Genomic DNA, 54,905 nt, shown 5'->3' on the forward strand with positions numbered 1-54,905 from the left:
CCCGCGTACGTTGCAACAACAGTTCCGTCTGCGCCTGAACACCACGCCGCAGGACCATTATCTGCAACTGCGCCTGGCCGAGGCCCGCCGACTTGTTACCGACACCGACATGCCGCTGATGGATGTGGCGCTGGCCACGGGATTTGCCTCACAATCCAGCTTCGCCCGCGCCTTTCGCACCGCGCACGGCCAGTCCGCCCGCGACCTCAGGCAAGAGCGCGCGCACCCCACCCATCACTGACCGGATCCAACTTCATCTGGCTAAAAATACCTCGGGGGAGCCGCCGAAGGCGGCGGGGGCAGCGCCCCCTGCCCTCAGTACGGCATTGGGTGCGCCTTATGGGCTGCATCCAACTCTGCCAGCACCTCATCTGACAACGTCAGATCCGCGCCAGCCAATACGTGTTCAAGCTGCTCAACCGTGGTCGCGCCAAAAATAGCGGACATCATGAATGGCCGCGTGCGGCACCAGGCCAATGCCATATGCGTCGGATCCAAGCTATGACGCGCAGCAACGTCCAGATAAGCCGCGACAGCATCAAACACCCGATCAGACTTGCGCCCGCCCAGTTCAGGCGAAAGCGACATGCGCGAACCGTCCGGGACGGCACCACCCTGATACTTACCCGTCAGCAACCCGGTACCCAAAGGCGAGAACGCCATCAGCCCGACATCTTCATGCACGCATAGCTCGGCCATATCCGTGTCGAACAGACGACAGAGTAGAGAATATTCGTTCTGAACCGATGCCACACGCGGCGCACCCATCTTTTCGGCCAAACGCACCCACTGCGCTGTGCCCCATGCGCTTTCGTTGGACAGACCAAAGGCGCGGATGTTGCCCTTGTCGACCTGAGCCTGCAACGCCTCCAGACACTCCTGCATGTTCTCTAGAACGTCATCGGTGTTGTGCCCGGTTGGCGCAAAATCCCAATTCTGGCGGAACATGTAGCTGCCACGGTTCGGCCAGTGAAACTGGTAGAGATCAATGCAATCTGTCTGCAACCGCTTTAACGATCCTTCAATCGCTTCGGGGATCGTCTTGCCCGTGATCGGCGCACCCTCGCGTACAAAGGACAACCCCTCGCCGGAATGCTTGGTCGCCAGAATGTAATCCCCACGCCGCGCCGCATTGGCCGCGTTCCAGTTGCCCAGAATCTCTTCGGTGCGTCCGATCGTTTCTTTTGAAACCGGGTTCACCGGATACATCTCGGCTGCGTCCACAAAGTTGATGCCAGCATCCAGCGCCATGTCCATCTGCCTGTGCGCATCGGCTTCGGAGGTCTGCGTGCCAAACGTCATGGTTCCAAGACACAGGTCGCTCACCATGATCCCTGTACGGCCCAAAGGCTTCATTTGCATCTTTCAAATCTCCCGAAAACGGCGTCGCCCTTTAGGCTTCAGCCTTCTTTTCCCACCGCCCGGATTCCTCCGACCAGTATTGTGCCGAACACCCCGCAGCGGTCAGCGATTTCCACTGCCCCCGCGCGTGTTGAACAGCCATATCGTCATTGCCATCGAACAGAATGCACACACGTTCCATCGCGGCGACTTCTTCCGCCTCGACCGGCGCGCCATCAACTGCCATGACACAGGACGCGCCATTGGCGGCGTCAGAGCCAGTGGTCAGCAAAATCGGCTGCTCTGTGTCATGGGGGCCACCTTCGCGGCCATGCGGCAGAAACCCGTCTTCGGGCCCCAGCCACAGCTTTTCATCCAGCCAGTCGATCCGCGCAGGGTCGGTGCCCCGCACGGCAATCTTCCACCCGGCCTGCCGTGCCTTGTCCAGTAACACCGGCAAGGTGTGTTCCAGCGGCTGGCGGGTCAGGTGGTAGAAATAGACAGCGCCCATTAGCTTACTCGAAATTGTCCTGCACAAACCGGCTGAGCGCGCGCACGCCCCAACCGGTGGCGCCTTTGGGTGCATAAGATGTCTCAGCGGAAACCGAGGCCACACCCGCGATATCCAGGTGAATCCAGGGCGTTTCTTCTTTGACGAACCGTTGCAGGAACTGCGCGGCGGTGATCGAGCCTGCGGGCCGACCGCCTATGTTTTTCATGTCGGCGATGCGCGATTTCAGCAACTTGTCATAAGCATCGCCCAACGGCATCCGCCACGCGCCTTCATCCTCGGCCTTGGCGGATTTCAGGAATGCGTCGCAGAATGTATCGTTGTTCGAGAACACACCGGCATTCTCGTGCCCCAGCCCGATGATGATCGCGCCGGTAAGCGTGGCCAAATCGATCATACCAACCGGGCTGAACCGTTCCTGCGCGTACCACATCACGTCGCACAGAACCAAGCGACCTTCGGCGTCAGTGTTGATGATCTCGACCGTGTCACCTTTCATTGACTTGACCACATCACCGGGGCGTGTGGCATTACCGGATGGCATGTTTTCAACCAATCCAACCAAACCAACGACGTTGGCCTTGGCGTTACGCTTGGCCAGCGCGCGCATGGTACCGGCAACAACACCTGCGCCACCCATATCCATGGTCATCTCTTCCATGCCACCCGCTGGTTTCAGCGAGATACCGCCTGTGTCAAACACCACACCCTTGCCGACCAAAGCCAGCGGCGCATCGCCCTTGTCGCCGCCCTTCCAGTGCATGACGACCACTTTGGACGGGCTGTCCGAGCCCTGCCCGACGCTCAGCAATGTGCGCATTCCCAGCTCGGCCAGCTTGTCTTCGTCCAGAACTTCGACCTCAAGGCCCAGCTCCTGCATCTCGACCAGGCGGTCGGCGAATTCGGAGGTTGTCAGAACGTTTGCGGGCTCATTGGTCAGATCGCGGGTCATCCGCACGCCATCTGCAATTGCGTAAAGCGGCGCAAATTCCGCCTCTGCCTCGTCAGGTTTCGAATGGCTGATTGTTACCGTGCCTGCGTCTTCGCTTTCTTTGGTCTTATGCGCGTCAAAGTCATAGCTGCGCAGCGCGATACCCAAAGCCAGATCTTCTGTGCGCGCCTGATTGCCAACCATCACAAGCACGTCCTTGCCGCCTGCCAGCTTTGCCACAGCAGCGCCCGCCTTGCGCGCCTCGTCCGCCTCAGGGCGGCGCGGCAACACCAGGACGTCCAAAGCCTCGGCCGCCATCCCGGCAGGCCACGCCAACGAGATCACATCGGCAGTCTTGGATTTTTCGAAAGACCCGCTTTCGACCAGCCGCGCGACGGCCCCTTTTGTCAGACGGTTGGCCCGTCGGGCGGCGGGGCTCATCTTGCCGTCGGACGGGATGATGATAACCACCCGACCCTCGGCCTGCGCCATCGCATCCAAGTCAAACTCCTGAAAGCGGATCGGTACAAGACTGCTCATTGTAAACTCCTCAAATTCTGTTCCCCAAGACCTAGCCCGCGTAGCACCGCTTGACCAGATAGCAGTTTTCCCCGGCCTTCAATTGCATTAAGGTCTCCGAAAAATAACCGGCAGGCTCGGGGGAGAAAGACGTGGCACGAGAGGGCAGGCATAAGCCGTTGCGCAGAACATTCTGCGCGCGCGCAAGCGGCCCGAACGCCCGTGTTGCAAGCTTTGCGGGGGCGCGCCTGTGATCCTCGACCGCTACTTCGCCCGACGTTTCATGCAGAGTTTTCTGGTCATTGGCGGCATTTTCCTAACCCTGATGATTCTTATCGATCTGATCGAACAGATTCGCCGGTTTGACGATTACGACCTGTCTTTTGGTCAGTTGTTGCAACTTACACTGCTCAACACACCGGCCGCGATCAGCGAAATGCTACCGCTGCTGGTCATTTTGTCGACCATCGCCCTTTTCGTAGGGCTTGCGCGCACCTCAGAGCTTGTGGTGACGCGTGCCACTGGCCGTTCGGGCATCCGCGCTTTGGTGGCGCCTGTCCTTCTTGCACTCACCATCGGTGTGCTGGCCGTGGCATTGCTGAACCCAATCGCCGCTGCCACCTCGGAAGAGTTCCAGCGCCTGTCCGATTCCTACCGCAACAACGGCAGTTCTGCCTTGTCGATCAGCAGTGAAGGCCTGTGGCTGCGCCAATCGGCGGAAAACGGACAAGCCGTGATCCACGCGCGCGGTACCTCAAACGGCGACACGCTGGGGCTGGACGACGTGACAGTGATCACCTTCGCCCGCGATGGAAAGCCAACCCAACAGATCATTGCCGACCGGGCCGATCTGGAGGATGGCCGGTGGATTCTTTCCAACGCCAAGATCTGGTCCATGCAAGATGGCGAGAACCCCGAAACCAACGCCGTTGTTCATGACCGCCTGGACCTTCCAACTTCGCTGACCCGTCAGCGCATTCTCGACACGCTGGGACAACAAGATTCCGTTTCGGTTTACGATCTGCCGCAACTGATCGCGGATCTGCGCGAAGCAGGCTTTTCGACCAAACAGTATGAGGTCTGGCTGCAAGTGCAACTGGCACGCCCCTTCTTTCTGGTCTCGATGGTCCTTATCGGAGCAGCCTTCACCATGCGTCACGTCCGCTTTGGCGGAACGGGTATTGCGGTACTAACAGCGGTTCTGCTTGGCTTTGCCATCTACTTCGTCCGCAACTTTGCGCAAATCCTCGGGGAAAACGGACAATTGCCAACATACATCGCCGCCTGGGCACCGCCCTTTGCTGCCATATTGCTGTCTCTTGGCTTGCTGCTTCATGCGGAGGACGGCTGATGCGGCGCCTTGTTCCCCTCTTGCTGACCAGCGCGCTGGCTTTGTCCGCCCCGGCACCCCTTGTGGCACAATCGACACCTGCACAGCCTCAGGGCGCAGAAACGCAGGAAGAGCCCGCCCTGCTGGTCGCCGACAAGGTTTTCATCACGCCCGAACGCAAACTGGTGGCCGAGGGCAATGTCGAAGCGTTTCAGGGCGACATCAAGCTGTCGGCTCAGCGTGTGACTTATGACCGTGAAACCGGTCAGCTGATACTGGAAGGCCCCATCCGTATCGATCAGGGCGGTCAGACAACGCTGCTGGCGGATTCCGGACAGCTCGACAGTGGCATTCAGAACGGTTTGTTGATCGGCGCGCGGATGGTGTTTGACCAGCAGGTTCAGATTGCCTCGGTCCAGGCAAAGCGAGCAGCGGGCCGCTATACGCAATTCAGTAAAGTCTCGGCTACATCCTGCCATGTCTGCGCCAACGGCAAGCCGCCGCTCTGGCAGATTCGGGCCCGTCGTGTCACGCATGACCAGTTGGAGCAACAGCTTTATTTCGAAGGCGCGCAACTTCGGGTGCTGGACTACCCGGTCTTCTATTTCCCCTATCTGCGCCTGCCCGATCCCACGCTTGACCGCGCGACAGGCTTTCTGGTGCCTTCGATCCGCAGTACTTCGCAATTGGGGACAGGCGTTCAGGTTCCGTATTTCATCAAGCTGGGGGACCACAAGGACCTGACGCTGACACCTTATGTATCAGGCAGCACGACAACGCTGGGCTATAGATACCGTCAAGCCTTTGTAAACGGTCGTATTCAGTTAGATGGTGCCTATACCCGCGATGACATTCAGCCTGATCAGGATCGTGGCTACCTGTTCGCAAATGGCTGGTTCAACCTCAAGAATGACTACCGGCTGACCTTCCAAGTGCAAACCGCTTCGGATGACGCCTATCTTGTGGATTACGGCCTGCCTGATCTGGACCGTTTGCGCAGTGAACTTTCGCTGGAGCGGATCAAGCGGGATACAGCATTCAAAACCAGCCTGATCCATTACAAAACGCTGCGCGAAAGTGAAAACCAGGACGAAATTCCGTCTCGCGTATTCGACTTGAATTACGAAAAACGCTTTTTCCCTGGTGCTTTGGGCGGCGAAGTGCGGCTGGCCTTTATCGGTCACGCCCATGAACGCACAAGCGACGCAGACATTGTTGGCCGAGACATCGCCCGCGCCACGTTTGACGCAGAGTGGCTGCGCAGCTGGACCTTCGCTTCGGGCCTGCGCGCCGACGTAACGCTGGGGGCATCTGTCGACACGTTCAACATTCGCCATGACAGCAACTTCCCCTCGCAGGTCACACGCTCAACGCCAAGGGCTGCTCTGACATTGCGCTATCCGATGACGCGGCGCGAGCAATCAGGTGCCGTGCAATTCCTTGAGCCCATCGCTCAGATCGGATGGACGCATGTGTCGGACACAGACGTGCCAAATGACGAAAGCACCTTTCAGGAATTCGATCAGGGTAACTTGCTGGCGCTCTCGCGTTTCCCAGCGGAAGATCAGCGCGAAGACGGTGCAACAGGTGTTGTTGGCCTGAACTGGGCCCGTTACGGCGCAGGCGGCTGGCAGGCGCTGGCTACCATTGGTCAGGTGTTCCGGGCGGATGCTGATCCGAATTTCACCCTGACATCGGGTTTGCAAGGCACCTCATCCGATCTGCTGATCGCAGGACAGATTCAAACCAACAATGGCTGGTCCCTAGGTGGTCGCGGATTGATCGACAGCGATTTCAGCTTTGTCAAAGCAGAACTGCGTGGTGCCTGGACAAACGAGGTTGCGAGGATTTCCGGCAGTTACATCTGGCAGGAACCGGATCCGGCGGAAAATATCGTCGACGAGATCTCGGAAATCTGGCTGGTAGGCCGGTATCAGGTCGATCAGAACTGGCTGACGAATGCCCAGGCGCGCTATGATCTGGGCCAATCCGAACCGATCCGTTTGGGTCTGGGCGTGACATATCGCAACGAATGCGTGCAGGTTAACATGTCTGTAAGCCGGCGCTTTACTTCAACATCCACTATTGAGCCTTCGACAGAATTCGGCTTTACCCTGTCATTGACAGGGTACTCTGTCGAAAGCGGTGGCAAGACATACAAGAGAACATGCAGTTGATATCAGGTTTCTCCAGGTTTCTACGTTCCGGTTGGCTTAAACCGGTCGCACCGGCGCTGACTGCCGCGATTTTCGCAGTTGCAGGCACGCATTCCATGGCGCAAAGCCTGTTTTCTCCTGCGATCCGGGTCAATCAGGACATCGTTACCTGGTACGAACTCGAGCAACGGCTGCAATTCCTGAACGTACTGGGCCTGCCCGGCAGCAGCGAAGCCGACGTGCGAGACGCCCTGATCGATGCAAAGCTGCGCCAACAGGTCATGCGCGAAGCTGGCGTGCAAGCTGCCCCCGAGGCCGTTCAATTGGGAATTGACGAATTTGCGTCGCGCGGCCAGTTGTCCTCGGAACAGTTCCTGCAATTGCTGGGAGAGTCGGGTGTCGACCCTGAGACAGTTCGGGATTACATCGCGGATCAGTTGGCTTGGCGTGACTACATCAGCTCACGCTACCTGTCTCAGGCGCGTCCCACCGAAGATGAGATCGACCGGGCCCTTGGGCAGACCGGGGGCGGTGGGCTTCAAGTCCTTTTGTCCGAAATTATCATACCGGTGAATCAGCAAACCGTTGCGCAGACCGAACTGCTGGCTCAGGAAATCTCGCGGCTGGAAGGTGTTGATGCGTTTTCGGCAGCCGCAGCACAATATTCCGCAGCCGCCACCCGTGATCAGGGCGGACGGTTGGACTGGCTGAACATCACAGACCTTCCGCCAGCTTTGCAGCCTGTAATCCTGGGACTTCAAAACGGAGAGGTCACGGATCCCATTTCGTTGCCAAATGCTGTCGCCTTGTTCCAGATGCGTGGCCTGCGTGAAGTTGCAACCTCAGCCGCCCCGATCTCAAAGCTGGATTATGCGATCTACTACATCCCAGGTGGCCGCAATGCCGACGCGCTGTCGCAAGCCACACGCCTGAAAGAAGAGATCGACACCTGCGATGATCTCTATGGAATCGCCAAGGATCAACCACCAGAAATCTTGGAACGCATCGTCGCCGCCCCTTCCGAGGTGCCCCGTGATGTCGCGGTAGAATTGGCCAAGCTGGACCGCAACGAGGTGTCTACAAACCTGACGCGCAACAACGGTCAAACGCTGATGTTCCTGATGCTGTGCAACCGCACACGTGATCTGGGTGAAAACACCTCTCGCGCGGACGTGGCCAATGCCTTGGCACAGCAACGCCTTACAGCCTTTGCCGAAAGCCTGGTGGAACAGCTGCGTGCCGACGCAATTATCGTTCAGGAATGACCCGCCCAATCGCGCTCAGCTGTGGTGAACCGGCGGGGATCGGTCCCGAAATAGCGGCCAAAGCCTGGGAAGAGCTACGCGGCTCCTGCCCGTTCTTCTATATCGGCGATGCCAGCCACCTGCCTGCTGGGACTCCGGTCGCGGAAATCGAAGATCCCGCGCAGGCCCTGACGGTCTGCGATCAAGCGTTGCCCGTCCTGCAACTGGACTTCCCGGTCCCCAATGTGCCGGGCCAGCCCGACCCCGCCAATGCACCTTCTGTGATCGATGCCATCGAAACCGGTGTCGACTTGGTGAAAGCAGGACACGCCTCGGCGCTTTGCACAGCGCCCATCCACAAAAAAGCTCTGATAGACGGAGCCGGATTCAGCTATCCCGGCCATACCGAGTTTCTCGCCGCCCTTTCTGGCACGCAACGGGTCGTGATGATGTTGGCCAGCGATCAACTGCGTGTTGTGCCTGCTACAATTCATATTCCGTTGTCACAAGTTCCAGAAGCCCTGACCCCGGATCTCCTACGCGATACGATCGAGATTACCGCTGCTGGCCTTCGCAAGCAGTTCGGCATCGCCAACCCGCGCATCGCCATCGCTGGCCTCAACCCTCATGCGGGCGAAGGCGGCAAAATGGGAACTGAGGAAGGCGATTGGATTGCCTCGCTTGTCGCTGAACTGAACCTCGATGGCGCGACGCTCACTGGTCCCCACCCGGCAGATACGCTGTTTCACGCCGCGGCCCGCACGCGCTATGACGCGGCGATCGCGATGTATCACGATCAGGCCCTGATCCCGATCAAAACCTTGGATTTCGACCGTGGCGTGAACGTGACACTGGGCCTGCCCTTTATCCGAACGTCGCCGGATCACGGCACAGCGCTGGACATCGCCGGGAAAGGCATTGCCACGCCCACCAGCCTGATCGAGGCCCTGAAGCTCGCTCAACGCATGGCAAAAAGCTCTTGATCCTTCACCTGGCTGAAAATACCTCCGCCGGAGGCAAAAAATCTCTGGCGCACCTGCGCCCCTTTGCATCACGGTAATCGGATCATGAGCGCTATCGACAATCTTCCCCCGCTGCGCGAGGTCATCGCAACCCATCAGCTCTCGGCGCGCAAATCATTGGGTCAGAACTTCTTGCTGGACCTTAACCTGACCGCCAAGATCGCCCGTCAGGCCGGGGACCTGACTGAATGTGATGTGCTGGAAATCGGCCCTGGCCCCGGCGGTTTGACCCGCGGGCTTTTGTCTGAAGGCGCGCGCAAGGTCGTCGCACTGGAAAAAGACACGCGCTGTATCGCTGCCCTGAACGACATCGCTGCGGCGTATCCCGGACGGCTTCAGGTCATCAACGGTGATGCGCTGGAAATCAACCCGCTGGAACACCTGACGCCGCCGATCCGCGTTGCGGCCAACCTGCCCTATAACGTGGGAACCGAGTTGCTGGTCCGTTGGTTGACGCCACCCGAATGGCCACCTTTCTGGCAAAGCCTGACGCTGATGTTCCAACGCGAAGTTGCTGAACGTATCGTCGCGCAACCCGGCAGCAAGGCGTATGGACGTCTCGCCATCCTTGCGCAATGGCGGGCTGAGGCGCGCATCGCCATGTCGCTGCCCCCGGGCGCGTTCACCCCACCGCCCAAGGTGTCCAGCGCCGTGGTTCACCTGACCGCCCTGCCCGAGCCCCGCTATCCTGCCGATGCTGCCATCCTGTCCCGTGTAGTGGCTGCGGCCTTCAATCAACGCCGCAAAATGCTGCGGGCTTCATTGAAGGGCGTGGCCCCCGATATCGAAGATCGTTTGCTGGCGGCAGGGATTCAGCCCACGGAACGCGCGGAACAAGTTCCGCTGGAAGCGTTCTGCGCACTGGCCCGCGAAGTTCAAAAGACCTGAAAATAAAAAACCCCGGTTCTACCGGGGCTTTTCGTTCGATCTGTTGCTTGGCTTATTCAGCCGCTTCCGGAGCGTCCCCATCGGTTTTGGGGGCCTCTTCACTCACCGGTGCAGCTTTGGGCTTCCGCGCCCGCGGCTTGCGCGCAGGTTTTTCCTTTTTCTCCGGAGCTGAGCCTTCAGCCTCTTTGCTTTCCGGAGTTTCAACCAACCCGCTTTCAGGAGCAGCTTCGGGGGCTGCGAAATCCATCACATCCGGCTGCGGCGCTTCGGCCGGGTCGGCCTGACGGGCGGCTTCGCGTTCCTGACGCTCAGCGCGTTCGCGATCCCGTTCGGCCTGGCGTTCGCGGTTCTGGCGCTCCTGCTCTTCGCGGCGGGCTTCCATTTCGCGCTGCGCTTCGCTCAGCATTCGCAAGTAATGCTCGGCATGCTGCTGAAAGTTCTCAGCCGCCACACGGTCGTTTGACAGTTGCGCGTCACGTGCCAGTTGATTGTATTTGTCAATGATCTGCTGCGGCGTGCCACGCACTTTGCCCTCGGGACCCGAGCTGTCAAACACACGGTTTACGACGTTGCCGCCGGAGGGACGATTGCGGTTATTCTTGGCCCGCGAGCGGGATTTGGAAGATCTCATCTTTCTCTACGTCAGCCTTGTCAATTCGCTGTCGAACCACCCGTGTTTTGCACTGCTCTAAGGCGTTTGCCGTGACGGGATCTCGACTTTTTTGGGCTTGGCGTCAGGGGTGCGCTGCAACAGCGTCAACCTCGCCGACTAATCCTGAGTAAGCATGTCCTGACCGCGCAGACAAGAGGAATCTCGGGTTTTCACCAGGTTTTTTGGTTCGGGCAGCGCTTTTTGGTCGCAATCCTGCCGATCAACCCGGCATTTTTGCGCCAACCACACGGTCGCGCCCATCCAGATCAGGGATCACACAAACATCTACAAGCCCTGCCGCATCAAACAAAGCGGCAACTTTTTTGGCCTGCGTTGGGCCTATTTCAACAAGAATCCGCCCCCCCGGCAGAAGAAAATCGGGGGCTGACGCGGCAATCCGACGATATGCCCCCAACCCGTCTCCTTCGTCGGTTAGGGCCATACGCGGCTCGTGCTCTTTGACCTCTGGTGACAATTCGACCATTTCGTCCACTGAGATATAAGGTGGATTGGAAACAATAAGGTCAAACTGACCATCAATGTTTTCAAACCAATCCGAGCGCACAATATCCACCCTCCCCTGAACTTGATGCTCAATCGCATTGGCACTGGCTTGCAGACAGGCAGCTTCGCTCAGATCGGCCCCGACGCCTGACGCGCTGGCACGTTCGGCCAGCAACGTAATTAGTATGCAACCCGAGCCGACCCCCAAATCCAGAACGTGATCAAACGGCGCGCTCAGGGCTGCTTCGATCAGGGTTTCGGTTTCGGGTCGTGGGTCCAGAACATCCCGGCTGACCCGGAACCGGCGCCCATAAAACTCGCGTTCGCCCAGCAAATGTGAAACCGGCACCCGAATGGCGCGAAGCGAGATCAACTGGTCATAACGTTCGGCAATCTCGGGCTGCAACTCCTCGGGCGCAATCAGCGTCACCCGGCTGGCTTCAATACGCGCCGCGTGGGCCAGCAGCAGGCGCGCATCGCGCGCAGGGTCATCCACGCCAGCCGCCCGCAGACGGGCCGTTGCCGCCACCATGGCCTGTGCCGCTGTCTGCAGGCCGGTCATTGCGCCATCTCGGCAAGCAGCCGCGCCTGATCATCAGCCGTCAGCGCATCGATGACCTCATCCAGATCGCCCTGCATGACCTGGTCCAGCTTATAGAGCGTCAGGTTGATGCGGTGATCCGTCATGCGACCTTGCGGGAAGTTATAGGTACGAATACGTTCCGAACGGTCGCCCGAGCCCACCTGACTGGCCCGATCTGCCGAGCGTTCGCTGTCAATCCGCTGCCGCTCCAGATCATAGAGCCGCGTCTTTAGCACCTGCATGGCAATCTCGCGATTTCGGTGCTGAGACTTCTCAGAACTCGTTACAACTAACCCCGTAGGAAGGTGCGTTATCCGGACCGCCGAGTCGGTGGTGTTGACGTGCTGTCCACCCGCTCCTGAACTGCGCATCGTATCGATTCTGATGTCATTTGCGTCGATCTGAATGTCCACATCCTCGGCTTCAGGCAGAACCGCCACAGTCGCAGCCGATGTATGAATCCGCCCACCACTTTCCGTCTCGGGCACGCGCTGCACGCGGTGCACGCCGGATTCGTACTTCATCCGGGCAAAGACATTGTCGCCCTTGATATGAGCCACGACCTCTTTGATGCCGCCCAAATCCGACGCTTGTTCCTCGATGATCTCAAACTGCCAGTCCCGCGCCTCGGCATAGCGTTGATACATTCGCAAGAGGTCGCCTGCGAACAAAGCGGCCTCATCGCCGCCGGTTCCAGGGCGAATTTCCAACATCGCCGGGCGCGCATCGGCCGCGTCTTTTGGCAGCAACGCCAATTGCAGGGCCTGTTCCGCCGCAGGAATACTGGCCTGTAGCTGAGGGATTTCCTCTTCGGCCAGTTCTTTCATATCCGGGTCGGCCAGCATCGCCTCGGCCTCGGCCAGATCCGCGACCAGCTGACGCCAGGCCATGATCTGATCAACCACCGGCTTGAGGTCGGAATACTCCTTGGCCAGCGTCGCAATATCGCCCCCCGACGCGCCATCGGCCATGGCTGCTTCGAGGTATTGAAAACGCTGGGTGATCTGTTCAAGACGTTCTTCGGGGATCATCCGGGCGGTGTCTCTCATCCGGGGGCTTTGGTCAAGGGCAACGTCATGCTAAGCTTGCCACCATGAAACGGATTTTGCTTGCTTTACTGCTGACATCCACGCCGGTTTTTGCTGATTACGTCGGCCCGGACGGTAAAACCCGCGATTGCTATTGCACCGATACCTCAGGGACGCGCATCGAGTTAGGCGAGATGATCTGCCTGCAGGTCGATGGCCGCATGTTCACCGCGCAATGTCAAATGTCGCTGAACGTTCCCATGTGGCGAGAGGTTCAGGAAGGGTGCCTGTCATCGGGGTTGCAAAGTAAACCCTTTGGGAAGGCAGCTTCGGACGACGCGTCTTAAACCACCGCCACTCAATTACATCTTCTGCAACCACCCATCGACCCGCGCTTTGTTCACGCCAAAATCTTTGCGCCCAAACCGCAGGCGGCCGTGAACGCGCAGAGAGTTGCCGTGCTGCTGAACCGTGGTGTAGTCGGGAAACCCGATCCATTTCGTGCGGGTGATGTAGGTGATCATGCCTGCATCGACGGACCCAGCCAACACCGCTGTGCGGGGCGTGGCGCGGATGATCTGGTCCAGACGCTGCAGCCCGTCGGGACCGGTTTCGACAACACGCACCACACCACCGGGCAGGTCCTGATCCACGGGTGCGACCGGCGCAACATTCCATTGTGCGGGGTCGGATGGGGCCAGCCGGATATAAGCGCCCAGTCCGATCACAAGCGCGAGCACTGCCCAAAGAACCATCTTTTTCATCCCACTTTACCCTCTGGGGCAAATCCTAGGCGGATGAAGCGCCTGCACAACCCGTTCCCGACCAGTTTACCGCGACGTCACCCCCGGCAGGATGCACAGCATCTCATATATCAGGTTCGCCGCCGTCAGCGCCGTGTTACCTGAGGGATCATATGGTGGTGAGACCTCGACAAGGTCACAGCCCACCACGTTCACCCCTTGCAACGCATGGATCAGTTGCAACGCCTGTGGGGTCGTCAGCCCCGCAATCTCTGGCGTGCCGGTGCCCGGAGCAAAGGCCGGATCCAGGCTGTCGATGTCATAGGTGATATAAACCGGATGCTCACCGATGGTCTTGCGAATCTGCGAGCCGATCTGGGTCAGGTTCTGCTGCCACAGCTCCCAGGCGGGAAACTGGCGAAAACCCCAATCCTTGGCCTCGGTAAAGTCCGATGCCGCGTAGCCTGATCCGCGAATGCCGATCTGAAAGGTTTTGTCAGGAACGATCAGCCCCTCTTCATGCGCGCGACGGAAAACGGTGCCGTGGGTCTCCTTCTCACCAAACATTTCGTCATTCACATCCGCATGGGCATCCACATGCACCAGCGCTACCGGCCCGTGCTTGGCGGCAATCGCCCGCAGGATCGGCAAGGTGATCGAATGATCGCCCCCCATCGCGACCGGGATCACATTTTTTGCCAGTATCGCATCATAACTTTCTTTGATGATCCTCAGGCTGTCCGACAACGAGAAGGTGTTGATCGCCAGATCCCCGATATCAGCGATCTGCAAGCTGTCAAACGGGGCCGCCGACGTGGCCATATTATAGGGCCGGATCATCGCGCTTTCACTGCGGATCTGTTTCGGGCCAAACCGAGTGCCCGACCGCCACGAGGTGCCGATATCCATCGGAATGCCAAGCACCGCCACGTCCAGCCCCGCCAGTGACGCGGCCTGTGGAAGGCGCATAAACGTATTCGGCCCCGAAAATCGTGCCAAGTCATTGCCACTGACCGGTTGGTTGAATTCTGTCATGCGCTTGCCGCCCCATCCCTTTTATCACGTCTTCCAGCACATACCGGAAATATGGCTAACCAGAAGTTAACGCGTACCCAAACGGGTTTACTCTTTCGCTTTGGCCAGCTTATCCCATCCCAGCAGACAGATGATCTGCGTCGCCACATGCGCCCCGGCAATCGCCGTTGCGCCGGATGTGTCAAAGGGCGGAGAGACCTCGACCACGTCTCCGCCTTTGATGTTAATACCGGCAATGTCGCGCAAGATGATCTGCGCTTGGATCGAACTGAGCCCGCCCCAGACCGGCGTGCCGGTACCCGGCGCAAAGGCTGGGTCCAACCCGTCGATGTCGAAGCTCAGGTAAACGGGGCTGTTACCCAGTATACCCTTGATCTTCTGTGCGACCGCAGCAGGGCCGGATTCATAAACCTCACGCGCGTCGATTATGTTGACGCCCAGTGTGTCCTCATTGGTGGTGCGAATGCCCACCTGGACCGAGCGTTTCGGGTCCACGATCCCCGACTTCACCGCCTTGTAGAACATTGTCCCGTGGTCAACGCGGGACATGTCATCATCGGCCCAGGTGTCCGTATGCGCATCAAATTGCAGCAATGACATGGGTCCGTATTTCTCGGCATAGGCTTTCAGGATCGGGAAGCTGATATAATGGTCCCCGCCCAGCGTGACCGAGGCCACGTCAGCCGCCAGAATGGTGCGGATGTGATCGGTCAGTGTGTCGGGAAAGGCCGGGATATTGGCATAGTCATACGCCATGTCTCCGTAGTCCACGATGGCCAGTTCGCTGAGGGCATCAAAAGGCCATCCATAAGGCGCATCGGGTGATTGCAGGGCGCTGGCTTCGCGGATCGCACGCGGGCCAAGGCGCGTGCCGGGGCGATTGGTGACAGCCTGATCAAAGGGTACGCCGGTCACCGCGATGTCTACGCCGCTTAGATCTTTGGTGTACAGCCGTCGCAGGAAAGAGGTCGCCCCGCCAAAGGTGTTTTCATAAGACAACCCTTTGAGATCCGGGTTGGTGAACGCCTCGTCCACCTGGTTCTTTGCGTCTTCCAGTGCCATCTGTTTACCCCATCAGCCCAACGGCTGCGCCTTTTCCACGATACGTGCGAAAAAGGACGCGCCGACCGGTGCGATATCGTCGTTGAAGTTGTACTTGGGATGGTGCAGCCCTGCCCCCTCGCCTTGCCCCAAGAACAGATACGCGCCGGGCCGTTCTTGAAGCATGTATGAGAAATCCTCGGCCCCCATTTCGCGGCCTGCGTTGGCGACCACCCGATCCTCGCCCGCGACCTCACGTGCCACGTCAGCAGCGAAGTTGGCTTTTTCGGCATCATTGATCGTTGCGGGATAGTTGACATCATAGTCGAGTCGCGCCTCAACCCCATAAGACGCCGCCTGCCCCTGTACGATCTGCTCCATTCGTTCCATCACCATTTTCTGCACAGCCGGATCAAACGTGCGTACCGTTCCATTGATATAAGCCGTGTCGGGAATCACGTTGTTGACCGTGCCCGAATGGATTTGCGTGACCGAGACCACGAGATCGTCCAAGGCATAGTGGTTGCGGCTGACAATCGTCTGAATAGCTTGCGCGATACCACAGGCCGCCATTACAGGGTCGCGCGTCTCATGCGGCATGGCACCGTGACCACCGACACCTTGGATATGTACCTCGAATGTATCAACCGCCGCCATGATCGGCCCGGGCGTGGTATAAAACGACCCTTCTGCAAAACCCGGCGCGTTGTGCAGCGCATAGACCTGAGAAATGTCGAACCTCTCCATAATGCCTTCTTCCACCATCACGCCAGCACCGCCACCTTCCTCCTCGGCAGGCTGAAAGATCAGCGCGACGCGGCCGCGGAAATTCCGCGTCTCGGCCAGATAGCGCGCAGCCCCAAGCAGCATCGTCGTATGCCCGTCGTGGCCACAGGCATGCATCTTGCCCGGATGTGTCGACGCGTACTCAACCCCGGTTTCCTCGGCGATGGGCAAAGCGTCCATGTCCGCGCGCAGGCCGATGGTCGGGCCATCCTCCTGCCCGTTGATGATCGCAACCATTCCGGTCTTGGCGATGCCTTCATGCAGTTCATCCACCCCGAACTCGCGTAGACGCTCGGCCACAAAGGCGGCTGTCTCATAGCACTCGAACTCCAATTCTGGGATCGTGTGCAAATGCTGCCGCCATGCGGACATATCGGCTGAGAAATCGGCAATTCGGTTGACGACGGGCATCTGGGGTGGACTCCTGATCGGGACTGCGGAATGGATGCATCTGACACCGGAACGAAAGGGTTCGCAATGGCCGAAAATCCTCTGATCCACGACGGCGACGCTGGTATCGAGCGTTTGCTGGAAATCATGCGCCGCCTGCGCGACCCGCAAAGTGGCTGCCCGTGGGATATTGAGCAGGATTTCGCGACCATCGCGCCCTATACGATTGAAGAGGCGTATGAAGTCGCCGACGCCATTGAGCGCGAGGCTTATGATGAGCTGAAAGGAGAACTGGGCGATCTTCTGTTCCAATCTGTCTTTCACGCGCAAATGGCTGAAGAGGCCGGGCATTTCACCTTTCAAGACGTGGTTCGAACCATGTCGGACAAGATGGTCAGCCGCCATCCGCATGTGTTTGGTGACGAGTCCCGCGACAAGTCAGCCGATCAGCAGACCAAGGATTGGGAAGCAATCAAGGCCGCCGAGCGTGCGGGCAAGGAACAGAAAGGCGCGTTGGACGGTGTCGCGGCGAACCTGCCCGCCCTGCTGCGCGCGCACAAACTGCAAAAACGCGCTGCCCGCGTTGGCTTTGACTGGCCCGATGCCAGCCATGTGTTGGCCAAGATCACAGAAGAAGCGGCTGAACTGGAAGAAGCGCGCGACAGGATGGACGCCGATGCGCTTGAGGACGAGTTCGGCGATCTGCTGTTTGTGATGGTCAATCTTGGGCGCCATCTGGGTATCGAACCCGAGGCCGCCCTGCGCCGCACCAATGCCAAGTTCACCCGCCGCTTTGAACAGGTCGAAGCCCGTCTGGCCGAGAGGGGCAAAACCCCCGCACAAAGCGATCTAGCCGAGATGGATGCGCTCTGGGACGAGGTCAAAACCGAGGAACATCGCGCCAATGGCAAACTCCCGCCGGTGGACGCGCCGACCGGGGCCTGAAACTGCTGGACAAGTGCGGTGACACTTGCGAGTGTCCGCGTTTCAAGACCCCGGAGGCACAATGGCACCGCGCAAAATCATCATCGACACCGACCCCGGACAAGACGACGCCGTCGCCATCCTGCTGGCCCTGGCCAGCCCGGATGAGATCGATGTTCTGGGCATCACTGCCGTTGCCGGAAACGTTCCTCTAGCGTTGACAGCCAAGAACGCTCGGATTGTCTGCGAACTGGCGGGCCAGACGGATGTTCCTGTCTATGCGGGATGTGATCGTCCCTTGATCCGCCCTCTGGTCACGGCAGAACATGTACATGGTAAAACCGGGTTGGACGGGCCCGTTCTGCCGGACCCTGAAATGCCGCTGGCAGACGGACATGCAGTTGATTTCATCATCGAGACACTGCGCAAACATGAATCGGGCACCGTGACACTCTGCCCGTTGGGGCCACTGACCAACATCGCCATGGCGTTCCGCAAGGCCCCCGACATCGTCGATCGGGTGCAGGAGATCGTGCTGATGGGGGGCGCTTATTTCGAAGTGGGCAACATCACCCCCACAGCCGAATTCAACATCCACGTCGACCCGGAAGCCGCTGATATTGTTTTTAGATCCGGCAGACCCATCGTGGTCATGCCCCTGGATGTCACGCACAAGGCGCTGGTGACCAAACCCCGCAATGATGCGTTCCGGGCATTGGGAAACAAGGTCGGCATTGCTGTGGCGGAAATGACCGACTTTTTTGAACGCTTCGACAAGGAAAAATACGGCAGCGCGGGCGCGCCTTTGCATGACCCCTGCGTAACCGCTTATCTGATCCGGCCCGAATTGTTCTCGGGCCGTCATGTAAATGTCGAGGTTGAGACCCGGTCGGAACTGACCATGGGCATGACCGTCGCCGACTGGTGGGGCGTGACTGACCGTGCACCTAATGCGCTGTTTGTCGGCGACCTCGACGCGGATGGCTTTTTTGCCCTGCTGACAGAAAGGCTGGCCCGACTATGAGCGCCGCTCTGCGCCTTGCGCGCCCCGAAGATCTGGATCGTCTGATGGCGCTGGTCACTGCGTTTCATGCCGAGGCGCGGATCGAACAGGACGCTGACAAAACCCGAAATGCCCTTGCCCCCTTGCTGGAAGGCATCCCCCATGGCTGTGTCTACCTGATTGGCCCGGGACGCGCGCCTTTGGGCTATATCATCCTAACCTTCGGCTGGTCAGTCGAGTTCGGTGGCATGGACGGGTTCGTAGACGAAATCTATATCCGCCCTGCCGTCCGCGGCCGTGGCATCGCCACCGAGGTTTTGCTGGATCTTCCCAAGGCATTGGCCGGAGCGGGTCTGACCGCGCTTCATCTTGAAGTGGACAGAACCAATGAGGCCGCTCAGAAACTGTACCTGCGTACCGGGTTCAGACCCCGCGAAAAGTACATGCTTATGAGCAAGGCGCTTTAGCGCGATTCTCCCCGGAAGATATTGGCGGGATTCATGTCCTGAACCGGATCATTCGCCGATACTTCTTCCCCGGTTATCGGATAGGTTCCCGGACCCGAACACGCGGACAGAATGGTTATGGACGTTGCGGCGATTATCAGAAGGAATTTTGATACAGACATCGTAGCCCCCTTTCTGTAATGAACCGAGGTTACGGGATTCAGCGCGGGCACAGTTAGTAACAAGTTCACACATAATAAAATTTAAGCAGATCTAAAGCGGACAAAATAAGGCATTTCGGCGCGTAAAACGCTGATTAAATTCAATTATCGTTATTTTTACTTTTTTTGACTTCCGTGAGCTGCATTTCAAAAAAGAGCAGATGATCCCGAGCGATTTCTGGAATCTCAGAGTAAGCACCACGCAGATGGAACCCTAAAGACAGGTATAATTGAGTCGCTGCTTTCAGCGGTTTTCCGGTATCCATTCGGATGTGATCGAAGCCAAGATCCCGACAGGTTTCAATCAGCGACAGCATGATTGCACGCCCTGCACCGGATCCCCTTGCTGTATCCCTCACATACACGCGCTTTATTTCGGCCACACCCGGCGCGATTGTATGAAACATGCCGCAACCAATCGGCTCTCCGTCAAGCATGGCCAGTTTGATTCCGCCGTCAGGCGGTGCATGATCTGCTGCCAGAGTGTCCATCAAACGGGCGTATTTTTCCTTGGCGTAGAAGGTTTGGACGATCTGGACAGATCGCTCATCCAGCGTCAGCAGGAAATCCCGATAGTCCCAACACAAACGCCGAACCGCGTTCAGCTGGTCCGGCGTTTCTGGTTCAATAATCTTCAGCAAGACGTGACCCCCGGATCGCACCCAAGGGCCAGCCTAGCACCACACGGGTTATTTGCGAAGGATCGACGCGCCCGCGTATTCCGCGACCTCGCCCAAAGATTCCTCGATACGGATTAGCTGGTTGTACTTCGCCAACCGGTCCGACCGGGCCAGAGAGCCGGTTTTGATCTGACCGCAATTGGTCGCCACAGCCAGATCGGCGATGGTGGCATCCTCGGTTTCACCCGAACGGTGGGACATAACGTTGGTGTAACGCGCACGGTGTGCCATATCGACGGCGCGCAGGGTTTCGGTCAGCGAACCGATCTGGTTCACCTTGACCAGCATCGAGTTCGCGCAGCCGCGTTCGATCCCTTCGGCCAGACGTGCGGGGTTGGTCACGAACAGGTCGTCACCCACCAGCTGCACCTTGTCGCCGATGGCATCAGTCAGGGCTTTCCAACCGTCCCAGTCATCTTCGGACATGCCGTCTTCGATCGAGATGATCGGATAGTCATTGACCAGCGCCGCCAGATAGGCTGCATTTTCTTCGGACGACAGTGAGATACCCTCGCCTGCCAGAACGTATTTGCCGTCTTTGAAGTATTCAGTCGCGGCGCAATCCAGCGCCAGGTGAATTTCTTCACCCGGTTTGTAACCCGCTTTTTCGATGGACTTCAGGATGAAATCCAGCGCTTCGCGGGTCGAGGCGATGTTGGGGGCAAAGCCACCCTCATCACCGACACCGGTGGCCAGACCAGCCGCCGAGAGCTCTTTCTTCAGTGTATGAAACACCTCGGACCCCATGCGCACCGCCTCGCGGATGTTCGCGGCCGAGGTCGGCATGATCATGAATTCCTGAATGTCGATCGGGTTATCCGCGTGCTCACCGCCGTTGATGATATTCATCATCGGCACCGGCAGAACACGGGCTGAGGTGCCGCCGACATAGCGATACAGCGGCTGCGTGGTAAAATCTGCTGCGGCCTTGGCGGTCGCCAGTGAGACACCCAGAATGGCGTTTGCACCCAAACGGCCCTTGTTTTCGGTCCCATCCAGCTCGATCATCGCCTGATCGATGGCCACCTGTTCGGTCGCGTCGAAACCTACCAGTTCTTCGGCGATCTCACCGTTCACGGCGGCAACGGCTTCCAGAACACCCTTGCCCATGTACCGCGATTTGTCGCCGTCGCGCTTTTCCACTGCCTCATAGGCACCGGTTGATGCGCCGGACGGCACGGCAGCGCGGCCCATGGTGCCGTCTTCCAGAATGACGTCGACTTCAACCGTGGGGTTGCCCCGGCTGTCCAGAATTTCGCGTGCGTGGATGTCGATGATGGTGCTCATGAGGCCTGTCCCTATGGCTGCAGTCGGTTGCACGCGTCATAGCAGCACCGGCCCAAAAGTAAACCGTTTCCGTTAACGCTAACACGCATATTTACCGCCCTTTAGGGCTAACAGTATTCTGTTTGCGCCAACAAGATCAGGCTGGGACAAGTTCGCGAGCCAATCGCCGTTCGCGGACAAAGGTGTACAGACCGGACCCGATGATAAGGGTCGCGCCCGCCATTGTCAGGACATCTGGCCGCTCACCAAACATCAGCATCCCCGCAAGGATCGAAAACACCAGACGTGTATAGCGGAACGGCATAAGAGCCGACGCTTCGCCCACACGCATTGCAGTGACAATGCCGTAGTACCCAATCACTCCAAACCCTACGGCGCCTAAATATGGCAGGGCTTGTCCATCCTGAAGCGGTGTAAAGGATGTACCAGACATTGCCATCAACAGCCCCCCAGCCAGCGCCACTGCGATATACGCTTGCATCGCCACAACAGTTGAGGCCACTCGCACGTCCAGCTTGCGCGTGATCAGATCCCGTGCGGCAATGGCAATGACGGTCAACACCACAAACAGGGATTCGGGCTGGAATCCTTCCAAACCAGGGCGGATGATCATCAGAACGCCGATGAAACCAACACCAATGGCGCTCCAGCGCCGCCAGCCAACCTGTTCACCCAGAAACAGTGCCGCCCCCATGGTGACAGCAAGGGGCATGGCCTGAAACACAGCGGCGACCGTGGACAGATCAATCAAAGACAGTGCTGTCACAAAGGTCACCGCCCCGATCCCTTCGGTTGCCGCGCGTACCATTGGCAGTAATTGCCAGGCCACCGGATCAAAAATCCGCTTGCGCGAGACCAGTGACAAGATGGCGAACACGACGCCACAGACCAGACCGAGGAACACCATGATCTGCCCAGTCGATACAGAGACCGACAAGACCTTGATGAACATATCTTCAAGTGCAAAGGCCGCCATCGACCCTATGAGCAGCAGAATGCCGTTTACGTTGTTCATTTGCGCGTCCACAGGAAAAGGGCACATCCGGTGCCTATTGCGCACAACAACCTGATGCGACGGCCGTGGGCAAGACAATTTCCCGACACGCTTGATGAATTAACGTGGGTTAATCAATCGCGTTTCGTGATGGATCAGTCCTGTTCCAGCGGCACGCCGTACAGTTCCAGCCGATGACCTTTCAGCTTATATCCCAGTTTTGCCGCGATTTTTTCCTGAAGGGCTTCGATTTCGGGGTCGACGAATTCGATGACCTCGCCCGATTGCATGTCGATCAGGTGGTCATGGTGATCACGCTCGGCATCTTCATACCGCGCGCGGCCGTCGCCGAATTCCAGACGTTCCAGAATCCCGGCCTCTTCAAACAGTTTGACCGTCCGATAGACCGTCGCAATCGAGATACCTTTGTCGACGGCAGAAGCACGTGCATAAAGTTCTTCGACATCCGGATGGTCGTCGCTTTGCTCCAATACCTGCGCGATGATCCTTCTTTGACCGGTCATGCGCAGGCCCTTGGCCTCACAACGCCCAATAATCGTATCCGACATGATGCCCCTCAGACTTGCTCGGGTCTCTGTCTTAGTATGTCTGCGCCGTTTGCGCCACAAGGATTTATGCTTTTCCGCTGATCTCACGCGGCACGTGTCAGATCGGCCCATACGGGCAAGTGATCCGATGCGATATGCGCCGGACGCGCATCGTGAACCCCATGTGCAGTGGCCTGCACCCCTGCGCCCAGCGCGATCCGGTCCAGCGCGCCAAGCGGTTGAGCTGCGGGAAAGCTGGGTCGAGGCGGTAGAAAGCGCATTTCGGGGGCCAGATGGTCCAGAACTGGTTGTCGCGACCATTCATTGAAGTCCCCGGCCCAGACAGTTGGCATCTGGTCAAGATCGTCGTCACAGCGCCGGATATGCGAAATCTGTTGCCGACGGGATGCGGGCAACAGCCCAAGATGCATCCCCATCACCCGCAGCGGCCCGATTTGAGTGTCAAACTCGACTCGGACAGCCCCGCGCGGCTCTAACCCCGGCAATTCGTGATGCCCTGTTTGCCGGACTGCAATGCCGTCACCACGCCAGATGACCGCATTGCCATGCCACCCAAGGCTTCCGGCCCCGCCCAGATCGACGATCTGCCAACCCGCCTCATCCAGCATGAAATGCGGCAGGGCCGCCGGGCGGGGCGGCAGGCGTTTGTCAGCCTCTTGTAACACAACGATGTCGGCCCGCATGTGTTCGATGACCTGCAGGATGCGCTGCGGTTGACGCCGGAAATCCAGCCCGAGGCATTTTTGAATGTTATAGCTGGCGATACGTAGGGTTGAAGACGGTTTCATAAGGGCTTGACCAATGGGCTTGCGCCCAATGTGCCACCTCTGGCGCGGTGCGCAACCCCTCTGTTCGGTTACGGAACGAATGCCTTGGACAGAAACATAGCCAATTGCACGGTTAATTGGCAAACGACCTGCAAGCGATCACCAAAGGATTGTTCCTTTTGATCCTCTGCTCTATCCGGTTGCAGTGGAACGGCGACACCGCCACAACTCGAGGGGCTGAATGGAACTGCATCAGACACAGCCGGACAACAGCACCCGCGCCAGCCTGGTTCTGTTCATGGGCGGGGCGCTATGGGGGCTCTACTGGATCCCGGTTCGGTTCTTTCTGGATCAGGGTCTGACCGGCCCATGGCCCGGGATTGTCATGTATTGCGCGGCCCTGATCGCCTTACTTCCGTTTATTTGGAGCGATCGGCAAACGCTGATGCGGGAATGGCGCAACCTGATGCTCAGCGGCATGTTCACAGGGGCCGCGTTTAGCCTGTATTCCATCAGCCTGGTGTATACCGACGTTGTGCGGTCCATCCTGCTGTTTTACCTCACCCCGATCTGGGGAACACTTCTGGGTGTTTTGTTTCTGGGTGAGCGTCTCAGCCTCATGCGCCTTGCTGGTCTTTTCTGCGGGTTGGGCGGCCTTTTTGTTGTTCTGGGCGGCGCGGGTTTCGTGCCCTGGCCGCAAAACATAGGCGATTGGCTGGCATTGGCCTCAGGCATATGCTGGGCCCTGGGCTCTATGGGCCTTTATCGTGTCAATCGCATCTCGATTTCGGGGCAGGTCTTTGCCTTTGTTTTCGGCGCGCTGATCCTGTCCCTATTCAGCCTTCTTGCTCTGCCCGAGCAGGCTTTACCATCCATCGCGCAAAGTGAAGCGATCCGCATTCTTCTGTTGGCCCTGTTGTCGGCCTTCTACATCCTGCCCATGATCTACATGACGATTTGGCCTGCGACGAAGCTTTCCCCTTCAAGGGTCGGCCTGCTGCTGATGAGCGAAGTGGTCGTCGGAATCGCATCTGCTGCCGTGCTATCCGGAGAACCCTTTGGCCTACGAGAGTTTCTGGGCGCTGCGCTGATCGTCAGCGCCGCCGTGTTGGAGATCGTGCGAAAGTAGTGTCGCCCTATGGGTCATGTCCCACAGAAGGTTGCGTGCACCACCTCGTTCTTAGCCGGGGGCCGTTTCAAATCTGCGTCGTCATCCTGATTATCGTAAGGCCGAGCGAGGACGGCATTCAGCCGATGGAACGGCGCGTAATCCCCTTGCACCGCCGCTTGGATCATCTGTTCGACACGGTGGTTACGCGGAATAAACGCCGGGTTAGCAACGGCCATCACGTCGATCGGTTGCGCTTCGCGTTCTAATCGCGCGCGCCAGCCCTCGGCCCAACTGTCATAGCTGGCGGGGTCAACAAATTGATCCCGCGCGGTATCGCTGCCCAGCGCCCGGAATGTGTTGGTGAAATCCGCCTGCCCTTCGGCCATGCGTTTCAAAAGATCCGTCACAAGCTCTAGATCAGCGTCTTCGTCAGCCGTCAGACCGATCTTGGCCCGGAACAGGGTCAACCAATTCTGCTGCAAAAGCTCTGGCATGGCATGGACGATCTCGGTCGCCTCTTCGACAGCGGCCTCCTTATCATCCATCTGCTGGATCAGCGACGTCGCAAGCTGCGCCAGATTCCACACGGCAATGTCGGGCTGGTTCGAATAGGCATAGCGCCCCATCCGGTCAATCGAACTGTAGACCGTGTTGGGGTGATACGTGTCCATGAAAGCGCAAGGGCCATAATCAATCGTCTCACCCGCGATCGAGCAATTGTCAGTGTTCATCACCCCGTGAATGAACCCCACGCTCATCCACTGCGCGATCAGCCGGGCCTGCGCGTCCCGCACCGCCCGCAACAGACCCATAGGCCCGTCAGCCTCAGGATAGTGACGCGCGATGGCGTATTCCGTCAGTCGGCGCAAACTGTCCAGCTGCCCCCGTGCGGCGAAAACCTGAAACGTACCCACCCGCAGATGGCTGCTGGCCACGCGCGTCAGCACAGCGCCGGGCATCGGGCCTTCGCGAAACACCGTTTCGCCCGTTTCCACAGCCGCCAGAGCACGCGTGGTCGGAACGCCCAGCGCGTGCATTGCCTCAGACACCACATATTCGCGCAGAACCGGGCCCAGCCACGCCCGACCATCGCCTCGGCGCGAAAACGGCGTGGGGCCCGAGCCTTTCAGCTGTATGTCCCGGCGCACCCCATCGGTGCCCACGGTCTCGCCCAGCAGCACCGCACGCCCATCCCCCAATTGAGGGTTATACTGTCCGAATTGATGCCCAGAATACAGCTGCGCAATGGGCTCTGCACCTGTGGGCAGACGATTGCCGGCAAAAGCCTGGGCCATGTCCTGCACATCTCCTGGGGTGATCTGCAGTAATTTTGCCAAATCTTCGTTAAACGCAATCATCTGCGGTGAACGCACGGGAACCGGAGCCTGCCGCGCAAAAAACGCATCCGGCAGACGGGCATAAGTATTGTCAAAGGGGATCGTCAGGGTCATGCCGCATTACATATTGTTCAGGCGCACGAATACCATAGCGGATCGTATCGTCCCGTGCATAATCGCGGCGAACCAAGAGGGCACTCATGACCGCACAAGACATTATCGACCACCTGAACCTGCAACGTCACCCCGAAGGCGGTTGGTATGCCGAGACATGGCGTGCCAGCAACGCTGGCCGCCCCACCGGCACTTGCATCTATTTCTTGTTGCAGGCCGGAGCAAGCAGCCACTGGCATCGGGTCGACGCCACCGAGATCTGGCTCTACCACGCAGGCGCACCTCTGGTCCTGTCGCTCAGCGCGACGGATGCGGGGCCTGCGGTCGATCATCTGCTGACCCCTGACCTGTTAAAAGGCGCGCCGCAGCTGATCGTTCCTGAAGGCCATTGGCAGGCTGCACGCAGTACAGGTGACTATACCTTGGTCAGTTGCACGGTCTCTCCCGGCTTTGATTTCGAAGGTTTTGAGCTGGCCGCGCCGGGCTTTGACATCCCGAGGGAATAGCCCAACCAACGTAAATCTCTGAAAAGTTGAGTTTACAGACGGCCCAGCTTTGACCATCCTGTTCCCGTAATCGTGTGTGACGGAGTATCGAGTGAGCATGAAGCAGGTCTGTTTGACTGTCCTTTTTCTCTGCTTAAGTGCAGGGATTGCAAGCGCCAGCCCGGACTGTGCAGATTCTGGCGAACCGTTGGATGTTTCATTGCCCAGCGAGTCTACAACTGCCGAACCAGCCGCGCAGACGCCCGAAGACCTGTCCCCATGCGCGGCCATGCAATTGGAACAAGGACGCGAGCGGATGCGCGAACGCGGGGCCGTCTGCGGCGACTGGACCATATTGGGCGAAACGCGCAAAACCCTGAAAAGCAAAGCCCGGGGCTGCGGCATTGCCAAACCGGTTCGGGTCTACCGAATCTCAGATGTTGCCCTCAGTCAGTTTTCGCTGATGGATTGTCAGACGGCTGTCACGCTGAAAACATGGATCGAAACCGTTGCCAAACCCGCCTTTGCTGATATGGGCGGCGGGCTCAAGGGGATGCGGGTTGTAGGGCACTATGCCTGCAAAACTCAGAACAACCAGCCACGCGCACGCCTGTCTCAGCACGCACGCGGGCGGGCCATCGATATTTCAACCTTTGTCCTTCAGGACGGCACACAAATCACCGTTAAGGACGGGTGGACGGACAAGACCCAAAGCGCGGTGTTGCGCGAGCTGCACAACGGTGCCTGTGGCGTGTTCAGTACCGTACTCGGCCCGGACGCTGACCGCTATCACGTTGGGCATTTTCACTTTGACACAGCCCAGCGCAAAGGCGCTCCAGTCTGCCGCTAGCACTTCGAGCTTGACCGGACTTAAACCGGGTTTAACGATGCCGGTATGGACCACAAAGACCTGATCGCTTCTCTGCCCACTGAGACCAAGGACCGATTGCAACGCCGGTCGAACACTGCTGGGCTGAGGCATCTGTTGATCTATCTGGCGGCGTTGTCGGCCCTGAGCGCCGCAATCGTGGCGCAAATCCCGTTCTGGCCGGTTTTGATCCTGCCGCAAGGCGTTTTGCTGGTGTTCCTCTTCACCCTCAGCCACGAATGCACCCACAAGACCCCTTTTCGTACAGGGTGGCTGAACGATGCGGTCGGACATCTGGTCTCGGTCCCAATTGCCCTGCCCTTTACGTGGTTTCGATATTTCCATCTGGCCCACCACAAATGGACCAACGACCCCAAACGCGACCCGGAGCTGGATGGAAAACCGCGCCCCAACAACTGGACTGACCTGCTGATATATCTGAGCGGATGGACCTATTGGAGCGGCATGGCAAAGGTTCTGGTTCAAAACGCACGCGGCCACCTGGATGCCCCTTACCTTCCGAAACGCCAACACAAGGCGATGAAGGTCGAAGCGCGCATTCTGCTTGGTCTCTATGCCTTAACGCTCATCAGCCTGACCTACAGCACGGTACTGTTCTGGGTCTGGCTTCTTCCGGTGCTGGTCGCTCAACCCGTTTTACGCCTTTACCTGCTGGCCGAGCATGGCCTCTGCCCGCCAGTGGCAAACATGCTCGAAAACTCGCGCACCACCTTTACCTACCGGGTCTTACGGTTTTTGGCCTGGAACATGCCTTACCACGCCGAGCATCACTCCTTTCCAAACGTCCCGTTCCACCACTTGCCCGAGTTTCACAACTGGACACGCGTGCACCTGAAATCCACATCCACCGGTTACACGGAATTCACCAAAGACTACGCCCGAACGCTCAACTCATAAGATCCGTTCTTCATCTGGCCGAAAATACCTCGGGGGAGGCGCGCTTGCGCGGCGGGGGCAGCGCCCCCTATTCGCCACTTCGGCTTTTGATCAACATGCTGATCAAAGGCACCAACACTGTCGCCATCGAACCCAATGGATTCGCCCCGATGCTTTTGACGGCCTGCACAACTTCGCGCGCTTCGGTCGCCATCTCTTCCAACTCATCCTCGATATCTGCAATTGCCATGTCGCGAACTTCAACCGCCGGGGCGACTTCGTCCTCTGCGTTGCTGCGTCGCGCGAACAAGACCAGCAGACAGGCGAACGCAAGATTGCCAAGTGCCAGTAATGCAGCGGCCGAGGCAGGAGACATGGAGTTTTGCAGAGCAAAGAACAAAGCAACGTTCACAAGCACCAACGCTGACAGGGCAGCAATGCCCGCGATCCCCATCAAAATAGTCTGCTGTTGAACCACGGCCAGACGGCGCCGGGCGATCAGACGTTCCGTCCGATAGATCGTCACCAGATTTCTACTCAATCTGCTCATGGGTCCCTCCTAACCTTGTGCGCGTCCGACAACGTATCCCAGCGAAAACGCAATCAGTAACGCAGTCATCGGATAATCCTTCTGCAGGCGGCCGAATTCCTCGACCACGTCCTCTCCCAAGGACTGTGCCTTGCCCAGATCAATGCCATGCTCTTCAAGCAGCTTTCGGATTTCATCTGATGTCTTGACGCGTTCGGGCGCGTCCTTGGGCTTCGGATCCTTTTCAACCCGCGCCTCCAACGTCGCGTTGCGCTGCCGTAATTTCTCTAATTCGCTTTCAAGCTCTGCTTTTGTCGCCATAATGCCTTGCCCTCAATCCATGGGTCTGAGGCAACCGTCGCACAACAAGTTGTTTTTTTGAACTGTTTTTGGGTAATGCTACCCAACGGCATCCATCGAAACCGAGCTGACCACTCCGCCCCCGACCAGTGCCTGAACACCGGTTGTGCCGGGGCACGAGGTCGGCAGGCCTCGCGCCACGCGCACCGCCAGAAAGGCAAAAGCCTGCGCCTCGAGCATATCGCCATCCAGTCCAACTGCCTCGACCGGTTCGACCGGGCAGTCCAACGACACGCGCAGCATCTCCATCAAAACCGGATTATGTCGCCCACCGCCGGTGACCAGCACACATGACGGAGGTTTTGGGCAATGCTCCATCCCTTGCACGACCCCCGCGGCACACATCCCGGTCAGGGTTGCCACGGCATCCGCATCGTTCAATTCCTGCACCAGACCGATCATTTCCGAAAAATCATTCCGGTCCAATGATTTCGGCGGCATCCGGGCAAAGTATGGCTCGGCCAGAAACAGCTCTAGCGCGCCCATTTCAACGGTGCCATCACGTGCAAGCGCTCCGTCCCGGTCCATCGGCAGCCCCAGCCGGGCTTGCATCAGATCGTCAACAGGCGCATTTGCAGGCCCAGTGTCAAAGGCCAGCAACGCGCCGGGCGCTTCGGGTCCGTCAAAGGACGGATCAACGTAGGTCAGATTGCCGACCCCACCCAAGTTCAGAAAACACAGGGGCCGATCCGCGCCGAACCACTTGGCGCAGGCAAAATGAAAGAACGGCGCCAGCGGAGCGCCCTCGCCCCCCATCGCCACATCATCGCTGCGGAAATCCCAAACCACCGGACGCCCCAGCGCCTGCGCCAGTCCCAGACCGTCACCCACCTGCAAGGTGCCACGCCCGCGCGGCTCATGTGCCAGGGTCTGGCCGTGAAAACCGATCAGGTCGACCTCTTCAAATTCCGACAGCGCTTCGGCATGGGCAAAAGTGACCAATTCGGCGGCTGCATCGACATCTGGCCCGTGCCACTGCCCCAGCGCCGTCCGCAGAACGTCGCGTTCAGCGTCTGTGTAGGCGCGATAACCGCTTTGCCCGAACCCGATGATCTGGTGCCCGTCGGTTTCGACCATCGCGGCATCCACCCCATCCATCGAAGTACCCGACATTGCGCCCAACGCCCGGATCACACCGTGTTTGCTGATGGTCTGGCTCACGCCTGCCTCCTGATCTGGCTGTTCTTTTCGCCACATCCGGGTCTTTGGGTTCACCTCTGGGTTGCAGCCCGGTCAAACTGCCTTTTGTTTGCACAAAAACGCAAGCGTTCTCATCAGGCGGCATTCATTTTTCGCAAATCGCGTGGCGGGATCGACACCCGGCACACTTATGAAAAGGTGGCTTTTCCTCCTGCGCGCTGCCGCCTATACAGTGCCCCGCAACATTAACCCAAAGGGCACGATATGACCTACCACCCCAAATCGGATTTCATCGCCACGATGATCGAGCGCGGCTTTCTCGCCGACTGCACCGATTATCAGGGCCTTGACGACGCGCTGATCAGTGGGTGCAAACCGGCCTATATCGGCTTTGATGCAACGGCCAAGTCGTTGCATGTGGGCAGCCTGATCCAGATCATGATGCTGCGCTGGTTCCAGAAAACCGGCCACCAGCCGATCACCCTGATGGGCGGCGGTACCACCAAGGTGGGCGATCCATCCTTCCGCGCCGATGAACGCCCGCTGCTGGGCCCCGAACAGATCGACGAGAACATCTCGGGCATCAAAAAGGTGTTCTCAGCGTATATCGACTATGACACGGACGCCGAGAACAAGGCGCTTATGCTGAACAATGCCGAATGGCTGGACGATCTGAACTACCTCGATTTTCTCCGGGATATCGGGCGCCATTTCTCGGTCAATCGGATGCTGTCGTTTGAATCTGTGAAGTCGCGGCTGGATCGTGAGCAGTCGCTGAGCTTCCTCGAGTTTAACTACATGATCCTTCAGGCTTATGACTTCCTGGAACTGAACCGCCGCTATGGCTGCGTTCTGCAGATGGGCGGCTCGGATCAGTGGGGCAACATCGTCAACGGCATCGACCTGACCCGCCGCGTGCTGGATCACGAGATCTACGGCCTGACCTCGCCTCTGCTGACCACCAGTGACGGCAAGAAAATGGGCAAGTCTCAGGACGGTGCGGTTTGGCTGAACGCTGAGATGCGCTCGCCCTATGAATTCTGGCAGTTCTGGCGCAACACAACCGACGCGGATGTGGGCCGGTTCCTGAAGCTCTACACTGAATTGCCGGTGGATGAGTGCGACCGTCTGGGCGCCCTTGCCGGGTCCGAGATCAATGAAGCCAAAATCCGTCTGGCCAATGAGGTCACAACCCTGCTGCATGGCGCGCAGGCTGCGGCCAACGCCGAAGCGACCGCGCGTGAAGTGTTCGAGAAAGGCGGCGTTGGTGGAGATCTGCCAACATTGACCCTCAGCCCTGATGAGTTGGGCGACGGCATGTCCATCGTGCAGATCATCGTCAAATCGGGTTTGGCCAAATCCGGCAAAGAGGCCAAGCGCCTGATCGCCGAGAACGGGGCCAAGCTGGATGATGCGCCGCTGACCGATGCAGGGCTGATGATCGACGCAGGCGCGCTGTCATCGCCCATCAAGCTGAGCGCTGGCAAAAAGCGCCACGCGCTGGTTCAGCTCGGCTGACAAGGCCTCAATCAGAAGAGGCAAAGCAAAAACGGCCACCCAATCGGGTGGCCGTGTTGCTTCGTAAGACGGGGTGATTACCTGAGTCCCTTTCCGCCATCTCGACCGCCGCCACGACCGTTCCGGTCATCGCCGCCTTCGTCATTGTTGGCGTTGTTGCCCCGGCCCGGGCTGCTGCCTTCGCCGCCATTCCCGCCGCCGTTGTTGCCTTTGCTGCCGCCTTTGCCTTTGCCTTCACCTCGGCCATCGCCGTTTTTACCCTTTCCTTCGCCGCCTTTGCCGCCTTTACCTTCGCCGCCTTTGCCGCCGCCTTTGCCTTTACCTTCTCCCTTGCCGCCGCCTTTTCCGCCACCATCTCCGGGTTCGCCACCATCTCCGGGTTCGCCACCGTCTCCGGGTCCACCGCCATCACCCGGTTCGCCACCATCACCGGGTCCGCCGCCATCACCCGGTCCGCCGGCATCACCAGGATCACCACTGTCACCGGGACCGCCACCATCGCTCGGGTCGTCGCCATCTCCGGGTTCACCACCGCCTGGCGATCCAGGACTTCCTGCATCTGCAAACTCTTCACCAATCGGTTCAGATCCCCGGCTTTCACCACGGTTTTCACTTGATCCCGAAAGGCTTGCCGTCGGCAAGTCCGTCAGTAGCGCGGCGAGACCCGGACACTGCGCCCCGGTCACGTCCAACGTTGTCTCGAAATCCGACCGTCTCTGAAGCCTGTCCAGAAAACTCGGCGTCACCTGCACACAATCACATAGGCCCGCATAATCCCCGGCATTCGCCAGGCTGCGGGCTGTTTTTCCAGTACAGGTTTCCGGTGCAGCAGATGCACTGCCAATCATCACCAATCCAAAAACAGGCGCGACAAATACAGCGCCCAGCGTTTGTTTCTTACTCATAACCATATCAGGACCTCCTGGCGAAAAAACACATGACGGCCCCAACATCTTCACTCACAAACAGGCGCGTTTTCGTGAGGGTCGGATTAATTTGTCTTCAGGAACGCAAGCACAGCCCGGATGGGCAGCGTCATCATCAAAAGTGTGGACACCACCCCCGCGTAGCAGTTATTGAACAAGTGTTCATATCTTTGGGAGGAGTTCACCATGCACCTGTCCACCACAGCAGCACTCGTCACCGGCGGCGCTTCCGGTCTCGGCGAAGCCACGGCCCGCTATTTTGCCTCTGAAGGTGCGCAGGTTACCATTCTGGACCGCGACGCGGATCGCGGCGCAAAGGTCGCTGCCGAAATCGGGGGTCACTTCGCGCAGACGGACGTGACCGATGAGGATTCGGTGGCTGCCGCCGTGCGCCATGGCGTGGAGAAGATGGGCAAGATCACTGCTGCCGTGAATTGCGCGGGCATCGCGTATGGCATCAAAACGGTCGGTAAGGATGGTCCCCACCCTTTGGATGCCTTTCAGCGCACCATCGACATCAATCTGGTCGGCACTTTCAACGTGTCTCGTCTTGCCGCCGCCGAGATGGCCAGGAATGACCCCGAATCCGATGGCGCGCGTGGCGTGATCATCAACACCGCCTCTATCGCCGCCTATGACGGGCAAAAGGGTCAGGCGGCCTACGCAGCGTCCAAAGGCGGTGTCGTCGGCATGACCCTTCCAATGGCCCGTGATTTGGCCTCGACCGGCATTCGCGTCATGACGATTGCACCCGGCATCTTCATGACACCGATGCTGGCTGGCCTGCCCGAAGAGGTACAACAACAGCTCGCTGCTGACGTCCCGAACCCGCCCCGTTTGGGCGACCCGAAGGAATACGGTCGTCTGGCCGGTTTCATTGTCGAGATGGGTTATCTGAATGGTGAGGTCATCCGCATCGACGGCGCCCTGCGCATGCGCTAAACCTGCCCCATGTCGGAACGTGAAAAAATGCAGTCCGGTCAATGGTATTGCTGTCTGGACCCGGAACTTGATGCCTTACGCGCGCAAGCAAGACGCGCGGTTCACGCGCACAACAATTGCCCACCCGACGCACGCGGCGCGATGGCACCCGTGCTGCGTGCCTTGCTGGGTCAAGCAGGCGAAGACTGTTTCCTCGAAGCCCCGTTTCATTGCGCCTATGGGATGAACATCCATCTGGGCGACCGGGTCTATTTCAACGCGGGCTGCGTGGTCTTGGATACAGCCCCGGTACGGATCGGGGACGACTCAATGTTTGGCCCCAATGTCCAGATCTACTGCGCCCAACATGCCAAAGACCCGGCTGAACGGGCACAAGGGCTGGAAATCGGCTTGCCGGTTACAATAGGCAAACATGTGTGGGTCGGTGGTGGCGCGATATTGTTGCCCGGCATCACTATCGGCGACAATGCCACGATTGGCGCAGGCAGCGTCGTCACCAGAAACGTTCCCGCCGGAGAGACCGTAGTGGGGAATCCCGCGACAGGCCTGAAGCCCTAAGCGCCTTCAGCCTTTTCTTCGAGTATCAGCCATTCGTCCTCAGCAGCTGAAAGTTTCTCCTGCCGCTCCACCAAAGCGTCGGTGGCCTTCTGGAACTTGACAGGCTCGCGGGTGAACAGTTCGGGATCAGACATCAACTCTTCCAGCTTGGCGATCTCTGCCTCCAGGCGCGCGATCTCGGCGGGCAGTTTTTCCAACCTGTGTTTTTCCGAGAAAGACAGACCGGATTTCGGCTTGACCTCTTGCTTGACCTTTGGCTTTGAAGCTTTTGCTTTCTCTTCTTTTTTGCCCGCCGCATCACCGCGTTGCGCGATGTAATCCGACCACCCACCGGCATAAACCGTGGCGCGCCCATTACCCTCCATCGCAATGGTCGTCGTGGCCACACGGTCCAGAAAATCCCGATCGTGGCTGACCAACAGAACCGTGCCGTCGTAATCGTCCAGAAGCTCCTGCAACAAGTCCAGTGTCTCGACATCCAGATCGTTGGTCGGTTCGTCCAGCACCAAAAGGTTCGAGGATTTCGCCATCAGCTTCGCTAGCAACAGCCTTGCTTTTTCGCCACCAGATAAGGATTTCACAGCCGCTCTTGCCTGCCGTTCGTCAAACAGGAATTCCTTGAGATAGCCAACGACGTGCTTGGGCTGTCCGCCCACCATCACCTGATCAGCCTTACCCGACACCCGCATCTCGGGGTCACCGGTCAAACTGTCCCAAAGGGACATCTCGGGATCCAGTTGAGCGCGAGTTTGGTCGAACACAGCGATCTCAAGGTTGGTGCCCAACGAAACCGAACCCTCATCCGGCTCCACCTGTCCCAACAGCATTTTCAGAAGCGTTGTCTTGCCGACCCCGTTTGGTCCGACAAACGCCACGCGATCACCGCGCTGCACCAGCAGGTCAAAATTCCGAACAATCTGCTTGTCGTCGAACCCCTTGGCCAAGCCTTTGGCCTCAATGACCTTACGACCCGACTTTGGCCCCGCTTCAAGCGTCATGGCAGCGGAACCCTGACGTTTGATCTGCGCCGCCTTTTCCGCCCGCAACGCTTGCAAGGCCCGTACCCTGCCCTGATTGCGTTTGCGCCGGGCGCTGATGCCCTCTACCGCCCATTTCGCTTCGGATTTGATCAACCGATTCAACTTGTGACGCTGTTGGTCTTCTTCTTCCCAGACCTTGTCCCGCCAGGACTCAAACGCATCAAAACCCTGCTCCTGCCGTCTGACAGCCCCTCGGTCGATCCAAAGCGTCGCCCGCGTCAGTGCCCGCAAAAATGCCCTGTCGTGCGAGATCAATACAAAAGCCGCACGGGTTGATCCTAGTTCGCGCTCCAGCCACGCGATGGCTTCAATATCCAAATGGTTGGTGGGCTCGTCCAGCAGCATCAGATCGGGGGCTTCAGCCATCAACTTGGCCAATGCAGCCCGCCGTCGTTCCCCCCCCGAGGCTGTCTCAACGGGGCGAGAAGGATCGAACTTCAGCCCTTCGCCCGCCCGTTCCACCTTGTACAACTCGCCCGGCTCCAACCCGCTTGAGGCATAATCCCCCAACGTTGCAAACCCTTCCATTGGGGGGTCCTGTTCCATGTACCCCACGGATTTTCCCGGCGGTACAACGATCTCACCCTGATCGGCTTCTACCAGCCCCGCCATCACTTTCATTAGGGTCGACTTACCCGACCCGTTACGCCCCACCAGCGCCACGCGGTCACCGGGTTGGACGACCAGATCAAGATCGGAAAACACCGGATCGCCCCCGAAGGTCAGGGAAATGCCGGACATCTGCAACAAAGGAATTCTCGCCATGCCCGCCAGCTAAACCGGCAGTCACACTGCGTCAACGCCCCAGCTTCACCTTTTCGAAAATACTCAAACTACCCGGCCACCGCCCGCAGCAGACGCTTCCGCGCCGGGGGAATGGCCCGGATTTCCAACCCGGTAAAAACGTGCAGCGTGTTCATGTCGCGATCCACAACCGCGTGATCACTGACCCAGCCGCCCATCATCAGATAGGTCCGCAACAAAGGCGGCATTCGTAACATCGCCTGCTTCAGATCCGGCCTGCGCCGCAGACGTGTGGCAAAGCGAAAAACATCCGGTGCCTTCACCCGCGGCAGCCATCGTTTTGGGGCCAGATGACGGTGTTTGAGCATCGCAAACGCGTCCAGGTACTGTTCGGTCTCGGTACCGGCAAAGGACGAACACCCAAACAGCATCTCAACACCGTTCTGATCCACATAAGCAGTCATCGCACCCCACGCGACGCGCAGAATATCGGGATCACTGCAATCGGGGTGGATACAGAAGCGCCCCATCTCGACCATTCGGCCGTTGAAACCCTCAAGCGAACTTAGGTCGTAAAACTGCGCCGAATAGCTGCGCCCGACTTCTCGACCGTGATCCATGCGCATCATACGAAAACAACAGACAAGCCGCGCGTCAGTGCGCAGGTCCTCGACCAAGACGTGGCAACACCGCCCGTCGAACGCATCGCTATCCAACTGCTGAGTGCCAAAAGCCTGTGTGCGCAATGCCTGCGCGGCACTGATGTCTTCAGCCGACTGCGCCAATCGGGCGCGATAGCGCCCTTTGCTCAACAAAACCGCTGTCGCCACGGTCGCATCCTCCGGGGTTGCCGACCCAATGTTGTCGTCATGACCTCGCTAACACAAGACATGTGACCGTCTTGTGACCAACGCAAGTCAGCAGACCGAATTAGTTGGCACCCGGAATGTTAGCCGGGTTGAAGTTGCCGATATTGCCAAGCAGCTGACGCAGGAAGCCTTTGTCCTGAACGTTAGAATCAGTCACACGGCGTTCCAGGGGAATCACGATCCCGTCTTCCAAGCCAAAACGCTCGATGTTTCTGACCACGCCACGTTGGTCAAAGCTGATGGCAACCAGTTCACGCGATACGACCTCAGGCCGTTTCGGGCCGTAGTGCCGCACCCGCGAGCGGACATAGTAAAAGCCTGAATCCCGCACCACACCCGAAGCGCCCGGAGCACCGATGGCTTCTTCCACGGTGTCGCGCGTATCGACGCCAACCTTGATTTCCGCCAGTTCCTCGGCCGGGGGGACATAGCCGTGATTCTTGAAGATGGGCGTACAGGCCCCGACCGCAGCCAGACAGGCAACAAACACAAGCGATTTTGTCGCTGGTTTCAACCGGTTCATTACCTTCAACATATGCACCCTCTTGCCTTGGCCTCTTGCGGCTTCTATCCGATTACAGAAACCGCTGCCACGGTTCAACACATAGAAAGGCTCACAAATGAGCAACCTTACATCACTTCGGGTGGCCGATCTGCCTCAGAACGCTCCAACTCCGTTCGATCTGCGCCCTTCTGCCGCTTCGTTAGACGAGATTCGGCAAGATCTGGGATTGCTGGGTTTGCGCAAGCTCAGCTTTGTCGGAGAGGTCCGAGCGCAGGGCAAGCGCGACTGGGTTCTCAACGGCAAACTTGGGGCCACTGTCATCCAGCCCTGCGTCGTCACCCTCGACCCTGTTACAACCCGTATTGATGTCCCGGTTCATCGCACCTTTCTGGCCGATTGGACCGATCCTGATGAACCCGAGTTCGAGATCCCCGAAGATGACGAATCCGAACCGCTGGGTCCCGAGATTGATCCGGCAGTGGTCATGGTCGAGGCGCTGGCGCTGGCATTGCCGCAATACCCACGCAAGGACGGGGCAGAACTGGGCCAGGTCGACTATACAGAGCCAGGCAAACAGGCCATGACCGACGAAGACGTCAAGCCATTTGCCGGATTGGCAGGTTTGCGCGACGCGCTGAAAAAAGACGAGTGACAGGGGGCTGATTTCCTGTCATAGCAGGCGGCCAGAAAAATCGCTTGAACATGACGAGAATCGCAGTATTTTCGCGCGCTCATCGGATTTTGGGTTGGACATTGCGGGGCTGGTCGCCTAAACGCGCGTCAAACCACGATAAAACGAAATATGAAACCCGGTCGGCGGCGAATCTGCTGACCCTCAGTAGACAAAGGTTGAGACCATGGCCGTCCAACAGAACAAAGTTTCCAAGTCGCGTCGCAACAACCGCCGCGCACACGACGCTCTGGTTGCTGCAAACCCGAACGAATGCCCGAACTGTGGCGAGCTGAAGCGCCCGCACCACGTTTGCGCATCCTGCGGCCACTATGATGATCGTGAAGTCGTCGCACAGGCCGACGAAATCGACCTGGACGAAGACGCAGCCTAAGCCTGATTGAGCGCAGGCCGAGGCATGACTGAACAGCCCACGCACGCCGGACGGATCACCATCTCGGTCGACGCCATGGGTGGGGACGAGGGTCCCGCAGTTGTTGTTGCCGGTCTGGCGAAGTCGGCTGACAAGAACCCTGATATTGGGTTCTTGCTGCACGGTCCCGAGCAGGTCCTGCGAAAGCTAGTTGCAAAACGGCGTGTCCTTGAGGGGCGCGTCGTTTTTCGTGATTGTCCGGACGTCGTCACGATGGAGGACAAGCCCAGCCAGGTTGTGCGCAACGGCAAGCAAACTTCGATGTGGTCCACGCTTGAGGCTGTGCGCCAGGGCGAGGCACATGGTGCGGTGTCCTGTGGAAACACCGGTGCGCTGATGGCGCTGTCGATGATGCGCCTGCGTAAACTGCCGGGTGTGAACCGCCCGGCCATTGCGATTCTGTGGCCTTCGCGCAACCCTCAGGGGTTCAACGTGATGCTCGACGTGGGCGCAGACGTCCGCGCCGACGCCAAGGATTTGTTGCAATATGCCCTGATGGGCGCTTCGTATGCGCGCAATGGCATGGCGCTTGCACGGCCCCGGATTGGGTTGCTGAACGTCGGCACCGAAGAACACAAAGGTCGGGCCGAGCTGAAAGAAGCGCACGCAATGATCACCGAGTTTGCAGAGCAGGCAAATTTCGAATTTGTGGGCTTTGTCGAAGGCAGCGACATTCCGGGCGACAAGGCAGATGTCATTGTCACGGATGGGTTTACGGGCAACGTTGCGATCAAAACCGGTGAAGGCACAGCCAGCCTGATCGGTGACCTGCTGCGCCAGGCTTTCAAGTATTCTCCGCTGTCCCGGCTGGCGTCAATTCTGGCGATCACCTCGCTAAACCGTCTGAAGAAACGGATCGACCCAAGGCGTGTGAATGGCGGCGTCTTTCTTGGGCTGAACGGCACCGTGGTGAAATCTCATGGCGGCGCAGACGCGACCGGCGTGTCGGCTGCAATCAAGCTGGCCTTTACGCTGGCGCAATCGGGCTTTTCCGAAAAATTGGCCGCGCGGGTTGCATCCACAGCCCAGCTTGCACAAGATGCCGCGCAAGCTGCGCCGCAGACCGAAAAATAATCAAAAAGGCAGTACCCCAACATGGCAGGCCGTTCAGTTGTAGTAGGTGTCGGGCATTATTTGCCGGAACGCATTGTTCCCAATTCCGAGTTTGAGAAAACGCTGGACACAACCGACGAATGGATCCGAACGCGATCGGGTATTGAGCGGCGCCATTTCGCAGCCGAGGGCGAAACGACCTCGGATCTGGCGACAAAAGCTGCCGAGGCGGCCTTGGCAGATGCCGACTTGAGTGCGGATGACATTGACGCCATCGTCGTAGCGACATCGACAGCTGATCTGACCTTCCCGTCTGCGGCAACCATGGTTCAGGCCCGGCTTGGCATGACCAAGGGGTTTGCCTTTGACGTACAAGCCGTATGCGCGGGATTCGTTTTTGCACTTTCCAACGCAAATGCGCTGATTGTTTCGGGCCAGGCCAAGCGCGTGCTGGTTATCGGCGCCGAGACGTTCTCTCGGATCATGGACTGGACGGATCGCTCTACCTGTGTCCTTTTCGGCGACGGAGCCGGGGCGTTGGTGTTGGAAGCTCAGGAAGGCAACGGCACTTCGGAAGATCGCGGCATTCTGGCAACCGATCTGAACTCGGACGGTCGCTATAAAGATTTGCTGTATGTCGATGGCGGAGTATCAACGCAATCCACCGGGCATTTGCGTATGCAAGGCAACCAGGTGTTCCGCCATGCTGTTGAAAAACTTACAAAAACTGCTGAAACCGCGCTCGAGCGCGCGGGTCTGGGCAACTCGGACGTAGACTGGATCGTGCCGCATCAGGCCAATATCCGCATCATTCAGGGCACCGCCAAGAAAATGGGCCTGCCTATGGAGAACGTCGTGGTGACGGTTCAGGATCATGGCAACACCTCGGCCGCATCGATTCCGCTGGCCCTTTCGGTGGGCAAACAGCGTGGGCAGATCAAGCCTGGCGACCTGATCGTGACCGAAGCCATTGGCGGCGGCTTGGCATGGGGCGCGGTTGTTCTGCGCTGGTAACCGGCGCAAACCGGCTTACACAGCCGCCCGCAATTCATTGATATTGACAGCGAATTTGCCATACCCATATGCTTTGATATCAACAGGGGAAATGGCATGGGCGATAAAACACTGACTCGAATGGATCTGAGCGAAGCCGTCTTTCGCGAGGTTGGGCTTTCACGAAACGAAAGTGCACAGCTGGTTGAAAGTGTTCTGAACCACATGTCTGACGCTCTGGTGCGCGGTGAGCAGGTCAAGATTTCATCCTTCGGCACGTTCAGTGTGCGCGACAAGACCGCCCGTGTTGGTCGCAATCCCAAAACCGGTGAAGAAGTTCCAATTCAGCCGCGCCGCGTGCTGACCTTCCGCCCGTCGCATCTGATGAAAGATCGCGTCGCTGCCGGGAATCGCAAGTAACCCCGAGGTCGCGCGGATATGAGCAAGTCTCCCGACGCGTTTCGCACCATCAGTGAAGTTGCGGATTGGCTTGGCGTACAGGCCCATGTTCTGCGTTTCTGGGAAAGCCGGTTCACGCAGGTGAAACCCGTCAAACGGGCGGGTGGACGCCGGTATTACCGCCCCAATGACATGCGACTTCTGGGCGGGATCAAAAAACTGCTCCACGAAGACGGAATCACCATAAAAGGCGTGCAGCGAATTCTGCGTGAGCAAGGCGTGGCGCATGTTGCGTCGCTGTCTCCGTCGCTAGAGGAACATCCCCCTGCCCCGGCTGAGCCTGTGGAAGACACCGTGGTGCCGTTTGAGCCGAAAACTGCGCCAGTCACGGAACAGATCCACATGGATTTGGGCGAACCATCCGAGCCGTTGGTGAAAGAGAACGCTCAGATCAACGACGCGCCAGCCGCTAACGCAAAACCAGTCGCAGAGCCTGAGCTTGATGCCGCCCCTTTGATGGGGGGAATCACCTCATTGGCGTGGAACCGAGCAGAGTTTGACGACGATCTGCTGCGCCGCATCGCTCCGATTGCAAAAGACCTGCGCCACTGGCTGGATCGTGTCGAGACACAGGCGACGGGTTAGGAAAAAAGGCATTGTTTTCCTCTTGCCCCTGCCGGGAAAATCTTTATGAACACCCCAACGTCGGGCTATGGCGCAGCCTGGTAGCGCGTCCGTCTGGGGGACGGAAGGTCGCAGGTTCGAGTCCTGCTAGCCCGACCAAATCACACCGACGTTTATGGCACACAGGCCAGATCCCGCTCTGGCACCAGAGGGGATCGAGATGACAGGTGTATGCCCAAACCAGCAGATCGAAGCGATGATCACGCGTGGCGAGATCACCGCCAGCCCGGACGTTCTGCCTGCACAGATTCAACCGGCAAGCCTTGATTTGCGTTTGGGAACAGTTGCTTACCGCGTCCGCGCCTCGTTCCTTGCGGGTGAAGGCCGTAGTGTCACGGATCGATTGACCGAGTTCGAGATGCACCGCATCGACATCACCGACGGGGCGGTTCTGGAAAAAGGCTGCGTTTATCTGGTGCCGCTGATGGAATCGCTCGCCCTGCCCGACGACATGAGCGCCGTGGCAAATGCCAAAAGCTCGACCGGGCGGCTGGACCTTCTGACCCGGACCATCACCGATGGTGGCACCGAATTTGACAGGGTTCCCGCAGGTTACTCGGGTCCGCTTTATGCGGAAATCTGCCCGCGCTCGTTCTCGGTACTGGTGCGCCCCGGAATGCGCCTCAACCAGATTCGCTTCCGTCAGGGTCAGGCGGTTCTTTCAGACGATGAACTGAAGTCTCTGCACGCCGAGTCTCCATTGGTTGACGAACCTGCTGTTATTCAGGACGGTCTCGGCTTCTCGGTCGATCTGCAACTGCCTGACACTGATCTGGTCGGCTACCGCGCCAAGCCCCACACCGGGGTGATTGATCTGGATCGTATCGGCGAATACGACCCGCAGGATTATTGGGAGGAAGTGCGTACCAAGGACGGTTGTATCATCCTTGATCCCGGCGCGTTCTATATCCTTGTCAGCCGCGAAGCGGTGCATATTCCGCCGATGTACGCCGCTGAAATGGCCCCCTATCTGGCAATGGTTGGTGAATTCCGGGTGCACTACGCCGGTTTCTTTGACCCCGGCTTCGGTCACGCTGCTGCGGGCGGGGCTGGATCGCGCGGTGTTTTAGAGGTTCGCTGCCACGAAGCACCTTTTGTGCTGGAGCACGGGCAAGTTGTCGGGCGTCTGGTCTATGAGAAAATGGCCGACATGCCGACGCAATTGTACGGCGCGGGCATTGCATCAAACTATCAAGGTCAGGGCCTGAAACTGTCCAAGCACTTCAAGGCTGTTGGGTAAGTTCTAGAATTTCATGAACCTGCGCATCTGCCGGCTCATCTTCTCGGCCTGCCGAAGCTTTTGCGCATGATCAGATGAATTGGCGTGCTTTGGCCCCTTGGATGTGGCGTCGCCCTTGCCCATGCGACTGGCCATATCAATGCCCTTGTTCACGCCTTTGTTGACCAGTCGGCGCATGACCTGACGCACGATCATATCAATGATCCGATTTGCATTCATTGCTCAACTCCCTGTCCTCAGGGTTAAAGATAGGCGCTTTATGCGGCAACAAAAGGGCTGCGCAATCACTCTTCCTCGAACAGCTCGGTCTGATCTTCGTCGGCCTCGTCCTCGCGCCCTTCACCCAGTGGAATGGCACCCGGCGGAGGCCGGTTTTCGAGAAGCCCAGCCGCCCTAAGTTCTTTCAGGCCAGGCAGGTCACGCGCGTTTTCCAGACCAAAGTGATCCAGGAATTCTGGCGTAACCACAAAGGTCACAGGACGGCCCGGCGTCATACGGCGACGGCCCAGTTTGATCCACTCCATCTCCAAGAGCTGATCAATGGTTCCGCGCGAAACGGAAACTCCGCGGATTTCTTCGATCTCGGCCCGTGTACAGGGCTGATGATAAGCCACGATGGCCAGAGTTTCGATCGCGGCGCGGCTGAGTTTGCGGGTTTCGACCGTTTCCTTCTGCATCAGAAAACCCAAATCAGGCGCCGTGCGGATGGCCCAAGCCTCACCGACACGCACAACACGCACGCCGCGGCCTTCATAACGTTTCTGAAGCAATTCAACCGCTTGCGCCGCGTCGCTGCCATGGGGCATCCGGGCTTCCAGGTCTGCGATTGTCACCGGTTCAGAACTGGCGAAAAGAACAGCCTCTACCATGCGTTCCTGTTCCGCCAGCGGAGGTGCTTCGAACAGTGTACCGGTTTCTTCAGGGGCGTCAGTCACGTGTCTCGGTCCTCTTTCGCAGATGGATCGGAGCGAAGGTCTCGCTCTGTTTCATCTCCATATATCCTTCTTTCACCAGCTCTAACGAGGCCGCAAAAGTTGCCGCCGTTGCGGACCTGCGGCGCACAGGGTCGGCGTCCCAGCCCTCCGGCAGGTACGTCTCCATGTCGGTCCACGCTCCGGCAAAGCCAATCAACGGGCGCATCCGTTCCAGCGCTTGTTCCATCGTGAAGACCGAGTCGCGATCCATCACAAAGGGGCGGAATTCGTCGCGGGTGCGGATACGGGCGTAACCCTGCATCAGGTCCAGCAGCGTGGCGGAATAGGTCACGGTGCGGATACGGGTTATGTCTTCGCCCTGCCCGCGCTTGAAGAAATCGCGGCCCAACTGATCGCGTGCCATCAACCGCGCAGCCGCATCGCGCATGGCCTGAAGGCGTTCTAGCTGAAATGCCAAATGCGCCGCCAATTCCTCGCCTGACGGTCCTTCGTCATCCGGGTCCGGAGGTAGCAGCAACCGGGATTTGAGAAAGGCCAGCCACGCGGCCATAACCAAATAGTCAGCGGCCAGTTCGATCCGCAACGCACGGGCCTTTTCGACAAAAGCCAGATACTGCTGCGCCAGTGCCAGAACCGAGATTTTCCTCAGATCCACCTTTTGCGTCCGCGACAGGGTCAGCAGCACATCCAGCGGGCCTTCGAACCCATCGACGTCAACGATCAGTGCTTCGGCCGCAAGACGATCCGCGACCGAGACAGGGTCTTCGCTAAAGAGGTTATCGTTCATATACCTGCCCGCCCATTAGGGCAGATAGTTCCGCTTCGGCGGCAGGGATGTCAAGTTGCTGCGGAGGTTTGCGCATCGCCAGCGCCCGTTCTGCGCGGGCTTGTGCCTGATCGATCATCTCTCCGGCGGCTTCCATAACTGCGGCACGGTCTGCAAAACTGCCATTACAGTGTAGAACAACATCACATCCCGCCTGAATGGCCTGACGGGACACATCGGCCGGAGTGCCGTTCAGCGCTTTCATCCCGATGTCGTCGGTTATGATCAGCCCATCAAAGCCGATCTTGTCGCGGATCACACCCATCATGGTGGCTGAAATCGTGGCTGGTTGGGGATCGATCTGATCGTAGACCAGATGTGCGGTCATCCCCATCGGCAAATCGTTCAGTGCACGAAACGGCGCGAAATCGCTGCTGTCCAACTCGTCCAATGACAGATCGACATGCGGCAAGTCGTAGTGGCTGTCCAGCGTGGAACGGCCATGTCCGGGCATGTGTTTGACCACAGGCAGAACGCCCCCGTCCAAGTGCCCTTTTGCAACGGCTCGACCAACCTTGGAAATCTGTTCAGGATCAGAAGCATAGCAGCGGTTCTTGAGAAATTCGTGCGTATCGGACCGCGCCACATCGACCATGGGGGCGCAGTTGCTGTCGATACCCAGGCTGAACAGTTCGTCCGCAATCAGGCGATAGCGCAGATACATCGCCCGCTCGGCCTGATCGCCTGCACGCGTAACGTGATCCAGCGGTGGTAGCCATTCGCGGGCCAAAGGTGCGCGCAAGCGCTGCACGCGCCCGCCTTCCTGATCAATGGTGATCGGGCAATTGCGCCCGACCGCCTCGCGGAAGTCGTCGCACAGGGCGCGGACCTGATCGGCGTTTTCGATGTTGCGGGCAAACAGGATGAACCCGAACGGGTTCATCTGGCGGAACAAGTCTCTTTCCTCCTGCGTCAGACGCAGTCCTTCGGCATCGGTGATCGTTGCGCCAAATTTCACCGCACGGCCACCGGAATACAATCAACCCCTTGCGCCACCAGCGCAGCGCAGAACTGGCGCGAGGCGCTCAGGTCTTCAAATCCCAGAACGCGCAGGCGGTAAAAGGTTCGACCGCCGCTTGAGGTTTTCTGGATAACGCGCTGTTTACCGTCCATATATTCACCGAACCGACCGCTCAGGCGATCCCATTCAGCCTGCGCCACCTGAGTGCTGTCATAGGCCCCAAGCTGCGCCAGACGCGTGCCTTTAGCCAGCGTGTCGGGATCGACATCCAGCCCAACCGCAGCCTTAACGGCTGCATTGATCGCACCCTCAGACGCCTCGCTGGGCGATATCTGACTGCGCGCAGGGCGTTTGACCGGGCGCAATGACCTGCGGACCCCCGGCAACTCGGCAATGGCCGGATCTGGCAAGGCCGCAGCAAAATCGGCGGGATCAATAGCCGGTTCTTCCTCGGGCGTGGCCAGCGACGCCACTTGTGTCCCGTCTTCAAATTCCTGCTGGGTCTTGGCCGCCTCACCCGCCAGTTCAGCCACCAGCGCGTCCACCGCGCTTTGGCGCAGACGCGCAGCTTCCTGGGTGGTGATCGGCTCTTCGACAACATGCAGTGCCGGGGTCGGCTTCAGGTCGCCGCCGGGCAGGTCTTCGTCCGTCAAAGATACTGGTCGTGGCGCAAGGATCAGCCGATCTGCGGGGGCTGCAGCGGTACCTTCAGCGGCAACGGCATTGACGGCCAGCCCCTGGTGATCCGCAGGGGTTCCACCCGGATTTTCCGGTTGGATGCGCATCGGGCCTTCGGCTGCACGCACCACGGGCACGCCGCTCACATCCCGCATGACCAGTTGATAGCCCCATACGCCAACACCCGCGACCAACGCCAAGGACGCGACCGCGCCAAGAACATTCACGATCCGGCCCAGCCCATACGTGCCGCGCGGTGCGTCATAGTCTTGCATATCATCGGGGTAATCATACGCATCCTCAGAATACGCTTGATTCGGGTAATGCATCTGCTCGGGGCTTTGCTGCCCCGAGTAATCGTAACTCGCCATGTCCGCCTCACTGCCCGTTTCGCGCCTGAAAATAAGGCGCGCGGGTCATTTCTTGCCTACCTCGTACCGGCGGTTCGGGCGATATTTGTTACCGCATCTCCTGCGCCGGAGTAACGCCAAGAATACCCAAGCCCGCTGAAATCACAACAGAAACGGCACGGGCCAATGCGATTTTCGACTGGCTTGTGGCAACATCGCCATCCTGGATAAAGCGCAACTGGGTTTCGTCATTGCCCTTGTTCCACAGCGCATGGAAGTCGCCCGCGAGTTCATAGAGATAGAAGGCAACACGGTGCGGTTCATTCGTGCGTGCAGCAATTTCCACCAGACGCGGCCATTCGGCCAGCTTCTTGGCAACGGTCAGTTCCGAGGCGTGATCATTCTTGCTCAGATCAGCACCGGAGAGGGTCGCGTCATCTGCGGCAATCCCGGCTTCAGCAGCACGGCGCAGAACGCTCATCACACGGGCATGAGCGTATTGCACATAGAACACGGGGTTTTCGCGGCTCTGTTCCAACACCTTGTCAAAATCGAAATCCAAGGGCGCGTCGTTCTTGCGGGTCAGCATCACGAAACGGGTCACGTCCGGCCCCACCTGATCGACCACATCGCGCAAGGTGACAAAGTTCCCCGCCCGTTTGGACATTTTGAATGGCTCACCATTCTTCCACAGCTTCACCAACTGCGTCAGCTTGATATCCAGTGGCACTTTGCCGTCGGACAGTGCCGATACAGCCGCCTTCATCCGTTTGACATAACCGCCATGGTCGGCACCGAACACGTCGATCAGCGCGTCAAAGCCACGGCTCACCTTGTCATAGTGATAGGCGATATCCGGGGCGAAATAGGTCCAGCTGCCATCCGATTTCTTGACCGGACGGTCCACGTCATCACCATGCTCGGTCGATTTGAACAGGGTCTGCTCGCGCGGCTCCCAATCCTCAGGCTTTTTGCCCTTGGGCGGTTCCAGCACGCCTTCGTAGATCAAACCTTTGTCGGTCAGCGACTGAAGTGCCGCCTCGATCCGGCCTGTGCCATAGAGCGATTTTTCCGAGAAGAACACATCCATCTCAACGCCCAGCGCCTTCAGGTCGGCGCGGATCAGGTCCATCATCGCGTCCGTGGCGAAGTTGCGCAGATCCTCCAGCCATTCGCTTTCCGGCTTGTCGATCAGGCTGTCGCCATACTTCTCTTTCAGCGCCTCACCAATTGGGATCAGGTAGTCACCGGGATACAGCCCCTCGGCAATCTCGGGGCTCAGACCATTGGCCTCGCGATACCGCTCATAGGCGGACCGCGCCAACACATCCACCTGTGCGCCGCCGTCGTTGATATAGTACTCGCGGGTCACATCATGGCCGGAATAGGCCAACAGGCTTGCCAGCGCATCGCCGAACACCGCCCCACGCGTATGGCCCACATGCAACGGGCCGGTGGGGTTGGCCGAGACGTATTCCACGTTGACCTTCTGCCCCTGCCCCATGGATGAGCGGCCATAGTCGGTGCCTGTTTCCAACACCGCGGCCAGCACACCCTGCCAAACTGAAGCTGCGAGCCGGAGGTTGAGGAATCCGGGACCAGCCACTTCGGCGCTGGTGATCCGGTCATCCGCTGCTAGCTTCCCAGCCAGCACATCAGCGATATCGCGCGGCTTCATCTTGGCCGGTTTCGCAAGCACCATCGCAGCGTTGGTCGCCATGTCACCATGTGCGGCATCACGCGGGGGTTCGACCGCCACGTTGTCAAAGCTCAACCCCTCGGGCAAAGCGCCTTCGGACTGCATCTGCGTCAGTGCGTCCAGTACCAGGCCGCGGATCTCGGAAAACAGGTTCATTTCGGATGTCCTTTTGCTTGCCGGGCGGTTTAACACGCAAAGCGGCAAGGTCAATGGACGCCTAATGTTTAAGCTTGGTTTGAGCGTAAACCTCGCTACTCTCGGCCTGATCACAACGACCGGAGACACATATGCGCCGTGCCTTGCCTTTTGCCCTGCTTCTGACGACAGCTATTCCCGCTCTGGCCGATCTGCCACAGCCGCAAGGCCATGTGTTGCTGACGCTGGGCGGCGCAGTCAGCGAAACAAACCTGCCAGCGCGCGGTGAGAATGACGGCGGCTTGATAGGATACCTCGAAGTCACACATGACGGCGCTGCCGGATTTGATGCGGCCATGCTGGATGCGCTGCAACAGATTGAAATCACCATCCCATATGGCCCTCCGGGCAATCAACGAGATTATACGTTCTCAGGCCCCCTTCTTTCCGAAGTCATGATCATGGCTGGTGCCGAAGGTAAATCAGCGCTGCCCATGGCTTTGGACGGGTATCAGGCCGAAATCGCGTGGGACAGCATCACCACCCATAAACCAATTATCGCCACGCACGCCGATGGTTCACCCATGGGGATCGGAGGGTACGGCCCCACGATGATCGTATTCCCGCCAACAGACGACGCTGACCAATCGGCGGAACAAGCGGGGCAGCAAGTCTGGGCCATAGCTTACATCGCTGTAGAGTGATCAGCCCGTCAGCCGGGCGTGATCCTGCAGAGCAAACCGGTCGGTCATACCCGCAATGTAGTCCGAAACAATACGCGCCAAGGCGGTCTCATCCTTGGCAGCTTCAATGTCATTGTGCCATCGCGCAGGCATCTGTTTCGGATCATTCAGATAAATGGGGAACAGGTCCTCTACAATCGTTGCGACTTCGGCCCGGACCTTCATGACACTTGGGGCACGATACATCCGGGTAAACAGAAACGCCCTGATTTCGCGAAGTTGCGCCCAAACCCCGTCTGAAAACTGTATGACCGGATAGCCAAGATGGCGGATATCCTCGACAGACTGCGCCCCCGAGTTTTCAATCAGGTCACGGGACGTGTTGATAACGTCAGACACCATAACGCCAAACACACGCCGCAGCGCTTCGTGACGACGCCGATACTGGTCAAGGTTTGGATATTTTGCGTCCACTTCCGCATAGCACTGCCCAACAATGGGCATGTCGCGTAGATCATCGTCTTTGAACAACCCTGCCCGTAGCCCATCCAGCAAGTCATGATTGTTGTACGCGATGTCGTCAGACAGCGCTGCCACCTGCGCCTCGGCGCTGGCATGGGTGTGGAGTTCAAGGTCAAAGCCATGATTGCATTCGGCCAATGCCCAGGGCAAATCACCCACAACCGGGCCGTTATGTTTGGCAATCCCTTCTAGACATTCCCAGGTCAGGTTGCAGCCGTCGAACTCGGCGTAGTGACGCTCTAACCGCGTCACAATCCGAATGGCCTGCGCGTTGTGGTCAAAGCCACCATAGGGCTCCATCAAGGCATGTAAGGCGTCTTCACCAGTATGACCAAACGGCGTGTGCCCCAGATCATGCGCCAAAGCCACAGCCTCGGTGAGTTCTGGGTTCAGACCCAACGCCCCGGCGATGGTCCGCGCCACCTGCGCCACTTCTATGGAATGGGTCAGGCGCGTGCGATAGCTGTCGCCCTCATGCTCGACAAAGACCTGTGTCTTGTGCTTGAGCCGCCGAAATGCGCTGGCATGAATGATCCTGTCCCGGTCGCGTTGAAAGCATGACCGGAAGCTGCTCTCTTCCTCAGGTACCAGCCGCCCTCTTGCGCGGTCCGGATCCGAGGCAAAACTCGCTCTGACCAAAGGTCTAGTCCTTGTCGCCTGTCCTCGAGTTCCATATATTGTAGGATGCTAAGGAAATAAACCTTTGGAGAGCGGCATGAATCTGCCCCCTACAGTCACTGAACGCGCTTTTGAACGTCTGGCCGAAATCGGCGCGGCGGATCAGGGTCAAGCTCTGCGTGTTGCAGTAGAAGGCGGCGGTTGCTCGGGCTTTCAATACGAAATCGCGCTGGACACCCCGAAAGAAGATGACCTGATCCTTGAAGGCAATGGTCAGAAAGTCATCGTCGATGCGATCTCGCTGCCTTTCTTGGAAAATGCGGTCATCGACTTCACCCAAGAGCTGATCGGAGCGCGTTTTGTGATCGACAATCCTAACGCAACCTCTTCCTGTGGATGCGGCACGTCTTTTTCGATGTGAACCCGGTGGGGGCTTTGCCCCCACACCCCCAAGGTATTTCTGGCCAGATGAAGCAGGGATCCGCTCTCTGACCCAACGATCAGAGAGCTTCACCTGGCGCGGTCATTGGCGCCTCCGCCTGTACCGCCTCAAAACCATCGAGTGAATAGGTTAAGGATCCGTTTCTTCATCTGGCTAAAAATACCTCGGAGCGCGAGGCAGAGCCTCGCAAACCCGCCCACCACCTTGCCGCTGGGTTCATTCTGAGCGATAGGTTGCCAAAGGCTTCGGAGGATCGCGCATGAAAATCGCCACGTTCAACATCAACGGCATCAAAGCGCGGGCCGAAGCCCTTCCCCGTTGGCTGGATGACGCGCAACCTGACGTCGTTCTTTTGCAAGAAATCAAATCCATCGACGAGAACTTCCCCCGCGAAATGTTTGAAGAGCGTGGGTATAACGTGGAAACCCACGGGCAAAAGAGTTTCAATGGAGTGGCCATCCTGTCGAAACTGCCATTGGAAGATGTCTCGCGCGGCCTCCCCGGTGACGAAGAAGACGAGCAAGCTCGCTGGATCGAAGCCACTGTTGTCGGAAAAAAAGCGCTGCGGCTCTGCGGCCTGTACCTGCCCAATGGCAATCCCGTGCCCGGCCCGAAATACGACTATAAGCTGTCGTGGATGGAACGACTGTATCAACGCGCGCGTGACCTGCTGGACAGTGAAGAGCCAGCCCTGATGGCGGGTGACTACAATATCATCCCGCAGGCCGAAGATGCCAAACGTCCTGAGGCATGGCGGGAGGACGCCCTGTTCCGCCCCGAAAGCCGTGCGGCATTTCGCAAGATCCTGAACCTTGGGTTTACCGAGGCATTCCGGGCCACGACCCAAGGCCCCGGGCATTATTCATTCTGGGATTATCAGGCCGGTGCCTGGAACCGAAATGACGGCATTCGGATCGACCATTTCCTGTTGACCCCTCAGGCTGCGGATCTGATGCGCGATTGCCGGATCGACTTTGAAATCCGTGGACATGAAAAGCCTTCGGATCACGTGCCGGTCTGGGTTGATTTGGACCTGTAGTCCCTCAGGCCGTCGGATCGTAGCTGTAGATCCATTCGTATCGTTGCACGAGCCTTGGACCAAGCGCCATCAAAGCGGCCTGCGCGGCCAGGCGCATCGGGCCTCTGAGATGAAAGTTCCGCGCGTTTGATCCCGCTGCAGCAACGACTTTTCGCGCGCGTGCTTTACGCGCACTTTCGTATGCAGCCATCGCCTGTGCGACACCCGACTGGGCCTCGAAGGCGCGTGCAAGACACCACGCATCCTCCAGCGCCAAGCAAGCTCCTTGCGCCATGAAGGGCAGCGTCGGGTGCGCCGCATCCCCCAGCAAGGCAAGGCGACCGTTCTGCCATTTCTCGGCAACCGGGCGCAGGAACAAAGCCCAAATGTTGACATTCTGGACTTGCGCCAAAATATCGCCCACTTCCCCGCCAAAGTCCGCGAAGCGTGCACGCAGATCAACTGGATCGCCCTCCAGACGCCAGCCTTCCTCATGCCAGTCTGACCGTTCTTCGATCGCTACGATGTTCATCTGGCTTTGGTCGCGTAAAGGATACGTCACCACGTGACGTCCGGGCCCCATGGTCAGCGCAGCGCGCGGCATCTGCTCGGGACGGTTCCATGGAATCGTGGCCCGCCATGCGACTTGATGGGTGAAGGCTGGTGTTTCGGGCCCGTTGAGGATCGGCCGGATCGCGCTGCGTCCACCGTCTGCCGCAATGGCACATTCGGCCCGCAGCCTTTCGCCGCCTTCCAGAACGATCTCGGCCTCTCCGGGGTGTTTGCGCACTTCGGTGACGCGTGATCCTAGACGCAGTTCCACTCCGGCGCGCAACGCGGCCTTGTGCAGTAAATCAAGCAGGTCAGCGCGGTGGTAGTAATATGTTGATCCTGCGGCGGGACTGGGTACGCGGCTGATCACCCGCCCTTTCCTATAATCACGCAGAACTGTGCCAAACGATTTTTGCCCTAAAGCAGGCCTGCCCTCTGCAACGCCAAGAGCCCTCAGCACAGCCATGCCGTTGGCGCTGATTTGCAGGCCTGCTCCGACTTCGGTCAGTTCGGCAGCCTGTTCAAGCACAGTGACCTGTGCGCCCCTGACTTGTAGCGCTAGCGCGGTGGCCAGACCACCGATGCCGCCACCAATCACGCAGAATCTCAAACCATGGATATTCATGCCCCCGCCTTAACGCAAAAACGCCGGAGCCACAGGCCCCGGCGCTTAAGTTTTTAACCCCAAACCGGCGATCAATCGTCGCGGTGGACCTTTTCGCGGCGCTCGTGACGTTCTTGTGCCTCAAGCGTCATGGTGGCAATGGGACGCGCGTCCAGGCGTTTCAGCGAGATTGGGTCGCCGGTCCTTTCGCAATACCCGTATTCACCTTCATCGATCCGGCGCAGCGCCGAGTCGATCTTGGCGACCAGCTTGCGCTGACGATCCCGTGTGCGCAGTTCCAGCGCACGGTCAGTTTCCTCGCTGGCGCGATCTGCGACGTCCGGAATGTTACGGGTGTTGTCCTGCAGCCCTTCGATCGTATCGCGGCTGCCTGCCAATAGTTCAGTCTTCCAATCCAGCAGCTTGCGCCGAAAATATTCAAGCTGACGATCATTCATGAAAGGTTCATCTTCGGCCGGACGGTAGTCCTCCGGCAGAAAAACTTCCTGCTTCATATTTGCTCCCTCGGTATGGCCAGAAACGTCGGTCGCGGTTGTTTCACCTGACATTTGGCTCTCCCTTCTGCGCAGCGTTTAGCCGACGGGCCGTGGAATGTCACTACACAAACGTTGCATCCACATTCGCCCAAGCGGATTTGTCTAAATATGAGACAAACATCAAGAAAACCTTGTTTTTCTGTGAAATTCAGCAGGCTTTTTTGGGGCGGCTTGCTTAACGCCTTAACGTCGACTGCACGCGAATCAAGCAAAAGGGCTTGGAGATGCAGTAAAAATCCCGTTGTTCGACGCAGGGACGCGGGTTGTCAAAAACCTTGCCGCTCTGTAACCCGGAAAACACAGTTTGCCCGACCACGTCGCACAACCACATGAGAGGCCCATGACAGCACGTTTTCAAGGTACAGCCGAATATGTCGCCACAGACGATCTGACCATTGCCGTGAACGCAGCCGTCACACTCGAACGCCCTCTGCTGGTCAAAGGGGAACCCGGCACTGGCAAGACTGAGTTGGCCAAACAGGTGGCCGGCGCGTTGGGCGTACGGATGATCGAGTGGAACGTGAAATCCACCACCCGCGCGCAGCAGGGGCTGTATGAATATGATGCGGTCAGCCGACTACGCGACAGTCAGTTGGGTGAAGAGCGCGTGCATGACGTGTCAAACTATATCCGCAAGGGTAAGTTGTGGCAGGCATTCGACGCCGATGAAAAGGTTGTTCTGCTGATCGATGAGATCGACAAGGCGGATATCGAGTTTCCCAACGATCTTTTGCAGGAACTCGATAAGATGGAGTTCCATGTCTATGAGACCGGAGAAACGATCCGCGCTAAGAACCGCCCCATCGTCATCATTACCTCGAACAACGAAAAAGAGCTGCCCGACGCCTTTCTGCGCCGCTGCTTCTTTCACTATATCCGCTTCCCCGATGAGGCCACGATGCGCCGTATTGTCGAAGTGCACCACCCCGGCATCAAAGACGCGCTTTTGACCACGGCGCTCACCCAGTTTTATGAAATCCGTGAGACACAGGGTTTGAAGAAAAAACCTTCAACCTCAGAAGTTCTGGACTGGCTGAAGCTGTTGCTGGCCGAAGACCTCAGCGCCGAAGACCTCAAGCGCGACGGGGCCAGCGCCCTGCCCAAATTGCACGGAGCGTTGCTTAAAAATGAGCAGGATGTGCATTTGTTCGAACGCCTTGCCTTCATGGCACGCGGCAAACGGTAGCTGAAACCTGAACATTTGGTGATCTTGGCTTGCGTTGCTGCACCCCGGCTGTCAGCATCGCGAAAGTGACAAGCTCAACCTCACAGAATTGGACAGATCGCTTGGCGAACACATTGAAAATCCGCCCAC

62 protein-coding genes and 1 tRNA gene (2 of these 63 running past the window's edge) are annotated in these 54,905 nt (G+C 58.5%); 30 read left to right on the forward strand and 33 right to left on the reverse strand.

The window, feature by feature from the left end; all coding sequences use genetic code 11:
* Positions 1-241, forward strand: the end of a protein-coding gene (locus tag GOV90_RS03675; RefSeq protein WP_171090459.1) for a GlxA family transcriptional regulator. It extends 746 nt beyond the left edge of the window; the window shows 241 of its 987 coding nt (coding positions 747-987); its start codon lies beyond the left edge, outside the window; its stop codon occupies positions 239-241.
* A gap of 74 nt (positions 242-315) precedes the next feature.
* Here the strand turns inward: GOV90_RS03675 and GOV90_RS03680 are convergent, their stop codons facing one another.
* The 3 genes from GOV90_RS03680 to GOV90_RS03690 are packed head-to-tail and all read right to left on the reverse strand — an operon-like array spanning position 316 to position 3,323.
* Positions 316-1,362 (reverse strand): aldo/keto reductase, encoded by a 1,047-nt coding sequence (locus GOV90_RS03680; protein WP_171090461.1) that lies wholly within the window; start codon positions 1,360-1,362, stop codon positions 316-318.
* A 31-nt stretch (positions 1,363-1,393) separates the two neighbouring features.
* Positions 1,394-1,852 carry a DNA polymerase III subunit chi gene (locus GOV90_RS03685; RefSeq protein ID WP_171090463.1) on the reverse strand — a complete coding sequence of 153 codons (459 nt, stop codon included), beginning with the start codon at positions 1,850-1,852 and terminating at the stop codon, positions 1,394-1,396.
* Between the two features lie 4 nt (positions 1,853-1,856).
* Positions 1,857-3,323 (reverse strand): leucyl aminopeptidase, encoded by a 1,467-nt coding sequence (locus tag GOV90_RS03690; RefSeq protein WP_171090464.1) that lies wholly within the window; start codon positions 3,321-3,323, stop codon positions 1,857-1,859.
* 229 nt (positions 3,324-3,552) lie between these two features.
* Between GOV90_RS03690 and lptG the strand changes: the two genes are divergently transcribed.
* The 5 genes from lptG to rsmA all read left to right on the forward strand — a co-directional run bounded on the left by lptG (position 3,553) and on the right by rsmA (position 9,942).
* A complete protein-coding gene (lptG, locus tag GOV90_RS03695) occupies positions 3,553-4,653 on the forward strand; it encodes an LPS export ABC transporter permease LptG (protein ID WP_171090466.1) in 1,101 nt (366 codons plus the stop codon).
* A complete protein-coding gene (locus GOV90_RS03700) occupies positions 4,653-6,809 on the forward strand; it encodes an LPS-assembly protein LptD (RefSeq protein ID WP_171090468.1) in 2,157 nt (718 codons plus the stop codon). Before lptG ends, GOV90_RS03700 begins: the two co-directional genes overlap by 1 nt.
* Complete coding sequence (locus GOV90_RS03705) at positions 6,800-8,053, forward strand: peptidylprolyl isomerase (protein WP_171090470.1); 1,254 nt, start codon at positions 6,800-6,802, stop codon at positions 8,051-8,053. The genes GOV90_RS03700 and GOV90_RS03705 overlap by 10 nt, the downstream gene beginning before the upstream one ends.
* Positions 8,050-9,015 carry a 4-hydroxythreonine-4-phosphate dehydrogenase PdxA gene (gene pdxA, locus GOV90_RS03710; RefSeq protein ID WP_171090472.1) on the forward strand — a complete coding sequence of 322 codons (966 nt, stop codon included), beginning with the start codon at positions 8,050-8,052 and terminating at the stop codon, positions 9,013-9,015. Before GOV90_RS03705 ends, pdxA begins: the two co-directional genes overlap by 4 nt.
* 84 nt (positions 9,016-9,099) lie before the next feature.
* Positions 9,100-9,942 (forward strand): 16S rRNA (adenine(1518)-N(6)/adenine(1519)-N(6))-dimethyltransferase RsmA, encoded by an 843-nt coding sequence (gene rsmA, locus GOV90_RS03715; RefSeq protein WP_171090475.1) that lies wholly within the window; start codon positions 9,100-9,102, stop codon positions 9,940-9,942.
* A 52-nt stretch (positions 9,943-9,994) separates the two neighbouring features.
* Here the strand turns inward: rsmA and GOV90_RS03720 are convergent, their stop codons facing one another.
* The 3 genes from GOV90_RS03720 to prfA all read right to left on the reverse strand — a co-directional run bounded on the left by GOV90_RS03720 (position 9,995) and on the right by prfA (position 12,712).
* Complete coding sequence (locus GOV90_RS03720; RefSeq protein WP_171090477.1) at positions 9,995-10,573, reverse strand: DUF4167 domain-containing protein; 579 nt, start codon at positions 10,571-10,573, stop codon at positions 9,995-9,997.
* 241 nt (positions 10,574-10,814) lie between these two features.
* Positions 10,815-11,660: a peptide chain release factor N(5)-glutamine methyltransferase gene (gene prmC / locus GOV90_RS03725; protein ID WP_171090479.1), complete on the reverse strand. Its 846-nt coding sequence runs from the start codon at positions 11,658-11,660 to the stop codon at positions 10,815-10,817.
* On the reverse strand, positions 11,657-12,712 hold the full coding sequence (gene prfA, locus GOV90_RS03730) for a peptide chain release factor 1 (protein ID WP_171091177.1): 1,056 nt from the start codon (positions 12,710-12,712) through the stop codon (positions 11,657-11,659). The genes prmC and prfA overlap by 4 nt, the downstream gene beginning before the upstream one ends.
* Before the next feature lie 62 nt (positions 12,713-12,774).
* On the opposite strand from prfA, the gene GOV90_RS03735 reads away from it, so the two are divergent.
* Complete coding sequence (locus GOV90_RS03735) at positions 12,775-13,056, forward strand: hypothetical protein (RefSeq protein WP_171090481.1); 282 nt, start codon at positions 12,775-12,777, stop codon at positions 13,054-13,056.
* A 15-nt stretch (positions 13,057-13,071) separates the two neighbouring features.
* Here GOV90_RS03735 and GOV90_RS03740 read toward each other — a convergent pair whose 3' ends face one another.
* The 4 genes from GOV90_RS03740 to GOV90_RS03755 form a co-directional block, all read right to left on the reverse strand.
* Positions 13,072-13,473 (reverse strand): DUF1499 domain-containing protein, encoded by a 402-nt coding sequence (locus GOV90_RS03740; protein ID WP_171090483.1) that lies wholly within the window; start codon positions 13,471-13,473, stop codon positions 13,072-13,074.
* 66 nt (positions 13,474-13,539) lie between these two features.
* Positions 13,540-14,487 carry an agmatinase gene (gene speB / locus GOV90_RS03745; protein ID WP_171090485.1) on the reverse strand — a complete coding sequence of 316 codons (948 nt, stop codon included), beginning with the start codon at positions 14,485-14,487 and terminating at the stop codon, positions 13,540-13,542.
* 87 nt (positions 14,488-14,574) lie between these two features.
* Positions 14,575-15,549 carry an agmatinase gene (speB, locus tag GOV90_RS03750; protein WP_171090487.1) on the reverse strand — a complete coding sequence of 325 codons (975 nt, stop codon included), beginning with the start codon at positions 15,547-15,549 and terminating at the stop codon, positions 14,575-14,577.
* 12 nt (positions 15,550-15,561) lie between these two features.
* Positions 15,562-16,725: a M20 aminoacylase family protein gene (locus tag GOV90_RS03755; RefSeq protein ID WP_171090489.1), complete on the reverse strand. Its 1,164-nt coding sequence runs from the start codon at positions 16,723-16,725 to the stop codon at positions 15,562-15,564.
* Between the two features lie 66 nt (positions 16,726-16,791).
* Between GOV90_RS03755 and mazG the strand changes: the two genes are divergently transcribed.
* From mazG to GOV90_RS03770, 3 genes are all read left to right on the forward strand, one after another.
* Complete coding sequence (mazG, locus tag GOV90_RS03760; RefSeq protein ID WP_171091179.1) at positions 16,792-17,649, forward strand: nucleoside triphosphate pyrophosphohydrolase; 858 nt, start codon at positions 16,792-16,794, stop codon at positions 17,647-17,649.
* A gap of 61 nt (positions 17,650-17,710) precedes the next feature.
* Positions 17,711-18,652, forward strand: a complete 942-nt coding sequence (locus GOV90_RS03765) for a nucleoside hydrolase (protein ID WP_171090491.1) — start codon at positions 17,711-17,713, stop codon at positions 18,650-18,652.
* The gene (locus tag GOV90_RS03770; protein WP_171090492.1) at positions 18,649-19,098 is read left to right on the forward strand and encodes an N-acetyltransferase; all 450 of its coding nucleotides are present in this window, start codon (positions 18,649-18,651) and stop codon (positions 19,096-19,098) included. Before GOV90_RS03765 ends, GOV90_RS03770 begins: the two co-directional genes overlap by 4 nt.
* On the opposite strand, the gene GOV90_RS03775 is transcribed toward GOV90_RS03770, so the two are convergent.
* The 6 genes from GOV90_RS03775 to GOV90_RS03800 form a co-directional block, all read right to left on the reverse strand.
* Positions 19,095-19,259, reverse strand: a complete 165-nt coding sequence (locus GOV90_RS03775) for a hypothetical protein (RefSeq protein WP_171090494.1) — start codon at positions 19,257-19,259, stop codon at positions 19,095-19,097. The two genes, GOV90_RS03770 and GOV90_RS03775, sit on opposite strands and share 4 nt — an antisense overlap.
* A 140-nt stretch (positions 19,260-19,399) precedes the next feature.
* Positions 19,400-19,939, reverse strand: coding sequence for a GNAT family N-acetyltransferase (locus GOV90_RS03780; protein WP_171090496.1), 540 nt, complete (start codon positions 19,937-19,939; stop codon positions 19,400-19,402).
* A 48-nt stretch (positions 19,940-19,987) separates the two neighbouring features.
* Positions 19,988-21,265, reverse strand: coding sequence for a phosphopyruvate hydratase (gene eno, locus GOV90_RS03785; RefSeq protein WP_171090498.1), 1,278 nt, complete (start codon positions 21,263-21,265; stop codon positions 19,988-19,990).
* Positions 21,266-21,401: 136 nt separating this feature from the next.
* Positions 21,402-22,280, reverse strand: coding sequence for a DMT family transporter (locus tag GOV90_RS03790; RefSeq protein WP_171090500.1), 879 nt, complete (start codon positions 22,278-22,280; stop codon positions 21,402-21,404).
* A gap of 134 nt (positions 22,281-22,414) precedes the next feature.
* On the reverse strand, positions 22,415-22,828 hold the full coding sequence (locus GOV90_RS03795) for a Fur family transcriptional regulator (protein ID WP_171090502.1): 414 nt from the start codon (positions 22,826-22,828) through the stop codon (positions 22,415-22,417).
* A gap of 83 nt (positions 22,829-22,911) precedes the next feature.
* Positions 22,912-23,616 (reverse strand): endonuclease/exonuclease/phosphatase family protein, encoded by a 705-nt coding sequence (locus tag GOV90_RS03800; RefSeq protein ID WP_171090504.1) that lies wholly within the window; start codon positions 23,614-23,616, stop codon positions 22,912-22,914.
* Between the two features lie 220 nt (positions 23,617-23,836).
* Between GOV90_RS03800 and GOV90_RS03805 the strand changes: the two genes are divergently transcribed.
* The gene (locus GOV90_RS03805) at positions 23,837-24,724 is read left to right on the forward strand and encodes a DMT family transporter (RefSeq protein WP_171090506.1); all 888 of its coding nucleotides are present in this window, start codon (positions 23,837-23,839) and stop codon (positions 24,722-24,724) included.
* 14 nt (positions 24,725-24,738) lie between these two features.
* On the opposite strand, the gene GOV90_RS03810 is transcribed toward GOV90_RS03805, so the two are convergent.
* Entirely contained in the window at positions 24,739-26,157 is a 1,419-nt protein-coding gene (locus GOV90_RS03810) for a YdiU family protein (RefSeq protein WP_171090508.1), read from the reverse strand.
* Between the two features lie 86 nt (positions 26,158-26,243).
* Between GOV90_RS03810 and GOV90_RS03815 the strand changes: the two genes are divergently transcribed.
* The 3 genes from GOV90_RS03815 (at position 26,244) to GOV90_RS03825 (ending at position 28,428) form a co-directional block, all read left to right on the forward strand.
* Positions 26,244-26,663, forward strand: coding sequence for a cupin domain-containing protein (locus GOV90_RS03815; protein ID WP_171090510.1), 420 nt, complete (start codon positions 26,244-26,246; stop codon positions 26,661-26,663).
* A gap of 199 nt (positions 26,664-26,862) precedes the next feature.
* On the forward strand, positions 26,863-27,492 hold the full coding sequence (locus tag GOV90_RS03820) for an extensin family protein (RefSeq protein ID WP_171090512.1): 630 nt from the start codon (positions 26,863-26,865) through the stop codon (positions 27,490-27,492).
* 45 nt (positions 27,493-27,537) lie between these two features.
* Positions 27,538-28,428 (forward strand): fatty acid desaturase, encoded by an 891-nt coding sequence (locus tag GOV90_RS03825; RefSeq protein WP_171090513.1) that lies wholly within the window; start codon positions 27,538-27,540, stop codon positions 28,426-28,428.
* Between the two features lie 67 nt (positions 28,429-28,495).
* Here the strand turns inward: GOV90_RS03825 and GOV90_RS03830 are convergent, their stop codons facing one another.
* From GOV90_RS03830 to GOV90_RS03840, 3 genes are all read right to left on the reverse strand, one after another.
* Entirely contained in the window at positions 28,496-28,957 is a 462-nt protein-coding gene (locus GOV90_RS03830; RefSeq protein ID WP_171090515.1) for a hypothetical protein, read from the reverse strand.
* 9 nt (positions 28,958-28,966) lie between these two features.
* Positions 28,967-29,257 (reverse strand): hypothetical protein, encoded by a 291-nt coding sequence (locus GOV90_RS03835; RefSeq protein WP_171090517.1) that lies wholly within the window; start codon positions 29,255-29,257, stop codon positions 28,967-28,969.
* A gap of 78 nt (positions 29,258-29,335) precedes the next feature.
* Positions 29,336-30,457, reverse strand: a complete 1,122-nt coding sequence (locus tag GOV90_RS03840) for an anhydro-N-acetylmuramic acid kinase (protein WP_256367918.1) — start codon at positions 30,455-30,457, stop codon at positions 29,336-29,338.
* Positions 30,458-30,700: 243 nt separating this feature from the next.
* Between GOV90_RS03840 and tyrS the strand changes: the two genes are divergently transcribed.
* A complete protein-coding gene (gene tyrS / locus GOV90_RS03845; protein WP_171090519.1) occupies positions 30,701-31,954 on the forward strand; it encodes a tyrosine--tRNA ligase in 1,254 nt (417 codons plus the stop codon).
* 77 nt (positions 31,955-32,031) lie between these two features.
* Here the strand turns inward: tyrS and GOV90_RS03850 are convergent, their stop codons facing one another.
* Positions 32,032-32,859, reverse strand: a complete 828-nt coding sequence (locus GOV90_RS03850; RefSeq protein WP_171090522.1) for a hypothetical protein — start codon at positions 32,857-32,859, stop codon at positions 32,032-32,034.
* Positions 32,860-33,066: 207 nt separating this feature from the next.
* Here GOV90_RS03850 and GOV90_RS03855 point away from each other — a divergent pair, with 207 nt between their 5' ends.
* Together GOV90_RS03855 and GOV90_RS03860 are read left to right on the forward strand one after the other, a co-directional pair.
* The gene (locus GOV90_RS03855; RefSeq protein ID WP_171090524.1) at positions 33,067-33,822 is read left to right on the forward strand and encodes a 3-hydroxyacyl-CoA dehydrogenase; all 756 of its coding nucleotides are present in this window, start codon (positions 33,067-33,069) and stop codon (positions 33,820-33,822) included.
* A gap of 27 nt (positions 33,823-33,849) precedes the next feature.
* Complete coding sequence (locus tag GOV90_RS03860) at positions 33,850-34,380, forward strand: sugar O-acetyltransferase (protein ID WP_253284694.1); 531 nt, start codon at positions 33,850-33,852, stop codon at positions 34,378-34,380.
* On the opposite strand, the gene GOV90_RS03865 is transcribed toward GOV90_RS03860, so the two are convergent.
* From GOV90_RS03865 to GOV90_RS03875, 3 genes are all read right to left on the reverse strand, one after another.
* Positions 34,377-36,185, reverse strand: a complete 1,809-nt coding sequence (locus GOV90_RS03865) for an ABC-F family ATP-binding cassette domain-containing protein (protein WP_253284693.1) — start codon at positions 36,183-36,185, stop codon at positions 34,377-34,379. The genes GOV90_RS03860 and GOV90_RS03865 overlap by 4 nt on opposite strands.
* Positions 36,186-36,253: 68 nt before the next feature.
* The gene (locus GOV90_RS03870) at positions 36,254-36,994 is read right to left on the reverse strand and encodes a GNAT family N-acyltransferase (RefSeq protein ID WP_171090528.1); all 741 of its coding nucleotides are present in this window, start codon (positions 36,992-36,994) and stop codon (positions 36,254-36,256) included.
* Positions 36,995-37,094: 100 nt separating this feature from the next.
* Positions 37,095-37,568 carry an outer membrane protein assembly factor BamE gene (locus tag GOV90_RS03875; protein ID WP_171090530.1) on the reverse strand — a complete coding sequence of 158 codons (474 nt, stop codon included), beginning with the start codon at positions 37,566-37,568 and terminating at the stop codon, positions 37,095-37,097.
* A gap of 85 nt (positions 37,569-37,653) precedes the next feature.
* Here GOV90_RS03875 and GOV90_RS03880 point away from each other — a divergent pair, with 85 nt between their 5' ends.
* The 8 genes from GOV90_RS03880 to GOV90_RS03915 all read left to right on the forward strand — a co-directional run bounded on the left by GOV90_RS03880 (position 37,654) and on the right by GOV90_RS03915 (position 43,010).
* Positions 37,654-38,190, forward strand: a complete 537-nt coding sequence (locus GOV90_RS03880) for a DUF177 domain-containing protein (RefSeq protein ID WP_171090533.1) — start codon at positions 37,654-37,656, stop codon at positions 38,188-38,190.
* Between the two features lie 205 nt (positions 38,191-38,395).
* Positions 38,396-38,602 carry a 50S ribosomal protein L32 gene (gene rpmF, locus GOV90_RS03885; protein WP_008756996.1) on the forward strand — a complete coding sequence of 69 codons (207 nt, stop codon included), beginning with the start codon at positions 38,396-38,398 and terminating at the stop codon, positions 38,600-38,602.
* A gap of 24 nt (positions 38,603-38,626) precedes the next feature.
* Entirely contained in the window at positions 38,627-39,715 is a 1,089-nt protein-coding gene (plsX, locus tag GOV90_RS03890) for a phosphate acyltransferase PlsX (protein WP_171090535.1), read from the forward strand.
* A gap of 21 nt (positions 39,716-39,736) precedes the next feature.
* Positions 39,737-40,708 (forward strand): beta-ketoacyl-ACP synthase III, encoded by a 972-nt coding sequence (locus tag GOV90_RS03895; RefSeq protein WP_171090537.1) that lies wholly within the window; start codon positions 39,737-39,739, stop codon positions 40,706-40,708.
* A gap of 96 nt (positions 40,709-40,804) precedes the next feature.
* Positions 40,805-41,107, forward strand: a complete 303-nt coding sequence (gene ihfA / locus GOV90_RS03900) for an integration host factor subunit alpha (protein WP_152458234.1) — start codon at positions 40,805-40,807, stop codon at positions 41,105-41,107.
* An 18-nt stretch (positions 41,108-41,125) separates the two neighbouring features.
* A complete protein-coding gene (locus tag GOV90_RS03905; protein ID WP_171090539.1) occupies positions 41,126-41,731 on the forward strand; it encodes a MerR family transcriptional regulator in 606 nt (201 codons plus the stop codon).
* 61 nt (positions 41,732-41,792) lie between these two features.
* A tRNA-Pro gene (locus GOV90_RS03910) sits at positions 41,793-41,869 on the forward strand.
* 61 nt (positions 41,870-41,930) lie between these two features.
* The gene (locus tag GOV90_RS03915) at positions 41,931-43,010 is read left to right on the forward strand and encodes a 2'-deoxycytidine 5'-triphosphate deaminase (protein ID WP_171091187.1); all 1,080 of its coding nucleotides are present in this window, start codon (positions 41,931-41,933) and stop codon (positions 43,008-43,010) included.
* A 3-nt stretch (positions 43,011-43,013) separates the two neighbouring features.
* Here the strand turns inward: GOV90_RS03915 and GOV90_RS03920 are convergent, their stop codons facing one another.
* From GOV90_RS03920 to argS, 6 genes are all read right to left on the reverse strand, one after another.
* Positions 43,014-43,229, reverse strand: coding sequence for a hypothetical protein (locus tag GOV90_RS03920; RefSeq protein WP_171090541.1), 216 nt, complete (start codon positions 43,227-43,229; stop codon positions 43,014-43,016).
* Positions 43,230-43,294: 65 nt separating this feature from the next.
* Positions 43,295-43,945, reverse strand: coding sequence for an SMC-Scp complex subunit ScpB (gene scpB / locus GOV90_RS03925; protein WP_171090549.1), 651 nt, complete (start codon positions 43,943-43,945; stop codon positions 43,295-43,297).
* Positions 43,938-44,732: a ScpA family protein gene (locus GOV90_RS03930; protein ID WP_171090552.1), complete on the reverse strand. Its 795-nt coding sequence runs from the start codon at positions 44,730-44,732 to the stop codon at positions 43,938-43,940. Before GOV90_RS03930 ends, scpB begins: the two co-directional genes overlap by 8 nt.
* Positions 44,722-45,729, reverse strand: coding sequence for a beta-N-acetylhexosaminidase (nagZ, locus tag GOV90_RS03935; RefSeq protein WP_171090554.1), 1,008 nt, complete (start codon positions 45,727-45,729; stop codon positions 44,722-44,724). Before nagZ ends, GOV90_RS03930 begins: the two co-directional genes overlap by 11 nt.
* A complete protein-coding gene (locus GOV90_RS03940) occupies positions 45,726-46,781 on the reverse strand; it encodes an SPOR domain-containing protein (RefSeq protein WP_171090556.1) in 1,056 nt (351 codons plus the stop codon). Before GOV90_RS03940 ends, nagZ begins: the two co-directional genes overlap by 4 nt.
* Positions 46,782-46,869: 88 nt before the next feature.
* The gene (gene argS, locus GOV90_RS03945; protein WP_171090558.1) at positions 46,870-48,615 is read right to left on the reverse strand and encodes an arginine--tRNA ligase; all 1,746 of its coding nucleotides are present in this window, start codon (positions 48,613-48,615) and stop codon (positions 46,870-46,872) included.
* A gap of 131 nt (positions 48,616-48,746) precedes the next feature.
* On the opposite strand from argS, the gene GOV90_RS03950 reads away from it, so the two are divergent.
* Positions 48,747-49,298: a hypothetical protein gene (locus GOV90_RS03950; RefSeq protein ID WP_171090560.1), complete on the forward strand. Its 552-nt coding sequence runs from the start codon at positions 48,747-48,749 to the stop codon at positions 49,296-49,298.
* Here the strand turns inward: GOV90_RS03950 and GOV90_RS03955 are convergent, their stop codons facing one another.
* Positions 49,299-50,438 carry a deoxyguanosinetriphosphate triphosphohydrolase gene (locus GOV90_RS03955; protein ID WP_171090562.1) on the reverse strand — a complete coding sequence of 380 codons (1,140 nt, stop codon included), beginning with the start codon at positions 50,436-50,438 and terminating at the stop codon, positions 49,299-49,301.
* 76 nt (positions 50,439-50,514) lie between these two features.
* Here GOV90_RS03955 and GOV90_RS03960 point away from each other — a divergent pair, with 76 nt between their 5' ends.
* Both GOV90_RS03960 and xth read left to right on the forward strand, forming a co-directional pair.
* Positions 50,515-50,838 (forward strand): iron-sulfur cluster assembly accessory protein, encoded by a 324-nt coding sequence (locus GOV90_RS03960; protein WP_171090564.1) that lies wholly within the window; start codon positions 50,515-50,517, stop codon positions 50,836-50,838.
* A 280-nt stretch (positions 50,839-51,118) separates the two neighbouring features.
* Positions 51,119-51,898 (forward strand): exodeoxyribonuclease III, encoded by a 780-nt coding sequence (gene xth / locus GOV90_RS03965; RefSeq protein ID WP_171090566.1) that lies wholly within the window; start codon positions 51,119-51,121, stop codon positions 51,896-51,898.
* A gap of 4 nt (positions 51,899-51,902) precedes the next feature.
* Here the strand turns inward: xth and GOV90_RS03970 are convergent, their stop codons facing one another.
* On the reverse strand, positions 51,903-53,054 hold the full coding sequence (locus GOV90_RS03970) for an FAD-dependent monooxygenase (RefSeq protein ID WP_171090568.1): 1,152 nt from the start codon (positions 53,052-53,054) through the stop codon (positions 51,903-51,905).
* A 71-nt stretch (positions 53,055-53,125) separates the two neighbouring features.
* Positions 53,126-53,548 carry an RNA polymerase-binding protein DksA gene (gene dksA, locus GOV90_RS03975; RefSeq protein WP_171091193.1) on the reverse strand — a complete coding sequence of 141 codons (423 nt, stop codon included), beginning with the start codon at positions 53,546-53,548 and terminating at the stop codon, positions 53,126-53,128.
* Between the two features lie 382 nt (positions 53,549-53,930).
* On the opposite strand from dksA, the gene GOV90_RS03980 reads away from it, so the two are divergent.
* Entirely contained in the window at positions 53,931-54,776 is an 846-nt protein-coding gene (locus GOV90_RS03980; RefSeq protein WP_171090569.1) for a MoxR family ATPase, read from the forward strand.
* 101 nt (positions 54,777-54,877) lie between these two features.
* Positions 54,878-54,905: the 5' end (the start) of an N-acetyltransferase family protein gene (locus tag GOV90_RS03985; RefSeq protein WP_371732475.1), read on the forward strand. 422 nt of this gene lie beyond the right edge of the window; 28 of the gene's 450 nt are visible here — the first part of the coding sequence; its start codon is at positions 54,878-54,880; the stop codon falls past the right edge of the window.

Source organism: Ruegeria sp. HKCCA5929, assembly GCF_013034525.1.
Taxonomy (GTDB): domain Bacteria; phylum Pseudomonadota; class Alphaproteobacteria; order Rhodobacterales; family Rhodobacteraceae; genus Ruegeria.

Bases quoted from the DNA above. Each gene is read 5' to 3' on its own strand.
- GOV90_RS03680 (WP_171090461.1), bottom strand. From the start codon at position 1,362: ATGCAAATGAAGCCTTTGGGCCGTACAGGGATCATGGTGAGCGACCTG.
- GOV90_RS03685 (WP_171090463.1), bottom strand. From the start codon at position 1,852: ATGGGCGCTGTCTATTTCTACCACCTGACCCGCCAGCCGCTGGAACAC.
- GOV90_RS03690 (WP_171090464.1), bottom strand. From the start codon at position 3,323: ATGAGCAGTCTTGTACCGATCCGCTTTCAGGAGTTTGACTTGGATGCG.
- GOV90_RS03700 (WP_171090468.1), top strand. From the start codon at position 4,653: ATGCGGCGCCTTGTTCCCCTCTTGCTGACCAGCGCGCTGGCTTTGTCC.
- GOV90_RS03705 (WP_171090470.1), top strand. From the start codon at position 6,800: ATGCAGTTGATATCAGGTTTCTCCAGGTTTCTACGTTCCGGTTGGCTT.
- pdxA (WP_171090472.1), top strand. From the start codon at position 8,050: ATGACCCGCCCAATCGCGCTCAGCTGTGGTGAACCGGCGGGGATCGGT.
- rsmA (WP_171090475.1), top strand. From the start codon at position 9,100: ATGAGCGCTATCGACAATCTTCCCCCGCTGCGCGAGGTCATCGCAACC.
- GOV90_RS03720 (WP_171090477.1), bottom strand. From the start codon at position 10,573: ATGAGATCTTCCAAATCCCGCTCGCGGGCCAAGAATAACCGCAATCGT.
- prmC (WP_171090479.1), bottom strand. From the start codon at position 11,660: ATGACCGGCCTGCAGACAGCGGCACAGGCCATGGTGGCGGCAACGGCC.
- prfA (WP_171091177.1), bottom strand. From the start codon at position 12,712: ATGATCCCCGAAGAACGTCTTGAACAGATCACCCAGCGTTTTCAATAC.
- GOV90_RS03735 (WP_171090481.1), top strand. From the start codon at position 12,775: ATGAAACGGATTTTGCTTGCTTTACTGCTGACATCCACGCCGGTTTTT.
- GOV90_RS03740 (WP_171090483.1), bottom strand. From the start codon at position 13,473: ATGAAAAAGATGGTTCTTTGGGCAGTGCTCGCGCTTGTGATCGGACTG.
- speB (WP_171090485.1), bottom strand. From the start codon at position 14,487: ATGACAGAATTCAACCAACCGGTCAGTGGCAATGACTTGGCACGATTT.
- speB (WP_171090487.1), bottom strand. From the start codon at position 15,549: ATGGCACTGGAAGACGCAAAGAACCAGGTGGACGAGGCGTTCACCAAC.
- GOV90_RS03755 (WP_171090489.1), bottom strand. From the start codon at position 16,725: ATGCCCGTCGTCAACCGAATTGCCGATTTCTCAGCCGATATGTCCGCA.
- mazG (WP_171091179.1), top strand. From the start codon at position 16,792: ATGGCCGAAAATCCTCTGATCCACGACGGCGACGCTGGTATCGAGCGT.
- GOV90_RS03765 (WP_171090491.1), top strand. From the start codon at position 17,711: ATGGCACCGCGCAAAATCATCATCGACACCGACCCCGGACAAGACGAC.
- GOV90_RS03770 (WP_171090492.1), top strand. From the start codon at position 18,649: ATGAGCGCCGCTCTGCGCCTTGCGCGCCCCGAAGATCTGGATCGTCTG.
- GOV90_RS03775 (WP_171090494.1), bottom strand. From the start codon at position 19,259: ATGTCTGTATCAAAATTCCTTCTGATAATCGCCGCAACGTCCATAACC.
- eno (WP_171090498.1), bottom strand. From the start codon at position 21,265: ATGAGCACCATCATCGACATCCACGCACGCGAAATTCTGGACAGCCGG.
- GOV90_RS03790 (WP_171090500.1), bottom strand. From the start codon at position 22,280: ATGAACAACGTAAACGGCATTCTGCTGCTCATAGGGTCGATGGCGGCC.
- GOV90_RS03795 (WP_171090502.1), bottom strand. From the start codon at position 22,828: ATGTCGGATACGATTATTGGGCGTTGTGAGGCCAAGGGCCTGCGCATG.
- GOV90_RS03800 (WP_171090504.1), bottom strand. From the start codon at position 23,616: ATGAAACCGTCTTCAACCCTACGTATCGCCAGCTATAACATTCAAAAA.
- GOV90_RS03805 (WP_171090506.1), top strand. From the start codon at position 23,837: ATGGAACTGCATCAGACACAGCCGGACAACAGCACCCGCGCCAGCCTG.
- GOV90_RS03810 (WP_171090508.1), bottom strand. From the start codon at position 26,157: ATGACCCTGACGATCCCCTTTGACAATACTTATGCCCGTCTGCCGGAT.
- GOV90_RS03815 (WP_171090510.1), top strand. From the start codon at position 26,244: ATGACCGCACAAGACATTATCGACCACCTGAACCTGCAACGTCACCCC.
- GOV90_RS03825 (WP_171090513.1), top strand. From the start codon at position 27,538: ATGGACCACAAAGACCTGATCGCTTCTCTGCCCACTGAGACCAAGGAC.
- GOV90_RS03830 (WP_171090515.1), bottom strand. From the start codon at position 28,957: ATGAGCAGATTGAGTAGAAATCTGGTGACGATCTATCGGACGGAACGT.
- GOV90_RS03835 (WP_171090517.1), bottom strand. From the start codon at position 29,257: ATGGCGACAAAAGCAGAGCTTGAAAGCGAATTAGAGAAATTACGGCAG.
- tyrS (WP_171090519.1), top strand. From the start codon at position 30,701: ATGACCTACCACCCCAAATCGGATTTCATCGCCACGATGATCGAGCGC.
- GOV90_RS03850 (WP_171090522.1), bottom strand. From the start codon at position 32,859: ATGAGTAAGAAACAAACGCTGGGCGCTGTATTTGTCGCGCCTGTTTTT.
- GOV90_RS03855 (WP_171090524.1), top strand. From the start codon at position 33,067: ATGCACCTGTCCACCACAGCAGCACTCGTCACCGGCGGCGCTTCCGGT.
- GOV90_RS03860 (WP_253284694.1), top strand. From the start codon at position 33,850: ATGCAGTCCGGTCAATGGTATTGCTGTCTGGACCCGGAACTTGATGCC.
- GOV90_RS03865 (WP_253284693.1), bottom strand. From the start codon at position 36,185: ATGGCGAGAATTCCTTTGTTGCAGATGTCCGGCATTTCCCTGACCTTC.
- GOV90_RS03875 (WP_171090530.1), bottom strand. From the start codon at position 37,568: ATGTTGAAGGTAATGAACCGGTTGAAACCAGCGACAAAATCGCTTGTG.
- GOV90_RS03880 (WP_171090533.1), top strand. From the start codon at position 37,654: ATGAGCAACCTTACATCACTTCGGGTGGCCGATCTGCCTCAGAACGCT.
- rpmF (WP_008756996.1), top strand. From the start codon at position 38,396: ATGGCCGTCCAACAGAACAAAGTTTCCAAGTCGCGTCGCAACAACCGC.
- plsX (WP_171090535.1), top strand. From the start codon at position 38,627: ATGACTGAACAGCCCACGCACGCCGGACGGATCACCATCTCGGTCGAC.
- GOV90_RS03895 (WP_171090537.1), top strand. From the start codon at position 39,737: ATGGCAGGCCGTTCAGTTGTAGTAGGTGTCGGGCATTATTTGCCGGAA.
- ihfA (WP_152458234.1), top strand. From the start codon at position 40,805: ATGGGCGATAAAACACTGACTCGAATGGATCTGAGCGAAGCCGTCTTT.
- GOV90_RS03905 (WP_171090539.1), top strand. From the start codon at position 41,126: ATGAGCAAGTCTCCCGACGCGTTTCGCACCATCAGTGAAGTTGCGGAT.
- GOV90_RS03915 (WP_171091187.1), top strand. From the start codon at position 41,931: ATGACAGGTGTATGCCCAAACCAGCAGATCGAAGCGATGATCACGCGT.
- GOV90_RS03920 (WP_171090541.1), bottom strand. From the start codon at position 43,229: ATGAATGCAAATCGGATCATTGATATGATCGTGCGTCAGGTCATGCGC.
- GOV90_RS03930 (WP_171090552.1), bottom strand. From the start codon at position 44,732: ATGAACGATAACCTCTTTAGCGAAGACCCTGTCTCGGTCGCGGATCGT.
- GOV90_RS03940 (WP_171090556.1), bottom strand. From the start codon at position 46,781: ATGGCGAGTTACGATTACTCGGGGCAGCAAAGCCCCGAGCAGATGCAT.
- argS (WP_171090558.1), bottom strand. From the start codon at position 48,615: ATGAACCTGTTTTCCGAGATCCGCGGCCTGGTACTGGACGCACTGACG.
- GOV90_RS03950 (WP_171090560.1), top strand. From the start codon at position 48,747: ATGCGCCGTGCCTTGCCTTTTGCCCTGCTTCTGACGACAGCTATTCCC.
- GOV90_RS03960 (WP_171090564.1), top strand. From the start codon at position 50,515: ATGAATCTGCCCCCTACAGTCACTGAACGCGCTTTTGAACGTCTGGCC.
- xth (WP_171090566.1), top strand. From the start codon at position 51,119: ATGAAAATCGCCACGTTCAACATCAACGGCATCAAAGCGCGGGCCGAA.
- GOV90_RS03970 (WP_171090568.1), bottom strand. From the start codon at position 53,054: ATGAATATCCATGGTTTGAGATTCTGCGTGATTGGTGGCGGCATCGGT.
- dksA (WP_171091193.1), bottom strand. From the start codon at position 53,548: ATGAAGCAGGAAGTTTTTCTGCCGGAGGACTACCGTCCGGCCGAAGAT.
- GOV90_RS03980 (WP_171090569.1), top strand. From the start codon at position 53,931: ATGACAGCACGTTTTCAAGGTACAGCCGAATATGTCGCCACAGACGAT.